Source organism: Aeromicrobium sp. EU05-FHT14F07 (assembly GCF_058790455.1).
The window spans coordinates 1-50,432 of the sequence record NZ_JBYTCR010000023.1 but is presented as its reverse complement, the minus strand read 5'-3'; the positions used below and the strand labels follow the sequence as shown (position 1 = coordinate 50,432).

The following is a 50,432-nucleotide window of genomic DNA, read 5'->3' as shown; positions in this document are numbered from 1 at the left end:
CGTCGCGACCGTGGTCGCGACGAGGGCGTCGTCGTCGGTGCTGCTCGCAGTCTCAGGCGCCGAGCAGCGGCCCGACCTGGTTGCGGAACATCGACAGCGCGGAGCCGATGGCCATGTGCATGTCGAGGTACTGGTAGGTGCCGAGCCGGCCGCCGAAGAAGACGTCCTGCTCCCCCTCCGTGAGGGTGCGGTAGGCCAGCAGCCGCTCACGGTCGGCGTCGGTGTTGACCGGGTAGTAGGGCTCGTCCGTGCGCTCGGCGAACCGCGAGAACTCCCGCATGATCACGGTCTTGTCGTCGGGGTAGGACGTGCGCTCGGGGTGGAAGTGGCGGAACTCGTGGATGCGCGTGTACGGGTACTGCGAGTCCGGGTAGTTCATCACCGACGTGCCCTGGAAGTCGCCCGTGGGCAGCACCTCGCGCTCGAAGTCGAGCGTGCGCCACGAGAGCTCGCCCTCGGCGTAGTCGAAGTAGCGGTCGACGGCACCGGTGTAGACGACCGGCACCTGCCCGACGGTCGAGGCCTTGCTGATCGGCTGGTCGGCGTCGAAGAAGTCGACGCCGAGGCGCACCTCGATGTTCGGGTGGTCGGCCATGTTCTCGAGCCAGCGCGTGTAGCCCTGGGTCGGCAGGCCCTCGTGGGTGTCGTTGAAGTAGCGGTTGTCGTACGTGTACCGCACGGGCAGGCGGGTGATGATCTCCGCGGGCAGCTGCGTGGGGTCGGTCTGCCACTGCTTGGCCGTGTAGTCGCGGATGAACGCCTCGTAGAGCGGGCGGCCGATCAGCGAGATGGCCTTCTCCTCGAGGTTCGCCGCCGACGCTGTGTCGAACTCCCCGGCCTGCTCGGCGATCACGGCACGCGCCTCGTCGGGCGAGTAGGCGGCCGAGAAGAACTGGTTGATGGTGCCCAGGTTGATGGGCAGTGGGTACACGACACCGGCGTGGTTCGTGTACACGCGGTGCTGGTAGCCGGTGAAGGTCGTGAACCGGTTGACGTACTCCCACACCGTCTCGTTGGAGGTGTGGAAGAGGTGGGCGCCGTAGCGGTGCACCTCGATCCCGGTCTCCGGGTCGTCCTCGGAGTAGGCGTTGCCGCCGACGTGGTCGCGTCGGTCGATGACGACGACCTTGCGACCCAGCTCACGGGCGACCCGCTCGGCGATGGTCAGTCCGAAGAATCCCGATCCGACGACCACGAGGTCGGCGTCCATGTGCACTCCTTGCGTTGGTGGCGAGGGACGCTGCAGTCTACCCGGCTGCCGACGCCGTCCGACCCGCGTGACGCGCCGCGCCAGCGCCCCGCAGGCTGGACCGGCGTGCTCCGGCCGGTAGGATCGTCCGGGCCGTCCCACGGCGTCCTGGAAGGAACTCATGCGACTGTTCGTGCAGGTCCCCTGCCTCAACGAGGAGGCGACCCTCCCCCTCGTCCTCTCGTCGATCCCGCAGCAGATCGACGGCATCGACGAGATCTTCGTGCTCGTCATCGACGACGGCTCCAGCGACCGCACGGTCGAGGTCGCCCGCGAGCACGGCGTCCAGCACTTCGTGTTCCACACCCGCAACATGGGCCTGGCGCGGTCCTTCCGCGACGGCGTCGACTACGCGCTGCAGCACGGCGCGGACATCGTCGTCAACACCGACGGCGACAACCAGTACCCGCAGCAGAGCATCGCCGAGCTCGTGCAGCCGCTGCTGCGCGGCGAGGCCGACATCGCGATCGGCGACCGGCAGACGAAGACCATCGAGCACTTCTCGCCGTTCAAGAAGGTCATGCAGTCCTTCGGCAGCAAGGTGGTCAACTACGCGGCCGAGACCGACCTGCCCGACGCCGCCAGCGGGTTCCGCGCGTACTCGCGCGAGTCGCTGATCCGGCTCAACGTCGTCACGCAGTTCAGCTACTGCATGGAGACGATCATCCAGGCCGGCAACAAGCGGCTGCGCATCGCGAGCGTGCCGATCCGGACGAACCCGAAGACCCGCGAGTCGCGGCTGTTCTCCAACATCTTCCAGCACATGGCCCGCTCGGGGCAGGCCATCATCCGCAGCTACATCATGTTCAAGCCGTACGCGGTGTTCACGACGCTCGCGCTGGTGTTCTCGCTGGCCGCGGCGATCCCGTTCGTGCGGTTCCTCGTGCTCTACCTGCAGGGTGCGGGCTCGGGCAACATCCAGTCGCTCGTGTTCGGCGTCGGCATGCTCGTCGCGGCGCTGCTGTGCGTCGCGCTGCTCGTCATCTCCGACATGCTGCGGACCAACCGCGTGCTGCTGGAGGACGCCATGGAGCGCATCAAGCTGGTGCAGTACGCCGACGAGCGCCTGCTGGACCCGCACCGTCCCGACGAGGTGCACGTCAGCCCGCGCGGTCTGCACCACGACTGAGCGCGGCTCTCCAGCTGCCGTGCGACGTCACGTCGCGCTGCCGGACGTCGCGCTGCGAAGCGGCCGTCAGGCCATCATGGCGTCGATGGCGGGCTCGATGGGTCCGTCGTACACCTGCTTGCCCTGGCGGATCACGATGCCGCGGTCGCAGACCTGACGCACCATGTCCTGGTCGTGGCTGACGATCACCATCGTCTTGCCCTCGCGGGAGAGCTCCTCGATCTTGGCGCGGCACTTGGCCTGGAACGGTGCGTCGCCGACGGACAGCACCTCGTCGACGAGCAGGATGTCGAGCTCGCAGTGGATGGCCACCGAGAACGCCAGACGCATGAACATGCCCGAGGAGTAGTGCTTGACCTCCTGGTCGATGAACCGCTCCACCTCGCTGAAGGCGATGATGTCGTCGTAGCGGGCGTCGATCTCGTCCTTCTGCATGCCGAGGATCGCGGCGTTCAGGTACACGTTCTCCCGGCCGGTGAGGTCGGGGTGGAAGCCCGCGCCGACCTCGATGAGCCCCGCGAGGCGGCCGCGCACGAGCACCGACCCTCGGTCGGGCTCCATCACGCCGGAGATGAGCTTGAGCATGGTCGACTTGCCCGAGCCGTTGAAGCCGAGCAGCGCGACGGACTCGCCCTCGCGGATGGTGAACGAGACGTCGTCGAGGGCGAGGAACTTCTCGCTCGAGACGTCCTTGCCGCGTACCCAGCCGACGAACGCCTCCTTGAAGGCGTGCGCACGACGCAGCAGGAACTGCTTGCTGACGTGGTCGACGATGATGCTGGGGCGGGCCTGCACGGCGGTGTCGCTGGGCATGGACGACGTCGTCTCCTGGGACATCACAGCTCCTGGGCGAATCGGCGCTCGAAGCGGCGGAAGACCATCTGACCGATGACGAGGAAGACGACGCAGATGCCGAGCGCGATGAACGCGTTGGTCCAGAGGTGCTCGGGGTGCGGGATCTTCCCGTCGGAGGTCGGGAACCACATGCCGGCGTGGAACAGCTCGACGGCGGCCGTCAGCGGGTTGGCCATGTAGAGGTCGAAGAGCCAGCGTGGCACGGCGTCGCGCACGAACTGCCACGTGTAGAGCACCGGGGCGGCCCAGGTGGAGAGCATCTGGATCAGCTCGACCACGTTCTGCGCGTCACGGAAGGACACGTTGACGGCGCCGAACAGCATCCCGAGCCCGAGCGACAGCGCGGCGATGATGACCAGCCCGAGCGCGATCGCCAGCACGCCGCTGACCGACGGCGTCCAGCCGAGGAAGAGGCAGGCGATGAGCAGGATGACGGCCTGGGGCACGAAGTGCACGAAGGCCACGATGATCGCGGCGATCGGGAACAGCTCGCGCGGCAGGTAGATCTTCTGCACCAGGGCGCCGTTCTCCAGGATCGAGCGCGTGGCGTTGCCGAAGCCCTCGTTGAAGAAGTTGATGACGACGATGCCGCTGAAGAGGTAGACGGCGAAGTTGTCGACACCGCGGTTGAGCCCGAGGAACAGGCCCATGACCACGAAGAACACGCCGAACTGGAACGCGGGCTTGACGTAGGACCAGGTCCACCCGAGGACGGAGTTGCGGTACCGGGTCTGCGTGCCCTTGCGGACGAGGAGACGGAGCAGGTAGCGCCAGGTGAAGACGTCGAGGATCCCGCGGCCCCGGCCGGGGGTGCGGAACTCGCTCAGGTCAAGCGTGGTCACGGCGGTGGGCGGTCCTTCGACTCGGGAACGGGCGGAGCCTCCGCCCTCGGCATCGTAGCGTGCGGGTCCCGACGCCGTGGCTCGACCGGCCGCCCCGACCGGGCCCTCCCCGGGGACACCAGTCGGTACGCTCGGCCCATGCGGCAGCTCCTCGTCACCGGCGGTGCGGGTTTCATCGGCTCCAACTTCGTCCACCACGTCGTGGCCCACACCGACCTCTCGGTGACGGTGCTCGACCACCTCGGCTACGCCGGTCACCGCGAGTCCCTCGCCGGGCTCCCCGAGGCGCGCGTCGGGCTCGTGGTGGGCGACGTCGCCGATGCGGGGCTGGTCGGCCGGCTCGTCGGCCAGGCCGACGCGGTGGTGCACTTCGCGGCCGAGTCGCACAACGACAACTCGCTGTCCGACCCGAGCCCCTTCGTCACGACGAACCTCGTCGGCACGTTCACGCTGCTCGAGGCGGCGCGTCGTCACGACGTCCGGCTGCACCACATCTCGACCGACGAGGTGTACGGCGACCTCGAGCTCGACGACCCCGAGCGGTTCACGGAGTCCACGCCGTACAACCCCTCGAGCCCCTACTCGGCGACCAAGGCCGGGTCCGACCTGCTGGTGCGGGCCTGGGTGCGCTCGTTCGGGGTCCGGGCGACGCTGAGCAACTGCTCCAACAACTACGGTCCGCGCCAGCACGTCGAGAAGTTCATCCCGCGGCAGGTGACGAACCTCCTCGACGGCGGCCGGGCCAAGCTGTACGGCCGGGGCCTGAACGTGCGGGACTGGATCCACGCCGACGACCACAGCAGCGCCGTCCTGGAGATCCTGCGGCACGGACGGATCGGCGAGACCTACCTGGTCGGTGCCGACGGCGAGCGCAGCAACCGCGAGGTCGTGGAGCTGATCCTCACGCTGATGGGTCTGCCGTCGGACGCCTACGACCACGTGACCGACCGCGCCGGGCACGACCTGCGCTACGCGATCGACTCGACCAAGCTGCGCACCGAGCTCGGCTGGACGCCCCGGTACACGGACTTCGAGCGGGGCCTGGCCGCGACGATCGACTGGTACCGCGAGAACGAGTCGTGGTGGCGGCCGCAGAAGGACGCCACCGAGGCCCGCTACCGCGAGCTCGGCCACGTCTGACCCGACCCGGCCCGGCCCGGGCCGCTGCCGGCGCCCCTCGAGCGTCAGGACGTGGGGGTGCGCACGTCCTCGGCCTGCGGCGCGGTGGCGCTGTTCTCCGCGGCGAACGTCTGCGCCGCTCCCCCACGCACGTCGGGACGCACGAGCCGCAGCAGCCGACCCCGCCGCTGCGTGAGCCACAGCGCGGCACCGGCCACCCGGTGCTCGACGGTCGCGAGCAGCGTGGTGCGCTCGGTGCCGTCCGTGAACGCGAAGTGCCGGTAGAGGACGCGCCGGAACCCGTCGCGCCACGACCCGGGCAGCTCGGGGTACGCCGGCAGGCCGTCGGACCGCCGCTGCTCGACGAGCACACGGACCCGGTCGACCCAAGTGTCCTCGGCGGGGTCGTGGAAGTAGTTGTCGACGCACCATGCCGGGTCGGCGTGGGCGAAGCGGCCCGCCACCACGTCGTCGAGCGAGCCGAGCAGCCCGCTGCCCTGCAGGGCGAGGTTGATCTGCTCGACGCCGACGCCGAAGTCGTCGAGGGCGACCGCGGGCACCCCGCACGCGACCGCCTCGAGCAGCGCCGTGGAGCTGACCGTCACGAAGGCCCCGGCGCCCGCCAGGTGCTCGTGCATGGGGCCCGTGCGCACGACCAGGTTCGGGGGGCGGTCCGCGAGCGCCTCGACGAGGTCCTCCAGCGGCACCTGCTCGTGGTGGGTCTGCGCCTCGCCGCGGCGGGCGCGCACCTTGATGACGACCTCGCGGTCCGGGTGCGCGCGAGCGGCGTCGGCGAGCCGGGCGACAAGGTGCGTGCGCTCGGCGGCTGTCGCGGGCACGAGCGCCTGCGCCGCGAAGACGACCGGTCCGTCGACGCGCGACGGCACCGGCTCGTCCAGCGTCGAGCGCCCCAGGTACGGCAGGTGCCCGAGCTCGAACCGGTCGGGCAGCTCGAGACGTCGGCTCGCGTGGCGGAACTCCCTGAGCTCACGTCGGCTGTGCACGACGAACACGTCGGCAGCGCGCCGGAAGCCGAGCCCGTAGGGCAGCACGGGCACGCCCACGCCCGGGAGACCGGTGACGATCACCGGGCGGTCCGGCACGTTGTCGACGACCGACGTGGCGGCCTGCACGGTCCAGCCGCGCGCCGACAGGACGAGCACGTCGGGGCGCTCGGACACCAGGCGCCGCCGCAGGTCGGCGAGGCCGACCACGTCCGGCGTGCTGCCGGCCGCCGCGGTCCCGGCGAGTGCGTCGGCGAGCTGCGACGCGCTCGGTGCCGCCGTGCTGCGCGCGACCACCAGGTCCACGCGCCAGTCGTCCGGGAACCGGTCCCCCAGCGCCGCACCCCACTTGACGTAGGAGTCGGTGTCGCAGAGGACCAGGACCCGGACGACGTCGGCCTGGTTCACGAGGCGGCGATGACCGCGTCCGTGTGGCGCCGCAGACGAGCCATCGGCTTGTGCTCGCCCGGCATGACCCGCTTGACGCCGTCGCCGAGCGCGAGCTCGACGGTGCGGATGTCGCGGACGAGGTCGATGAACGGCTGCGGCTCCAGGCTCGCCGCCTGGTCGGAGCCCCACATCGCGTTGTCGAGCGTGATGTGCCGCTCGACCGCGACGGCGCCGAGCGCGACGGCCGCGACGGAGATCTCCAGGCCGGTCTCGTGGCCCGAGTACCCGACGGGGACGCCGTAGCGCTCCTGCAGCGTGTGGATGGTCCGCAGGTTGGCCTCCTCGGCCGGCAGCGGGTACGTCGACGTCGCGTGCAGGATGACGAGCTGGTCGGTGTCGAGCACCTCGACCGCGCGGTCGATCTGCTCGAGCGTGCTCATGCCGGTGGAGAGGATGATCGGCTTGCCCGTCTCGTGCAGGGCGGCCAGCATCTCCAGGTCCGTCACGGAGGCCGAGGCCACCTTGTGGCACGAGACGTCGAGCGACTCGAGGAACTCCACGGCGGGCACGTCCCACGGCGAGGCGAACCAGTCGATGCCGCGGTCGGCGGCGTGCGCCGCGACCTCCGCGTACTGCTCGGCCTCGAACTCGACGCGGTAGCGGTAGTCGAGGTAGGTCATCTCGCCCCACGGCGTCTGCCGGACGACGTGACGCATGTCCTCGGGCGTCGAGATGTGCGGGGTCCGCTTCTGGAACTTGACGGCCTGCGCACCCGCGCGGGCGGCGACGTCGATGAGCTCCTTGGCCACCTCGACGTCACCGTTGTGGTTGATGCCGATCTCGCCGATGACGTACGTGGGACGCCTCCGTCCGACGATCGCGTCGCCGATCTTCACCCATTCAGCCATGATCCGGTCCCTCCTGTGTCGTGTCCTTGACGGACGAGTCCTTCGCCGCGAGCACGCGGTCCGCGAGCTCGCGCACCGCGCCCTGCCCACCGGGTCGTCGCAGCACGTGACGTGCGGCGACCCGGCAGGCGGGGTGGGCGTCGGCCGGTGCGACCGGCCAGCCCACGGCAGCCAGGACCTCGACGTCGGTGACGTCGTGGCCCAGGTAGGCGATGTCCTGCAGCGCGACGTCGTGCTCGCGCGCCCACGTGCGCAGGGCCGTGAGCTTGTCGGGGGTGCCCTCCAGGTGCTGGGCACCGAGGGCCTGGGCGCGGCGTGCCGCGACGGGGTCGGGGCCGTCGGTCAGCACGACGACGGGCCGGTCGGAGCGCAGGAGCCGCTCGACGCCCTCGCCGTCGGCGCGGTACACGAGGGCCGTCTCCCGGCCGTGGGCGTCCAGCGCGACCCGGCCGTCGGTGTGCACGCCGTCGAAGGCCGTGACCACCACGTGTGCAGCGATCGGCGACGCCGACGGGTCGGAGCCGACCGCGCGCCGGTGCTGCAGCAGCTCCTCGGCGAGGCGCAGGTCCTGCTCGGTGTCGATCTCGAGCGCGTCGGCCTGGTCGACCTCGACCATCGCGACCCGACCGAAGAAGCGGTGGCCGTGCCGGCGGAAGCCCTCGGTGCGCATGACGTAGAAGGCGCCGGTCTCCTGGAACTGCGGCTCCATGTCCTGGCGGCGCTGCCGACGGTGCATGTCGTGGTTGACGCCCTCGGGGCCGTGCTCGCCGTGCCGCCACAGGTGCGCGTGGGTGCGCACGACGCTGAACGCCACGTCGTGATCGCCGTCGCGGACCAGTGCCACGGCCTCCGCCACCCGGGCCGGGTCGACGAACGGGCTGGTGGCCTGCGCGAACACGACGACGTCGGGGAGCCGGCCGATCGACTCGAGGTGGTCGAGCGCGTGGGCGACCGCCGACTCCGAGCTGGCGGTGTCGCCGGCGATCTGCTGCGGCCGGTCGACGGTGCGGGCACCCGCGGAGCGCGACGCGTACGCGATCTCGGCGTCGTCGGTGGTGACGACGACGTGGTCGATGCCGTCGACCGCGCGCAGGGTGCGGACGGCCCGCACGACGAGCGGCTCGCCACCGACGGGACGCAGGTTCTTGCGCGGGACGCCCCGGGACCCACCGCGTGCCGGGACGATGGCGCACACGCTGGCGTCGCCCGGGTCCGCACGACGGCGCACGGGCAGGGGGTGGTGGAGGGTCATAGGACGAGACGTTAGGGAGCCGGCCCGACGCGCAGGTGAACGAACAGGGCAGGTTCGGCGAACGTCGCGTGGCGTCCCGACCCCGTCAAGAGGGTTGGGGGACGAGCCGGTGGACATCCGGTGAAGCACCGACGAACCCCCGGACAACAGTGGTCCCAGGGGGCTGCTCGGCCTCGGAGCAGCGCCGTCGCCGGGGCTAGCGTGCCTACGTGCACGACACCACAGACTCCCCCACCGCGCTCGTCGTCGCGGCGTTCGACTCCCAGCTCAAGTGGGCCGCGGCGCTCTGGACGCAGCTGCGCGACCGCGGCTTCCAGGTCCGGGTGGTGGCCCCCCGCAGCATGGCCACGCTGTCACCCGCGCAGATCGCGGCGACGGGCGTCGACACCGTGGAGGTGGTCCCCGACGACGACCTGGTCACGCTGGCGCAGACCCACGACGTGGTGGTCTTCGCGCTCTCGGGACCCTACGTGCACCGCTTCACCCTCGACCTCGCCGAGGCGACGGGCGACGGGCCGCGCCCGGTCGTGGTCGCCGGCTGGGTGGGCGTCATCATCGAGAAGATCACCGCCGGCTACCTCGACCGGTGCGCGGCCGACGTCGTGGCGGTGAACGCGCGCCACGAGCTCGAGCACTTCCTGCACGTGGCCTCGCGGCTCGACATCGCCCCGGGGAACCTGCTGCTCACCGGACTGCCCATCCTCAGCACCTCGCCCGCACCGCAGCGGACCGGACCCGTGCGCACGGTGCTGTTCGCCGACCAGCCCACCGTCCCGGCCGGTCCCGTGGACCGGCTGCACCTGTACCGGCGGCTGGTCGAGCACGCCCACCGCCACCCGGACCGCCAGGTGCTGCTCAAGCCGCGTCACCGACGCGGCGAGGGCACCTTCCACCGGATGCACCACCACCCCGAGGACCTGCTCGCCCAGGACGACCTGCCCCCGAACTTCTCCGTCACCTACCGCCCCGTCCCGGAGCTGCTGGAGGAGGCCGACCTGCTCGTGACGGTGTCCTCGACGGCCTGCCTGGAGGCCGTGGACCGCGGGCGTCGGGTCGCCCTCGTGCTCGACCTCGGGGTGCACGAGCGGCTGGGCAACCACGTGCTCCTCGACTCCGGGCTGCTGCGCACGTTCGACCAGGTGGACGCCGACGACCTCGGCGTCCCCGACCCCGACTGGGTCGACAGCTGGTTCGGCGGACGCGAGGTGGCACCGGCCGTGGCCGTGGTGGACCGGGTGGAGGAGCTGCTCGCGTCGGGCGAGCGACCCTCGCGCGACGCGCTGCGCTCGGCCTACCTGCGCAGCGCCCTGGAGCTGCACCGCGCCCAGCGCGCGGGTGGGCGGCCCGCGCCGCCGACGGCCTGGGAGCGACGCACGCGCACCCACGGACTCGCGAAGGGCGCGGCCGTCCACGTCGGGTTCGAGTGGGTGCCCCCGGCCGTGCAGAAGCCGGTCCGACGCTGGTGGCGGGAGCACCGCCCGCTGGGCTGAGACGAGCACCGCCCGCTGGGCTGAGACGAGCGGCTCAGCCGGGGTCGACGGCGCGCTGCTCCGCCTTCCAGCGTCGGAACCCCTCCTCCGTCGCGCCGAGCCGCCAGTACGCGGACACCGACAGGTCGCCTCGGGCGACACGCTCGCGGACGTACGGACGCACGGTCTTCAGCAGCCGCGACTCCCCGTGCACGAACGCCTGGACCCGGCCCTCGGGCCACGGCCAGGCCCGGACGGCGTCGTCGAGCAGCGTCGTCGTGCCGGCCTGCGCCTCGCCGCGGTGCAGCCAGCGCAGGTCGACGTCGGCGACGGACTCCACCACGAGCTCGTCGTCGGGGCCGTCGACCTCGCAGAACACCGTCGCGCGGGCGCCGGCGGGCAGGGTCTCCAGGGTCGCGGCGATGGCGGGCAGCGCGGACTCGTCGCCGACGAGGAGGTGGTGGTCGGCACCGGGATCGGGTGCGTAGGCGCCGCCGGGGCCCCGGACGTGGATGGTCGCGCCGGGGCGGACCTGGGCCGCCCAGGGGCCGGCCACGCCCGCGTCGCCGTGCAGCACCACGTCGACCCACAGCTCGCGCGCGTCGAGGTCGAGCCGGCGGACCGTGTAGGTGCGCAGCACCGGCCAGACGTCGCTCGGCAGGGTCGCCCGCACCTGCTCGAGGTCGAGGGGGTCGGGGTACGTGACGCCGTCGGCCAGGAAGACGAGCTTGACGTAGGAGTCGGCCCACCCGGACCACCCGGCCGCGAGCGCGTCGAACCCGCGCGCGACGTCGCCGTCGCCGAGGACGAGGCGGCGCAGGTGCGGCCCGACGTCCTGCACGTCGAGCACGGTCAGATGGGCGGGGTGCGACGGGGACACGCAGGTAGCCTATCCAGGTGACCGATGCCAGCGCCCCGTCCACCGATTCCCTCCCCGCGCCGGCTGGTCCGGCGATCGACACGTCCGCGTTCGACCCCGCGACCCGCCCCCAGGACGACCTCTTCCGGCACGTGAACGGGCCGTGGCTGCGCGACGCGCCCATCCAGCCCGACCGCGCGACCGCGGGCGCCTTCGTGACGCTGGTCGACGAGTCCGAGCGCGTCGTGCGCGGCATCGTCGAGTCGTGCCGCGACGCGCTCGACGACCCGGCCGCCGACCTCGACGCCGACGAGCGCAAGATCGGTGAGCTCTACGCCAGCTTCATGGACACCGACCGCATCGACGCGCTCGGCACCGAGCCGCTGCAGGACGACCTGCACCGCATCGACGGCATCGCCGACGTTCCGACGTTCGTGGAGGTGCTGGGCCACCTGGAGCGTTCCGGTGTCGCCAGCGTCGTCGGCCTGTACGTCGCCCCCGACCGCGGCAACCCCGAGCGGTACGTCACGCACGTGGTGCAGAGCGGACTGGGCCTGCCCGACGAGTCCTACTACCGCACCGACGAGACCGCCCAGGTCCGCGCCGCCTACCGCGACCACCTGGAGCGGATGTTCGACCTCGGGGGCTTCGAGTCGCCCGCCGACCGTGCGGCCCGCGTGCTCGACCTCGAGACCCAGGTCGCGGCGCACCACTGGGACCGGGTCGCGTGCCGCGACGCGCAGCGCACCTACAACCTCGTCGACCGCGACGGCCTGCAGGCGCTGCTCGGTCCACTCGACCTGACCACGTGGAGCACGGCCGCCGACATCCCGGCCTCGGTGCTCGACGAGGCCGTCGTGTCGCAGCCGTCCTACCTCGAGGGCCTCGCCGGGCTCCTGACGGTCGAGCACCTCCCCGCGTGGCGCGACTGGCTGCGCTGGCAGGTGCTGCACGCCGCCGCTCCCTACCTCCCGGCCGCCTTCGTGGAGGAGAACTTCGCGTTCTACGGCCGCACCCTGAGCGGCACCGACGAGCTGCGGCCGCGCTGGAAGCGCGGCGTGGGCTTCGTGGAGTCCGCGATGGGCGAGGCGATCGGCCGCATCTACGTGCGCACCGAGTACCCACCCACCGCGAAGGAGCGGATGGACGACCTCATCGCCCACCTCGTCGAGGCCTACCGCCGCAGCATCAGCGCCCTGCCCTGGATGAGCGAGGCGACACGGACCGAGGCGCTGGCCAAGCTCGACGCGTTCACGCCGAAGGTGGGCCACCCCGAGCGCTTCAAGGACTACTCCGCGCTCGAGACCGACCCGACGGACCTCCTGGGCAACGCCCGCCGCTCGCTGACGGTCTCGATGGACCGCGAGCTCGCGAAGATCGGCCGTCCCATCGACCGCGACGAGTGGTACATGACGCCGCAGACGGTGAACGCGTACTACAACCCCACGATGAACGAGATCGTGTTCCCCGCGGCCATCCTGCAGCCTCCGTTCTTCCACCCCGACGCCGACGACGCCGTCAACTACGGCGCCATCGGCGCGGTGATCGGTCACGAGATCGGCCACGGCTTCGACGACCAGGGCAGCCACTACGACGGCACCGGCGCGCTCCGCAACTGGTGGACCGACGAGGACCGCTCGGCGTTCGAGACGCTCACGACCGCCCTCGTCGCGCAGTACTCGGCCCTCTCCCCCGAGGGCGCGGACGGTCAGAAGGTCAACGGCGAGCTGACCATCGGCGAGAACATCGGCGACCTCGGCGGCCTGGGCATCGCCTACCAGGCGTACCGGATCGCCACGGGCGGCGAGGCGCCGACGATCGACGGACTCACGGGCGACCAGCGCTTCTTCATCTCCTGGGCGCAGGCGTGGCAGGCCAAGGTGCGCCCGGCCGAGACCGTGCGTCGGCTCACCGTCGACCCCCACTCGCCGCCGGAGTTCCGCTGCAACCAGGTGGTGCGCAACATCGACGCCTTCCACGAGGCGTTCGACACCACCCCCGACGACGCCCTGTGGCTCGCCCCGGAGGACCGCGTCACCATCTGGGCCTCGTGACGGCGGCGGAGGTCGCGCAGCGCCGCGTCCTGCGGGTGCTGGTGGTCGTGCAGGTCGTCGGCGGGATCGGCAGCGGTGCCGGACTCGCGGTCGGCGTGCTGCTGCTGCGCGAGGTGTCGGGGTCGTCAGGCTGGGCCGGCATGGCCACCGTGATGCTGACCCTCGGCGCGGCGATCGCGACGGTGCCGCTGGCGACCCTCGCCGTCCGCGCCGGACGCCGGCCCGCGCTGACGGTGGGCTGGTTCCTCGGCGCGGCCGGCGCAGCGATCGTGGTGCTGGGGGCCACCGCCGACACCCTCCTGCTCGTGCTGGTTGGCCTGCTGCTGTGCGGCGTGAGCACGGCGGCGACGCTGCAGTCGCGCTTCGCCGCCACGGACCTCGCCGCCGCCCACCAGGTCGGCCGCTCGCTCTCGCTGGTCACCTGGGCGACGACGGTCGGCGCGGTGCTCGGCCCCAACCTCACCGGCCCGGGCACGTCCACCGCCCGCGCCCTCGGCGTGCCGGACCTGGCCGGCACCATGGTCTTCGCGTGCGTGGCGTTCCTCGTGGCCGGTCTGATGAACCTCCTGCTCCTGCGACCCGACCCGCTGCCGCCCACCCGTCGTGACGGCATGGAGGTCGCGGTGCCGCGCGTGCGGTCCGCGCTCCCCCACGTGCGCGGCGAGACCCGCACGGCCGTCGTCACCATCGCCCTCGCGCACGCCGTCATGGTCTCGGTCATGGCGCTGACGCCCGTGCACATGCAGGACCACGGCGCTGCGGTCGAGGTGATCGGCCTGACGATCAGCCTGCACATCGCGGGCATGTATGCCCTGTCCCCGGTCATGGGCTGGCTGGCCGATCGCTGGGGGCCGGCCCGCACCATCCTCGCCGGTCAGCTGGTGCTGCTGCTGGCCGTCGTCGTCTCGGGCACGTCGGGCGACTCCCAGCTCCAGATCACCGTCGGGCTGGTCCTGCTCGGCCTGGGCTGGTCGGCCGCCGTGATCGCCGGCGCCGCGCTGCTCACCGCCTCGACGCCGCCCGAGGTCCGCCCACTGGTCCAGGGACTGGGCGACCTGACGATGAACCTCTCGGGAGCGGCCGGGGGTCTGCTCGCCGGTGTCCTCGTCGCGTGGCAGGGCTTCGGGACGCTGAACGCCGTCGCCGGCACCCTGGTCGTGCCCGTGGTGCTCCTGGTCGTGGCCGGCCGCCGCGCGGCGACGCAGGTCAGCGTCGGAACACGGTGAACCGCACGCGGTCCCACAGGCCGAGGACGTGGTCGTACCACCAGTCCGCGACCCGGTCCGCCACGGCGTAGCGAAGGTCGGCGGTGCGGTCGAGCACCGGCCACGCGAGGTCGGCCACCCGCTCGCCGAGCGCCGCCCAGCGGTCGTCGCTGACGAAGAGGCCGGTCACCGCGACGACGGCCAGCGAGGACCACGGGGTCGCGAGGACCACCGCGAAGAGGACGTTGAGCCCGATCGCGAGCCCGGCGACGAGGTTGCGCGTGCCGCGGCGCAGCAGCATCGGCGCGAAGAACAGCTGCACCGCGAGCACCGTCCAGGTGAGCAGCGCGAGCACCACCGTCCCGTTGGACAGGAGGTCCGAGAGCCAGGGGAACGGGCGGAACTCGGGCAGCTGCAACGTGGTGTACAGGGCGGTGCCCTGCTGCCAGACCGGCTGGGACACCTTGTCGAGGCCGCCCGCCAGGTAGGCCAGCACCGTCTGCGCCCCGAGACCGACGAGGCCGACGTTGTGCAGCCCCGTGCGCAGCCAGTCCGGTGCCACGTCGTCGCTCTCGCGCGGCTCGAGCCGGTGGGCGTCGAGGGACCAGACGTCGGCGGTGCGCATGAGCAGCATCCACAGGAGCGTCAGCCGCACGAGGTTGTCGCCGATGGACCCGAGCACCGGGTTCTGCGCCGTCACCGCGATGAAGCCGAGCAGGACGACGATGGTCATGGCCTTGGCCCGCCAGCCGAGGACCAGCCCCACCGCCGCCAGCATGACGACGACGTACACGACGGTGAGGACGTCGCCGCTCACGCCGTCGAGCAGCGAGACCTCGGGGAACCGGCTCACGGCCCGCGCCGGCTCGGCCCACGCCGACGCGTCGCCCACCCACACCTGGCGCGTGGAGTAGTTGGTGACGAGCAGGCCGAGCACCGACAGGCCCACGAGGATGCGGGCGAGCGCGACCGCGTGCAGCGCGTGCCTCTCCCCCGTCAGCCAGAGCTCGGCAGAGCGGCGGGTGCCTGCCAGCGCGTCCCTCAGGCGCCAGAGCGTGCTCATCGGTCGACCCCCAGGTATCCGTCGAACGCGGACTGTGCCTCCGCCGAGCCCCGGACGGCAGCACGCCATCCCGCGTCGAACCACTCGAACGGCACCGACGACACCCGGCGCTCGTCGCGGTCGGCGTGCGGGGGGACGGTCCGACGGGCGACGCGGTACTGCACCTGCACGACGCGGCGGTCGGTGTAGGCCTGCGTGTACAGCGACGCGAAGCGGGTCGCCATCGTGTCGAGGTCGGCGTACGCGGCGACGTCGTCGGCCCGCACGCCGGCCGACAGCAGCGCCGCCCGCAGCGTCTCCGGCGGTCGTCCGACCGTCGACTCGAGCACGACCCTGCGGCCCGACCGGCCGAGCGCGAACATCGCGTTGTTGAGGTTGGTGGCGAGGCGGCGACCGGCGAGGTGCACGCGAGCCGGCGCGACGTCGTCACGGGTCCGGGTCAGGTCGGCCTTCGTGACGTCGAGCCACGGGGTCACCGTCACGGTCTCCGGTCCGGTGCGCACCCGCGCGCGCACCCAGAGCGCCTCGTCGACCCGCTGGGCGCTGGGCTCGAGCAGGTCCCACGACTGGCGGAAGTAGGGGTCGACGTAGCTGGCGAGCAGCGAGCCGCCGACCGCCTCCCGCACCGGTCCGCGCGGCGCGAGCCAGAGCGCGACCAGCAGGGAGTGGGCGAGGGCCAGCACGGCGAGGGCCACGACCAGGGTCGTGCGCCAGTCGCGCCGGTCCTGCTCGGCCTGGCGTGCACCGTCCGCGTCACCTCCCGCCACCGCCATGCCTCCATCGTAGGTCCGGACAGACGCCTGCCCGGCGACCGCGAGCGGTCACCGGGCAGGCGTCGTGGTGTGCAGCGTCAGAGCGACATGCGACGACGCTCGTTGATGAGCACCGCGGCGCCGAAGAGCACCAGGCCCAGACCCAGCAGCCAGAAGGGCAGCAGGTTCGGGGCGCCCGTGCTGGGCAGCGTGGTGGTCACGTCGGCGTCGGCCTGCGCGTCGGCGTCCGCGACCGCGTCGGCTTGGGCGTCGGACGCGGCGTCCGCGATCGCGTCGGCGTCGGCCTGGGCGTCAGCCTGGGCATCGGCCTGGGCGTCAGCCTGGGCGTCGGCGTCGGTCTGCGTGTCGGCCTGCGCGTCGGTGTCGTCGGCCGCGGTCAGCGCGACCTCGGCGTTGGCGATGTCGACGCTGGCGAGCTGGCCACCGAGCAGGTCGACGCGGAGCGCGCCCTGGCGGTAGTACGTGCCGGTCGCGGCGGCCAGGATGCCGGCGCCCTCGCCACCCGCGGACAGCGTGGGCGTCGTCGACGTCGACTGCGTGTTGGCCGTCAGCTTGACGATCTTCGCCAGGTCGGGCGCGAGGTCGCCGAGGAGGTCGTCGATCGGCGCGCCGATCTGCTGCACCGCGTCGGTGACCTGCTTGAGGACCGCCGTCAGCGGGTCGGTGAGCGCACCGAGGTCGGACTCCGGGATGACCGTCGTGCCGGCCACCGTGACCTGCAGGCTGACCTTGCCGATGTTCGTGACGATGTCGTCGATCGCGTTGTTCAGGACGTTCGTGATCTTGCCGGCGATCAGGTCGCTGGTGATGTACTGCACGAGGTCCGTGTTCGCCGGGAGGTTGTTGATGTCGACGCCGGCCGCCTGCAGGATCTTCGCGAGGTCGAGCGAGATCGTGCCCGCCGTCAGGTCCACGGCCACGCCGTCGCTGGAGAAGTTCGCGATGCCGCTCGTGACGTCGCCGAGGCCCTTGATCTGGACGGTGATGAGCTGCGCGAGCGTCTCGTTCGTCAGGATGGCGCCGATCTGCGGCGGGAGGTTGCAGAGGTTGACGTTCGAGACGCCGAGGAGCGTGAGGACCGGCTCCAGCGCGTCACCGACGGCACCGAGACCGAGGCTGTCGAGCTGCGCGAGCAGCGTGCTGGTCGTGACGTTCAGCGTGCTGCCGATCACCGGGCAGAGCGCGGCCGGGCTGATGGTGATGTCGTTCGCCGCGTCCAGGCCGTTGAGCGCCGTGCCGAGGTCACCGGTCAGGTCGGCGAGCAGCGGGACCTTGACGTCCAGCGTGGCGCTGCCGATCTGGTAGTCACGCGTCAGGTCGCCCTTGTCGATGACGGCGGAGCTGGACAGCGCGCCGAGCGAGAGGTCGACGCCTGCGAGCTCGTCGTTGATGCCGTTGAGCAGTCCGCCGTCGAGCGAGATCTTCGCGTTCGAGGGGAACTCGCCGTTGCCGGGAGCCAGGATCGCGCCGGTGTTGTTCACGGCGCCGCTGGCCGCAGCGGCGGAGTTCGTCTGGGGGGCTGCCGCGTAGTGGTTGGCGACGCCGGCCGAGCCGTTGCCCGGGCTCAGGAAGTCGGCCAGGTTGAGGTCGATCCCGCCGGGGATGTCGATCGGGATGGCCTGCAGCACCGTCAGCGACAGCGGGTTGGTGTTCGGCCCCGGGTCGCCGGGGTTGTCGGCCGAGGTGCCCTCCAGCTCCGCGATGGCGTCGAGGTTGGTGCCGCCGATCGTGCCGCTGAGGAAACGGCTGGTCGCGTGCGACTCCGTCTCGTCGGCCGCGTTGGCGGAGAAGGCCGCCGCTGAGGTGATGAGCAGGGTGCTCAACCCGAGGGCGAGGGTGTTCCTGCCGAGCTTGTTCATCGTGGAGTGACTCCCATGTCGCTGTGTCTTGCGGTGCGCGTCTTGGGGGGAAGAGCTGCGGACCGCGGGCCGGTGCAACGCCCGCCTCAGCGGTCGTTGCGGGACATCTTACGCAGATCTCAGGTCAGCGTGCGCGTTGCGTGTCACCTGAGACACATCACACAGCGTTGCGCAGGTCAACCAGCTGCGTGTCGTCGGCCCGACCACGCCGCCGTGCCCACCAGGCCCTGCACCAGCGTCCGCCACGTCGCCACGACGCGTCGCTGACCAGCATCATGTCGACCGCGATCATCACGAGGGAGAAGTACATGATCCCCATGAAGACGCCGATCCCGAGGTGCATCCCGGTCACCACGACGAGCGACAGCGCCCGGGTGCTGCGGTAGAGCAGCAGCACGGGGAACAGGAGCTGGACGACGATGGCCGTCCAGGTCGCGGCCATGACCACGGGCGACGCACTCGACAGCGGGTGCAGCAGGTCGCGCCACGGCGAGTACGCCTCGGTCTGCAGCGGGTAGTAGACCGCCCTGCCGTCGAGCCAGAGCTCGCTCTGCACCTTCCAGAGCGCCGAGCCCACGTAGACCATGACCACCTGGTGGATGATCAGGACCACCGCCACGTTGTGGAGGGTGGTCGACAGCCAGCCGGGCAGCACCGGTCGCAGCTCGCCACGTCGCGCACGCAGCCACGCGTCGACCGACAGGTGCCGGCCGGAGTCGGTGAAGCAGGCGTACAGCAGCACCATGCGCAGCACGGCGTCGCCGCCGGAGCCGACGAACGGGTTGCAGACGTACAGCGACATCCAGAGGAACAGGGTCAGCAGCGCGGAGGCGCGGGTCCAGAGGCCCACCATCAGCAGCACCCCGGCCAGCACGGTCAGCAGGTAGAGGGCGTCGAAGCTCGCCCCGTGCGCCTGCTGGAAGATGCCGAGGAAGCCCGGCCACGGCTTGACGTCACGCACGCCCTGCGTCCACGTCGCGCCGTCGCCCCACGTGTAGTGACGGTCGGGCCAGTTGGCGAGCAGCTGCGTCCAGACGATGAGACCGAGCACGATGCGCGTGATGGCGAGGCCGCGCGTGGCGTGCTTCCGGGCGGTCAGCCAGGTCCAGACCCGGTCGCCGACGCCCCTCACCGGTGCCTCCGCAGGAAGTCGGCCACCGCGGCGCGCTCGGCGGCGTCGCCGCGCAGCGGGGTGCGCCACCCGTTGATCCGGTGGACCGGTGTGGGACGCGCCGCCTGCCGCTCCGCCGCCGTGCCGTGCCTCGCGGGCCACGGGGTGACGTCCTGGCTGCGGGTCGCGTAGCGGACGGCGACGTACCGTCGTCCGGGGTGCGCGGCCTCCAGCGCGTCGGTGGCCAGCTGCGACGTCGCACGGTCGTAGGCGAGGTAGAGGGCGACCTGCGCGTCGTCGAACCGGTCGTTCGAGCCCGCGCGCAGCTCGCGGTCGAGGGCCTTCCACGAGAGGACGTCAGCGGGGTCGACGACGTCGGCGACCTTCCGCTGCGGCTCGTCGAGCGTCGCGTAGCGGTTCGCCAGCGGACCGTAGAGCTTGTTGGTGACGTAGCCGGCGCGGCCGCCCACGAGCCGGTGGCGCACGAGGTCGAGCTCGACGTCGGTCCAGTCCAGCCACGGCGTGACCTGCATCCGGCCGTCCTCCTCGTAGGCGCCCTGGAAGCGCACGACCCGGTCGGAGGCGATCGGGTTGGGGGCGAAGAGCCGCCAGTTCTGCGAGAAGTATGCGCCGAGGTAGGACGTCGCGGGACGCGCGGCGTCGGAGTACGCGTTCGGTGGCAGGGCCGCCGCGGTGACGGCGAGCAGGTGCGCCGCGCCGAGCGCGACGACGATGCCGACCACCGCGACACGCCAGCGGGAGGGACGCGGGGGCGCGTCGACCGACTCGTGCTGCACCCGGTCACGGTACTCGTCGGACCCGCGCGAGGATGGCCACATGCACGTACGGACCGTCTCGCCCCACGACCCCGACGTCGCTGCGTTGCTCGACGAGCACCTCGCGGAGATGCGGGCGACGTCACCGCCGGAGAGCGTGCACGCCCTCCCCCACGACGCCCTGGCCCGACCCGACGTGCTCATGGTCGCCGCCTGGACGGACGACGCGCCGACGGTGCTGCTGGGAGTCGGTGCGCTCAGGACGCACACCAGTGAGCTCGGGGAGCTCAAGGCGATGCGGACGACGCAGGCCGCTCGCGGGCGCGGCGTGGCGGCCGCCGTCCTGGAGCACCTGCTCGACGCGGCGCGCGCCGACGGTCTCCGGCGGGTCTCGCTCGAGACCGGCGCCGAGGAGCACTTCGCCCCCGCCCGTCGGCTCTACGCACGACGGGGGTTCGTCGTGTGCGGACCGTTCGCCGACTACGGGCCGGACCCGCTCAGCGTCTTCATGACGCTCGACCTCGTCGCCGACGGGACGGGTCAGGCCTCCGGGCCGAAGCTGGCGTTGTAGCGGCGCAACGTCAGCGCGACGTCGCAGAGGTCCTCGCGGCTCCAGTCCGCGAACCGCTCGCCGAGCAGCTCCCGGCGGGCGACGTCGACGGCTCGGACCCGACGACGACCCTCGTCGCTGACCGACAGGAGCGTGGCGCGGCCGTCGTCCGGGTCGGGCGTCCGGTCGACGAGGCCGAGGTCGAGCAGGTGCTGCACGGAGCGGCTCACCGCGCCCTTGTCGAGGTGGAGCACGTCGCACAGGCCGCTCCCCCGGACCGGACCGTCGGCCTCGACCTGCACCAGCACGAGGTACCCGACGGCCTGGAGGTCGGGGTGCACGAGCCGCGCACGCTCGGTGAGCGCACGACGGGCGCGCCGCATCAGCACCCCCACCTCGTGCTCGACGAGCCGGAGCGCGTCGAGCGACGAGGCGGCGGGAGGCACCGTGCCGGCGGTCATCGCAGGCTCGCCACCGTGTCGGCCGGCTGTCCCTCGGTCTCGAGCACCTCCACGTCCTTCTGGATCGTGGTGCGCAGCGGGACCTCCTTGATGAAGAGGATGCAGACGAGCGCGGCGAGCGCGAACGGCGTGGCGACCAGGAAGATGTGCCCGAACGCGTCGCCGAAGGCGGTCTCGTAGAGCGTCCGGAAGGGGCCCGGGAGCGTCGACAGGTCGGGGATCTGACCGGTCGAGTGGCTCAGCCGCTCGAGGTCCGAGCGGTTGAGCTGGCCGGAGGCGGCCAGCTCGCGGACGCCGTCGGAGACGTTGCCCTTCACGTCGTGGCTCAGGATCGTGCCGAGCACCGCCACGCCGGCGGACCCGCCGAGGGAGCGGAAGAAGGCGACGACGGAGCTCGCGGCGCCCATGTCCTCGAGCCGGGTGTTGTTCTGCACGGCGAGCACCAGGTTCTGCATGGTGGCGCCGAGGCCCAGGCCGACGAGCGCCATGTAGAGGCCGACGACGTACAGGGACGTGCTGGCGTCGATCGTGCCGAGGAGGCCGAAGCCGAGCACGACGAGGAGCATGCCGCCGACCAGCCAGCGCTTCCAGACGCCGGTGCGGCTGATGATCCGCCCGGAGGTGATGCTCGAGACGAGCAGCCCGCCGACCATGGCGATCGACATCAGGCCCGCCTCCGTCGGCGTCATGCCGCGCGAGTACTGGAAGTACTGGCTCAGGTAGACCGTCGCGCCGAACATGGCGACGCCGATCATGACGGAGGCGAGGGTGGCCAGCGACGTGGTGCGGTCGCGGAAGAGTCGCAGCGGGATGATCGGCTCCCGGGCGTAGCGGGCCTCGACGAGGAGGGCGAGCGCGATGAGCAGCACGCCGCCGACGACGAGCAGGGCCGACGTGGCGGAGACCCAGGCGAAGTGCGCACCGGCGAGGGAGATCCAGACGAGCAGGAGGCTGACGCCACCCATGATGAGCGTGGCTCCGAGGTAGTCGATCGAGACCTCGCGACGCACGACGTGCAGGTGCAGCGTGCGCTGCAGCAGCACGAAGGCGGCCACGGCGAACGGCAGGCCGACGAAGAAGCAGCCGCGCCAGCCGAGCGGGCTGTCGACGATGACGCCGCCGATCAGCGGTCCGCTGACGGTCGCGAGGGCGAAGACGGCACCGATGTAGCCGGAGTAGCGACCGCGCTCGCGGGGGCTGACCATCGACGCGATGACAACCTGCACGAGGGCGGTCAGGCCGCCGACGCCGAGGCCCTGCACCGCGCGGGCGCCGATGAGCACGCCCATGCTCTGCGCGGACGCCGCGATGAGCGAGCCGATCGTGAAGACGACGAGCGCCACCTGCACGAGCACCTTCTTGCTGAACAGGTCGGCCAGCTTGCCCCAGATGGGCGTGGTGGCGGTCATCGTCAGCAGCGTCGCGACGACGACCCAGGTGTAGCCCGTCTGGCTGCCCTTCAGGTCGGTGACGATCCGCGGCAGCGCGTTGGTCACGACGGTGCTGGACACCATCGCGACGAACATGGCCAGGAGGAGGCCGCTCAGCGCCTCGAGCACCTGACGATGGCTCATCTCCCCGCTGTCCTCGGACGACGGTGGTGCGGTGGCGGCGATGCGTTCTGACACGGCTGCTCTCTCTGCTCGACGATACTGGTTGACATCTGCAACCATACCTCGATGGTTGCCATCCGCAACCAAGGGCATGAGTGACCTCCGCCACCTGTCGTCCCCGCGTCGGCCATGATGGGCGCATGACCCTGCTCGGAGTCGTCCTCGTCGCCCTCGCAGCGCTGCTGCACGTGTACATCTTCTGGCTCGAGTCCTTCGCCTGGACGACACCGCGGGGACGCCGCACCTTCGGCCTCGGCCCCGAGGAGGCCGAGGCCACGCGCGAGCTCGCCTACAACCAGGGCTTCTACAACCTCTTCCTCGCCGTGACGGCCTGGGCGGGAGCCGTGCTCGTGGCCCTCGACGTGACCACCGTCGGCGCGACCCTGGCGTTCGCCGGTGCGGGATCGATGGTCGCCGCCGCCGCGGTCCTCCTCGTGTCGAGCCCCGACAAGGCGCGCGCCGCCGTGTCGCAGGGCGTGCTGCCGCTGCTCGGCGTCGTCGCGCTGGCCGTCGGGCTGCTCTGAGCCCCGCTCCCTCGACGTCCGACGGAGCCGACGACGCACGAGGGCCCGGACCGTGCCGGTCCGGGCCCTCCTGTGCGTAACGGGGTGCGTCAGCGGTGCAGGTCGAAGCGGTCCGCCTCCATGACCTGAACCCAGGCGCCCACGAACTCGTCGACGAACGCGTCGGCGCCGTCGTCGCTCGCGTACACCTCCGCCACGGCCCGCAGCTCGGAGTTCGAGCCGAAGACCAGATCGGCCCGACTGCCCGTCCAACGGACGGCGCCGGAGGCGTCGCGCCCCTCGTAGATCCCGGCCTCGGGGTCGACGGAGGTCCACGTGACGTCCAGGTCGAGCAGGTTCACGAAGAAGTCGTTCGTGAGGGTGCCCGGGGCGTCCGTGAGGACACCGAGCGTCGACCGGTCGTAGGTGGCGCCCAGGACCCGCAGACCTCCGACGAGCGCGGTCATCTGCGGGGCGCTGACCCCGAGCAGGTTCGCGCGGTCGAGGAGCAGGTGCTCCGCCGGCAGCCGGTTGCCCTTGCCGAGGTAGTTGCGGAAGCCGTCGGCCCGCGGCTCGAGCCACTCGAAGGACTCGACGTCGGTGTGCTCGAGCGTCGCGTCGACGCGGCCCGGCGTGAAGGGCACCTCCAGCTCGCGGCCGGCCGCCTTGGCGGCCAGCTCGATGCCGACACCGCCCGCGAGGACGATGAGGTCGGCGAGGGAGACGTCGGTCCCCGACTCCGCCTGGATGCCCTCGAGCACGCCGAGGACGCGGCGCAGCTCGCCCGGGTTGTTGACCTCCCAGCCGACCTGCGGCTCGAGGCGCACCCGGGCACCGTTGGCGCCACCGCGCTTGTCGCTGCTGCGGAACGTCGACGCCGACGCCCAGGCGGTGCCGACCAGGTCGGTCACGCTCAGGCCGGAGTCGGCGACACGCTGCTTCAGGTCGGCGATGGCGGCCGCGTCGAGCGGGGCGCCGGTCGCCTCGGGCAGTGGGTCCTGCCAGATCAGCGTCTCCACGGGGACCTCCGGGCCGAGGTAGCGGTCCTTGGGGCCCATGTCACGGTGCGTCAGCTTGAACCAGGCGCGGGCGAACGCGTCGGCGAACGCGGCCGGGTCGTCCTTGAACCGGCGCGAGATCTGCTCGTAGGCCGGGTCGGTGCGCAGGGCCACGTCGGTGACCAGCATCCGCGGCTTGCGGTTCGGTCCGCCGTGGGCGTCGGGGATGATCGCGTCCGCGTCCTTGGCCTCGAACTGCCAAGCACCGGCAGGGCTCTTGGTCAGCTCCCACTCGAAGCCGAAGAGGAGCTCGAAGAAGTCGTTCGACCACTGGACGGGCGTCCGCGTCCAGGTGACCTCGAGGCCCGACGTGATGGTGTCGTTGCCGTGACCGGAGCCGTAGGAGTTCTTCCAGCCCAGGCCCTGCTCCTCCAGCGGCGCGCCCTCGGGCTCGGCACCGACGTACCGCTCGGGGTCGGCCGCGCCGTGGGTCTTGCCGAAGGTGTGGCCACCGGCGATCAGCGCGACGGTCTCCTCGTCGTTCATGGCCATGCGGCCGAACGTCTCGCGGATGTCACGAGCGGCGGCCAGCGGGTCGGGCTCGCCGTTCGGACCCTCGGGGTTGACGTAGATGAGGCCCATCTGGACGGCGGCCAGCGGACGCTCGAGCTCCCGGTCGCCGCTGTAGCGCGCGTCGCCGAGCCACTCGGTCTCCGGACCCCAGTACACGTCGGCGTCGGGCTCCCACACGTCCTCACGACCGCCGGCGAAGCCGAAGGTCTCGAAGCCCATCGACTCCAGCGCCACGTTGCCGGTGAGCACGATGAGGTCGGCCCACGAGAGGTTCTTGCCGTACTTCTTCTTGACCGGCCAGAGCAGACGGCGGGCCTTGTCGAGGTTGCCGTTGTCGGGCCAGCTGTTCAGCGGGGCGAAGCGCTGCTGGCCGGCACCGGCGCCACCGCGGCCGTCGTGCACGCGGTACGTGCCGGCGCTGTGCCAGGCCATGCGGATCATGAGGCCGCCGTAGTGGCCGAAGTCGGCGGGCCACCAGTCCTGCGACGTCGTGAGCACCTGCTCGATGTCGCGCTTGACCTCTGCGAGGTCGAGCGACTCGAACGCGGCGGCGTAGTCGAAGTCGTCGCCGAGCGGGTTCGCGACCGACGGGTTCTTCGCGAGGATCTTGAGGTTCAGGCCCTCGGGCCACCACACCTTGTTGGCGTCCTGGCGCGTCGGGTACGGCAGGCTGTCGTGCGCGACGGGGCACTGGCCCTCCGGTGCGCCCTTGGCCTCCAGGGGGTCGTTCATCTCGCCGACTTCGGCGTTCGGCTTGTCGTGCTCGCTCACGATGTTCCTCTCAGGTGGGTGGACGGTGCGGACCGTTGCCCTCAGGCGGGCGCGGGAGTCTGGGGATCGCGCGGGGTCGCTGCCGACCCGGCGCGTGCACAGGCGGGGCAGGTGCCCCAGAAGATGACCTCGGCCTCGTCGATGACGAAGCCGTGGTCCTGCGACGGAACGAGGCAGGGCGCCTCGCCCGTGGCACAGTCGACGTCGGCGATGGTGCCGCAGGTGCGGCACACGACGTGGTGGTGGTTGTCGCCGACACGACGCTCGTACCGAGCCGCGTGGCCGTGCGGCTGGATGCGGCGCACGAGACCGGCCTCGGTGAGCGCCGCCAGCGAGTCGTAGACCGCCTGGTGCGAGACGTCGGGGACGTCGCGACGCGCGGCGTCGATCACGTCGCCGGTGTCGGCGTGCGGCAGACGCTCCAGCGCCTCGAGCACGGCCACCCGCGGGCGGGTGACGCGCAGGCCGGCCCCCCGCAGGAGGTCGGCGACGTCGAGGTGCGGCATGTCGTCGACTCTACCGGCTTTCTTGAACGAGTCAAGAAAGGACACGCGGTGTTCACTTCCTGCCCACGTGCGTGTCCCCAGGTCGTGCGGACGAGCCGACGCACCGCCCTGCTCCTACCCTGGTCCGGTGACGATCAGTGACGCCCGTCGGGCCGAGTTCATCGAGTCCTTCGCCCGCGTGTGGACGACGCGGGGCGCGTCGCGCACCGAGGGCCGGATCGCCGCGTACCTCCTCCTGGACGAGTCCGACGGCGTCACGGCCGCGCAGATCGCCGCCGACCTCGACGTGAGCACGGGATCGGTCTCCAACGCCACGCGCAGCCTCGCCGACGCCGGCTTCCTCCACCACGAGCGCCGACCGGGCGAGCGCGCGACCCGCCACTTCATGGCGCGCGACGTGTGGGGGCGCTTCCTCCAGCACGAGCGGCCCTACCTGCAGGCCCAGCGGGACCTCGCCGCCAGCGCGCTGCCCGACGTCCCCGAGGGCAGCCCCGCCCACGAGCGACTCACCCACATGCACCACTACATGGCCTGGCTGCTCGACGACGTCCGACTCGACGAGCGCTGGCAGGAGGTCAAGGCCGGGCGTGCTGGTCCTGCAGCGGGATCATCAGCGGAGTAGCCGACTCGGGGTCCTCGATCAGGCGGCACCGCACACCGAAGACCTCCTCGACCTGGGCACTGGTCACGACCTCGCGCGCCGTCCCCTCGGCGACGACGCCACCGTCGCGCATCAGCACGACGCGGTCGGCGTAGCGGGCCGCCTGGTTCAGGTCGTGCAGCACGGCCACGACGGTGCGTCCCGCGGCCCGGATCTCCTGGCACAGCCGCAGCACGTCGAGCTGGTGCGCGAGGTCGAGGAACGACGTCGGCTCGTCGAGCAGGACGAACTCGGTCTGCTGCGCGAGGACCATGGCGATCCACGCGCGCTGGCGCTGTCCTCCGGACAGGTCGGCCACCCGCCTGCCGGCCAGCGCGTCGACACCGGTGGCCGACAGCGCCGAGGCGATCGCCTCGTCGTCGCCCTCGCTCCACTGCCGCAGCGGGGAGTGGTACGGGTGCCGGCCCCGCGCGACCAGCTCCTCGACGGTGATGCCGTCGGGGACCACCGGCTCCTGCGGCAGGAGGCCGACACGTCGCGCGACGTGCTTGGAGCGGTGCCGCTCGACCGGGACGCCGTCGAGGACGACCTGCCCCGCCGTCGGGCGCAACGTCCGCGCGAGCGTCTTGACGAGCGTCGACTTTCCGCAGCCGTTGGGCCCGATGACCGCCGTGAACTGGCCGCGGCTCACCGTGAAGTCGAGGTCGCGCAGCACGGGCGCGCCGCCGTAGCCCACGGTGATCCCGTCGGCGCGCAGGGATGACTCGTTCATTTCGTGACGTTCCTCCAGTGGACGAGCAGCAGGTAGCCGAGGTACGCGCCGCCGACCCCGATCGTGACGACCCCGACGGGCAGCCCCTCCGCGGCAGGGACGTGCTGGGCGACGACGTCGGCGGAGAGCACGATCAGCACGCCGACGAGGGCCGAGGCCACGAGGTTCGGTCCGACGGCGCCGGTGAGCCGTCGCGCGACGTGCGGAGCCGTCAGCGCGACGAACGAGATGGGCCCCGACACCGACACGGCGACCGCCGCCAGGAGCACCGACAGCACGATCGCCCAGGTCCGGGTCGCTGACGCGCGGGCACCGAGCGCGTCGCAGAGCTCGTCGCCCATGTCCATGACGAGCAGCCGGTGGTGCAGGGCGGCGACGCAGGGCAGCAGCAGGAGCAGCCCGCCGCCGATCGTCGCGGCGTGCCCGAGGTCGCGGGCCGAGAGCGAGCCGACCGTGTAGGCGGCCAGGGCGTGGGCGCTGTCGCGCATCTCGACGGCGACCACGTACTGGGTCACGGCCGTGCACATCGCCGCCACGCCGATGCCCGTGATGATCACGCGTGCGGGCGACGCGAAGCCGGAGCCGTTCGCCAGGTACACGACGCCGATCGCCGCGCCCGCTCCGAGCACCGCGCCGACCGGGGCCGGCACGGTCGAGCCGAGCACCACCGTGACGGCCACACCCGCACCCGCGCCGGCGGCGAGGCCGATGACGTCCGGGCTGCCGAGCGGGTTGCGCGTGACGGTCTGGAACAGCGCACCGGCGATACCGAGCGCGATCCCCACTCCCACGGCGACCAGCAGACGGGGCCCGCGCAGGCGCTCCAGGACGAACCGCGACCTCGCGTCGAGGTCGCCGGTCACCGCGTCGCGCAGGTCGGCCGCGGACAGGCCCAGGCGACCGAGCGACAGCGTGAGCAGCGAGAGCACCACGCTCACTCCCACGACGGCCAGGCAGACCGTCACGGTGCGGCGACGCACGGGGACGACGACCCGCCGCACGGTCGCACTCACGCGGCGACCCTCGTGCGTCGTACCGCCGCGAGCAGGAAGGGGGCGCCGAGGAACGCGGTGACGACGCCGACCATGAGCTCGGTCGGCCGGGCCACCACCCGGGCCAGTACGTCGGAGCCGACCAGCAGCGCGGCGCCGAGCAGGAGCGCCACGGGCACCTGCCACCGCAGGTCGGAGGCGACCAGCGCCCGCGCCACGTGCGGCACCGCGAGGCCGACGAAGACGATCGGGCCGGCGGCGGCCGTGGCTGCTGCCGCGAGGAGCGTCGCCGCGGCGAGCGCCCCGACCCGCACCCAGGCGACGCGGACGCCGAGCGAGGTCGCGACGGCGTCGCCGAGCTGCACGGTGTTCAGGCCCGGTGCGACCAGCACCGTCAGGACGAGACCGACGAGCATGACCGGGGCCACCATCGCCAGCGTCTCCCACCGCACCCCGGCCAACGACCCGACGACCCAGAAGCGGTAGGAGTCGAAGGCGTCGGGTCGGGTGAGGATCATCGCCTGGACGTAGGCGCCCAGCACCGCGCTGACGACCGCGCCGGCGAGGATCAGCGGGACCACCGACTCGCCGCCGGCGCGTCGGCCGAGGGCGTAGACGACGGCCACGGCGACCAGGGCGCCCGGGATCGCCACCCACACCATGGCCGTCCCGTTCCCGAGCCCGAGGAACGCCGTGGCGGTCACGATGGCGGCCGACGCGCCCATGCTGACGCCGAGCAGGCCCGGCTCGGCGAGCGGGTTGCGGGTGACCGCCTGGATCAGCAGCCCGGCCGTGGCCAGCGCGGCTCCCACCACCGCGCCGACCACGGTGCGCGGGACGCGGGCCTCGACGATCCGGCCCAGGTACTCGTCGCCGCGACCGGTCAGCACGTCCCAGACGTCCGAGACCTCGTTGGCGCGCACGCCGAGCACGACGCTCAGCGCCGCGGTGCACCCGAGGACGACGACCAGGCCGAGGAGCAGAGCCCCTCGACGCATCACTCGCCGGCCCGCGCCAGGGCTCGGTCGATCATCGGCTGGTAGCGCTCGAGCGCCCACGGCACGGTCAGCGGCGTGATGATCGAGGACGCCGTCACGAAGGACTGGTCGGTCGGCGCGACGAGAGCACCCTTCTTCACCGCCGGGATGCCGGCGTACAGCGGCTGGGACTCGGTCTCCTTGCGGCTCTTCTCGTCGGCGTAGAAGGTGAAGATCACGTCGGAGTCGTCGAGCATGTCGGCGTTCTCCAGGCCGATGAGGGCGGAGTCGGTGCCCGGCTCCTCCCAGTCCTTCAGCTCCTTCTCGCTCAGCGCGGGCTCCAGGCCGAGGGCGGAGACGAACGTGACCCGCTGCTCCCCGGGGTAGAACACGCCGAGCGTGCCGGGACCGTTGGTGTAGATGAAGGAGAACGTGCGGCCCTCGTACCTCGGGTTGGCGGCGGAGGCGAACTGCTCCTCGATGTCGTCAACGAGCCCGGCGGCCGCCTTCTCCTCGCCGAGCGAGCGGCCGATGGTCGCGATCTGGTCCTCCCAGGTGATGACCCAGGGCTCCTTCTCGTAGGCGACGGTGGGGGCGATGTCGCTGAGCAGGTCGTACTGCTCCTGCGTCACGCCCGACCACGGGGCCAGGATGAGGTCGGGTTCGAGCTCCAGGATCGCCTCGATGTCGAGCTCGGTGCCGCCCGTGAACTGCTTCGGCAGCTCGTCCCCGCGCTCGGTGACGGCCTCGTGGATCCACGGCAGGTAGCCGGTGTCGTCGGCGCCCCACGGGTAGGACTCGATGCCGACCGGGGTGACGCCGAGCGCGATGGCCGTCTCGGCCGACCCCTGCCCGAGGGTGACGACCCGCTCCGGCTTCTCGGTGATCTCGGCGGTGCCGAGCGCGTGCTTGATCCGGACGGTCTCGAAGTCGCCGGAGGCGGAGTCCTCCGCCGTGGACGTCCCTCCGCAGGCGGACAGCAGCAGGGCGGCGCAGAGGACCCCCACGACGCTCGTGAGGACGGAACGGACGGACGACATGGGGCCTCCTGGTCGGCGGGCGGCACACGACGTGCCACTGATCACTGAGGGGGACCTTAGTAGATCTTCAAATTTTGTGAAACAGTGGGCGGTGCGACCTCGGACACGCCGGCCCCGCCGAGCGAGCCGCGCGCCAGCACCGGTGCCGGCACCGGTGCCGGCACCGGCGACCGTCGACGTGGGACGGGGTCTTGCGCTCTCGTGGGCGGCGCCCCTACGGTACGACCCGTTAGGACAGCCTAACCTTACTGAAGGAGCATCATGAGCACCTCCCTCCCCCGCCGCCTCCCCCTCGTGGTCGGGCTCGCCGCCGCCGCGGCGACCCTGGCCGTGCCGACCGTCGCGCACGCGGCCGGCACCATCTCCGTCACGCCGAGCACCGGCCTCTCGTCCAGCGCCAGCGGCTCGGTCGTCACCGTCACCGGCTCCGGCTACACGGCGAACGGCACCTACAAGGTCGGCACCTGCTCGACGAAGTCCTACGGGATGTTCGGCGTGCCGGCGTGCTCGTCCGGCGTGGAGACGACGGCCGACGCGAACGGCAACATCTCCGTCAGCTACACGGCGAAGAAGGTCAACTCCAACGCCCACTACGGCATCCCGGTGGCCGGCGCGGGACAGCCCGCGTCGTTCACCTGCAAGGGCAGCGCGGCCAACGACCAGTGCGCCGTGACGATCACCTCGCACAACGGCACGTCGTCGACCATCGAGGCGCAGGCCAACATCACCTTCCAGTGAGGCCCGGGCGGGGGCGTGGAGCCGGACTCCGCGCCCCCGCCGTCCGCGTTGCGCGTCACGACGCGCAACCCCTCCTCCCCTCGTCACCCCCCTCCCCCTCGAAGGACCGTCATGGCCCCCGTCCGACTCCTCCCCCACGTCGTCCTGACGGCCCTCCTCGCCGGGCTGCTCGTCGCGATCCCGACCACGACTCCCGCCGTCGCCGCCGAGTCGCCCAGCACCATCACCTCCGGTTCCGTCGTCTGGGGCCTCAAGGACTCCTGGCGCACCTACATCGGTGACGGCTCCGAGGCGGGCGACGGCGCGACCGTCACCGCCTGGGACGGCACCACGCCGGTCGCCTTCCGGTTCCCGGTCGAGTCCGGCAGCTACGACCCCGAGACCCGGACCACGACCCTCGACCTCGCCGGCTCCGTCCACTTCCGCAGCTGGTACGGCCAGGTGCAGCCCGGCAAGTGGGCCCTCGACACGAAGTACTCCGACCTGACCGTGACGATCAGCCCCACCGTCCAGGAGATCCGCGGCACCCACACGGGCTACACGCGCGACGACCCGGGCGGCGAGCTGCACCACGACGTCGACGTCGTGCTCGCGCAGCTCGACGTCACCGACGTCCAGCCGACCACCGCGTCCGGCACCACCACGTGGACCGACGTCCCCGCCGTCGCCGGTCCGGGCTTCTCCATCTACGGACAGGGCACGACCCTCGACCCCGTCTCCATCGAGTACGTCGGGGACGGTGGCAAGCCCGACCTGACCGAGCGCTTCGACCGTCCTGGGGTCCCCGCGCTGCGCGAGGACGGACGCTGGATGTCGGTGAGCACGACGTCCGGCCTCGGCACGGCGAGCCGTGCCCTGGAGGTCTCCCCGAGGGGCGACGTCGTCTACGTCGCCGAGATCGCCCCCGAGATCGGCGACACGCTCGTCGTCCGGGCGCTCGACGCGCGCACCATGGAGCCGGTGGGCCAGCCGTTCGAGCACCCCGTCGCCCCGGAGGAGGTCTACACCGGTCGCTACCTGCGCACCGCCATCGACCCGGCCACCGACACGCTCTTCTACGTGACGAGCCGCGACGGCGACCCCGCGGTCCGGACGACCGTGCGGTCCCTGACGTTCGACCGCGGGACCGGCACCTTCACGTCCTCCGTGGTCGGCCGCCTGCACGACGGACGGACCGACGACGACGGGGCGACCCAGGTCCCCGGCGTCGGCTCCTTGGCGTGGAACCCGGTCGCCGACGAGCTCGCCGTGCTCTCCGACGACCCGGGCGCGACCGACCTGGCCAGCAAGGTCACCCTCTTCCGGTTCAGCCGCCAGGGCGACGGCTGGACCCGCGCGTCGGGCACGGTGACGCTGCCCTCCACCGGCGAGTACGCGGGTGCCGTCGAGTACGGCGGGCCGTTCACGAGCGGCGAGATGGACACCGACCCCGACCTCGCCGCACTGGGCGACGGCTCCTACGTGCTGGCCACCGGCACCGGCTACGGCTACGTCGACGACGAGGTCCGCTACCTGCCGGCGCTGCACCTGCGCCCGTCGGGCGACACCGTCCAGGTCACCCCCGTCCCCGGCACGCGGCACACCAGCACGGTGTTCGGGACCTACTACGGGTACACCTCGGCGACTCCGGGCCCGGACGGATCGGTGCTGCTGCACGGCTCCGGCCAGTCGATCGAGGATTACGTGCGCGTCGACCTGGTCGACGGGGTCGCCACCGCCCGCGAGCCCTTCCGCGGCCCCGACGTCTACCCCGACTACGGCTACTCGGTGTTCGCCGCCTCGATGGTCTACGACGCCCAGCGCGACCTGCTGTGGGCGACGGACAACGCCAACACCGACGGCGAGGCCGTCCAGCTCGTGCGCCGCGACGGGTCGACCGTGGGCTACCGCGTGCCCGACTACGCGACCTACTCCTTCGGGCGCGCCCTGCTCAAGGTGGGTCCTGACGGCTCGCTCTACGTGCCGCTGAAGAAGGACGGCTTCGGCTACGCGCGGCTCGCGTTCGGCGGCATCACCCCGACGGTCGACCAGCAGCCGAAGGACGTGTCCGTCGAGCTCGGCGCCGACGAGCCCCAGCGCGACGTCAGCCTCCGCGCCGACGTCTCGGGCGCCTCGAGCCTGCAGTGGCAGCGACGAGTCGTCGGCGCCTCGCGCTTCACCGACGTCGAGGGCGCCACGGGCTCCTCGCTGACGGTCGCGGCGTCACCCAGCACCGCCGGGACCACCTACCGCCTCAAGGTCGCCAACGACGCCGGCACGGTGGTCTCCGAGGAGGCGCAGCTGACCGTCACCCACCCGCCACGGTTCGCGGTCCAGCCGCGGGACGTCCGCACCCGCCCGGGCACCGTCGCGAACCTCAACGCCGAGGTGCTCGCGTCCCCGGAGGTCACGTCGAGCAGCTGGCAGCGCCGGGTCAACGGCTTCTGGACGACCGTCGGCACGGACGACGACGACCTCGTCGTCGGCGACACGTCGCTCACGGTCCGCGAGACCAGCACCGACCAGACCGGGTCGCAGTTCCGGCTCAAGGTGACGAGCCCGCTCGGCACGGCGTACTCGCGGACCGCGACCCTGACCGTCGAGGCTCCGGCGCCGGAGGCCGGCAGGGTCAGCGGTGCGACGCTGGAGTGGTCGGGCTCGCAGGAGCTGCAGAAGGCGCCCCCGTTCGGCGGGTCGTCCTACTTCTCGGCCGGCGTCTCCGACGGCAGCGAGGGCACCTACCGCGCCCAGGCCGGCAACGTCTCGGTGCTGCAGGTCGACGGCGACGAGCGCACCGCCGCCTCCTGGGCCACCCGGGCCGAGCACGTCGACGCCGACCCCGGGACCCAGCAGCTCGTGACGCTGGGCGACGGTCGAGGGCGCGTGGAGGCGGACGGGTCGGCGACGATCTCCTGGTCGGGCGCCTGGACCGTGAACTTCTACGGCGGGCTCGTGCCGTTCACGGTGAGCGACCCGGTCCTCACCGTCGACGACGCGGGCGTGGGGCGGCTCACCGCGGACCTGTCGGGCTACGGGTCGTCCCAGGAGAACCCGGGCGAGAAGACCCCGATCGCACCGGTCGAGGACGTCGTCGTGGCGACCTACCGCGACGTCCAGGTCGACCCGGACGGCTTCGTGCTCGAGCCCGACTACGCGGGCGTCCAGGTGGACGTCCCCGATGGCGCGAGCGCCCAGCTGCGGACGGGTGACGCGTGGGGGTCCTGGCCCCAGCCGTTCGTGGACTTCCACGCACGCACCGGCCTGACGTCGTACTGGTACAGCTCGGGCGGCGCGGCCGACCCGGACAAGCCCCCGGCCCCGATCACCGTCGGCGCCTTCGAGGTCGACGGGACCGAGCCGGTGGCGGAGCCCCCGACGATCCTGACGCAGCCGAGCTCCATGACCGCGACGGTCGGCCGTGCGGCACGGTTCGCGGTCACGGCGTCCGGCGAGGACCTCTCCTACCGGTGGCAGCGCAGGGTCGGCTCCAGCTGGCTGGCCGTCGCCGACGCGGACGGGCCGACGCTCACGCTCGACCGCGTGGTGACGGCGGACCGTCGCGCGACCTTCCGGGTCCGCGTCAGCAACGCGAGCGGCGCGGTCGTCTCCCGGGCGGTCCGGCTCGACGTGGCTCCGGCCCGGACGGCGGCTCACGTGTCGCTCTCGCGCGCGTCGCAGACGTCGAGGGCTCCGGCCTCGAGGCGGGCGCTGGTGCGCGTCCGTCTCACGGCGTCGAACGGGACGACACCGGTCGGCACCGTCACCGTCCGGCTCGGCAGCCGCAAGGTCGCGACCGCCCGGACCAGCGGCGGCCGCGCCACGGTCCGGCTCCCCGCGGGCCTCGCCCGCCGCGGCTACGCCGTCCGCGCCACCTTCACGCCGCGCGACCCCGCCTCGTTCACGACGGCGACGAGCCGGCCGGTGAAGTTCCGCGTGCGCTGAGCGGGCGGTCGTCGGGACGTCGATCGCGTGGAGGCCCCCGGTCCAGTCGGACCGGGGGTCTTCATTCGGTCAGGTGGTGGGGAGGAGACTCCGTCGCTCGCCGGCCGCCCCGCAAGCGGGCGGTGCCCCAAGCTCCTCGCCGTCGACAGCGGGGAACGGCCAGCGCTTGGACTGCTTGCGATGCAACGAGGCATGAGATTCAGTGGCCCGCTCGGACCCTCGTCCACGGCCTCCTCGAGGGTGGTCTGACGGCTGACGCGGCCGTTGAATGAGCATCCGAGTCAGGTGGGGTAGTCGACGCGGGCGCTCAAACTGTCACGGCTCGCGACTAGCCTCCGGCGAAACTGACCTCGAGGGGGCACGAACGCATGATCACCCACATCAAGGACGACGCCTCGAAGAGCTTGTTCGAGGCGGTCCAGCACGCCGCTGGCGTGACCATCTCGGGCCTCGCGACCTGGCTCGGAACCGCTGTCGCTGCTTTGTGGATCTACACCGAACTGCTGAAGCCCGAGGGGAACATCGCGCCGCCGCTGCTGTGGCTTGAACACCACGCCCAAGCCGCTGGCTGGTCAGCTTCCTGGGCTATCGACGCCCACACGTGGCTGACCGGACGACCGGAGCTGTTCTGGCCGCTGATCATCGCAGCTGGCTTCACTGCATCCATCCGAAGTATCACCATGATCACGTGGACCGCGCTGCTGCTCGCCGTGAGCCTCCGACCTGCCGAGACGGTCGCGACCTCGTTCCTCGCCCTCACACTTGTCGCGTGCCTGTTGGGCTACGCACTCGACAAGGCGGCAGAGCTTCAGAGTCGCGGGAGCGAGTATCCCCACTATGCGAGCTTCAAGCTCTCCGCCGCGAGGTGGATGGTTGGACCGCCTGCGTTGCTCGCACTGGCTACGTTGTTTCCGCTGTTTCTCGCCTACCGCATGGCCGAGGCCTACCGCACACCGGAACCTCTGGAACACCCCGGCTTCGACCTCGCCTTCGATGCGAAGCAGCTCTATGAGAAGCCTGTAGCCGAGATCACGAACCGCGACCTGACGATCTTCATGGCCAAGGCCATGCTCTTGGCCTCCGGCGACGAGCAGCGGGAGAAGTCGAACGCGGTGTGGAGCATGCGGCGGGACGAGAACGCGCGGGTGAGAGCAGCACGACTCGGGAAAGGGCGCTGGTAGCGGTCGGGAGGTGCCCCAGCTCCTCCCCGAATCGCCACCCTTGATTCGAACGGCAGAAGGCCCCGACACCAGGAGAAAGGCCCCCAGTCACGTGGACTGGGGGCCTTCTGCCGTTCGAGTGGAGCATAGGAGATTCGAACTCCTGACCTCTTCCATGCCATGGAAGCGCGCTACCAACTGCGCCAATGCCCCTCACGGGTGGTTCTCGCACTCGTCGATCACCGAGTAAGAACTCTAGACCCTCCCCCGGGGCGGGTAAACACCGGGGGTCACCCGTCGTCCGACATCACCGGCTCGGGCAGCGTGCCCGCGTTCCACTCGGTGAGCCGCCACCGGGTGTCGTGCTCCGGCGAGATCTGCTCCAACGCGATCCAGGAGCAGTTCGACAGCCCCGCGAACGTGCGCCAGGTGGCCTCCGGGAAGCCCAGGAACGTGCACACGCCCACCCGCAGCACGGCGCCGTGCGCCACGACCACGAGCGTCTGCTCGTCCTCCAGCGTCTCCAGCGCCTCCGTCACGGCGGCCGACAGGCGGGCGCCCGCCTCCGCGTGCAGCTCCGCGCCCGGGAACCGCTCCTCGCGGTCCTCCAGCATGGCCTTCATCAGGTCGGGGAAGCGCTCCCACGACTCCTTCCAGGTGAGCCCCTCGCGCTCGCCGAAGTTCATCTCGCGCAGCCGCTCGTCGAGCTCCACCGGCACCCCGGTCAGCCGCGACAGCTCCTCGGCCGTGTGCCGAGCACGCTGCAGGTCCGAGCTGAGGATCCGCACCGGCCGCAACGACGCCAGCCGTGCAGCCGCAGCCGCGGCCTGCCGGACGCCGACCTCGTCGAGCGCCGTGTCCGTCTGGCCCTGCACCCGCCCGGCGACGTTCCACTCCGTGCGCCCGTGGCGCCAGAGCACGACCCGGCGCGTCACGTGAGCTCGAGGTCGATCGTCGGGCAGTCGCTCCACAGCCGCTCGAGGGCGTAGAAGGCACGCTCCTCGGTGTGCTGCACGTGCACCACGACGTCGGCGAAGTCGAGCAGGATCCAGCGACCCTCGCGGTCGCCCTCCCGGCGCACCGGCTTCGCGCCCTGCTCGAGCAGCTTCTCCTCGACCGCGTCCTTGATGGCGCGGGCCTGCGGCTGGTTCGCGGCGCTGCACAGCAGGAACACGTCGGTGATGAACAGCTGCTCGGAGACGTCGAAGGCGATGATCTCGGTCGCCAGCTTCTCGTCCGCGGCAGCGGCAGCCACCCGGGTCAGCTCGACGGCACGGTCGGTTGCGGTCATGAGGGGTCCTCGGAGTCGGAGGCGGAGTAGAGACGGTGCTTGGCGATGTACTGCACGACGCCGTCGGGGACGAGGTACCAGACCGGCTCTCCCGACGCGACGCGTCCACGGCAGTCGGTCGAGGAGATCGCGAGCGCCGGGATCTCGACGAGCGTGATCCGCTCGGCCGGCAGGCCGGCGAGCGTCTGCTCGTCCATCTCGTGCCCGGGACGCGTACAACCGACGAAGTGGGCGAGCTCGAACAGCTCGTCGTGGTCGCGCCACGTCAGGATCGCGGCCATCGCGTCGGCACCGGTGATGAAGTACAGGTCGGCGTCGGGCATGGCCGCGGCCAGCTCGCGCAACGTGTCGATCGTGTACGTGAGGCCGTCGCGGTCGATGTCGACCCGGCTCACCTCGAAGCGCGGGTTCGCCGCCGTCGCGATGACCGTCATGAGGTAGCGGTGCTCGGCCGGCGAGACCTCACGGTCGGCCTTCTGCCACGGACGCCCGGTGGGGACGAAGACGACCTCGTCGAGGTCGAACCACGACTGCACCTCGCTCGCGGCGACGAGGTGCCCGTGGTGGATGGGGTCGAACGTGCCACCCATGACGCCGACGCGACGCCGGCGGATCGGTGCGTGCTCGGGGGCCACGTCGACGACCTGGGGCCCGTGGGTCGTGCTCAGGAGTGCTCGCGGCCCTTGCCGAAGGCCAGCAGCGCGATGAGCAGGACCAGGAGGATGCCCAGGGCGGTACCTCCGATGAGCATCGCCGTGAAGAGGAAGCTTCCTTCTTCTCCGGACTCCTCCATGGCGGCCAGGATCTCGAGCATGGCCGCAATCTACCAGCGTGCCCGCGGGCCCGACGATCCGGCGTGGGTCAGCGGACGTGCCCGTCGCCGGTCACGACGTACGTCGTCGTGGTCATCTCGGGCAGTCCCATCGGTCCGCGCGCGTGCAGCTTCTGGGTGGAGATGCCGATCTCCGCACCGAACCCGAACTCTCCGCCGTCGGTGAAGCGCGTCGAGGCGTTCACCATGACGGCCGCGGAGTCGACGCCGAGCGTGAACCTGCGCGCCGCGTCGATCGACCGGGTGACGATCGCCTCCGTGTGGCCCGAGGACCAGGTGCGGATGTGCTCCACGGCCTCCTCGAGGGAGTCGACCACCTTCGCGGCGATGTCGAGGGAGAGGTACTCCGTCGCCCAGTCGTGGTCGGACGCCTCGAGCACACCAGGGGCGACCGCGGCGAAGGAGGCGTCGCCGTGGATCGTGACGCCGGCCGCCTGCAGCGCCTTCGTCACTCTCGGCAGGAACTCCTCGGCGACGTCGCGGTGCACGAGCAGCGACTCGGCCGCGTTGCACACGCTCGTGCGGTGGGTCTTGGCGTTGAGGACGACGTCGAGCGCCATGTCGAGGTCGGCGTCCGCGTCGACGTAGACGTGCACGTTGCCGGTGCCCGTCTCGATGACGGGCACGGTCGACTGCTCGACGACCGTGCGGATGAGGCCCTCGCCGCCGCGCGGGATGACGAGGTCGACGAGGCCGCGTGCCTGCATGAGGTGCGTGGCGCTGCTCCGGTCGTCGGCCGGCACGGCCTGCACGACGTCGGCGGGCAGGCCGGTGGCGGCGATGGCCTCGCGCATGACGTCGACGATGGCCGCGTTCGACCGCGCCGCCGATCGCGACCCGCGCAGCAGCGACGCGCTGCCGGCCTTGAGGCAGATGGCCGCGGCGTCGGCGGTGACGTTGGGCCGCCCCTCGTAGATCATGCCGATGACGCCCATGGGCACGCGGATCTGCTCCAGCCGCAGACCGTTGGGCAGCGTCGAGCCGCGGACGACCTCGCCGACCGGGTCGGGCAGGGCGGCGACGTCGCGCACGCCCTGGGCGAAGGCGGCCACCCGGTCGGCGTCGAGCAGCAGCCGGTCGACGACGTTCTCCGGCGTGCCCTCGGCGCGCGCGGCCTCGACGTCGAGCACGTTGGCCGCGACGATGCGCTCGGTCGCCGCCTCCAGCGCGTCGGCCGTGGCCAGCAGCGCCGCGTCCTTCTGCGACCGCGACGCCAGCGCCAGGGAGCGGGCCGCGGTGCGGGCGCGGCGGGCGAGCTCGTGCACCTGATCCTTCACGGCTGAAGCCTAGTGCGTGGCCTCCCACCACCCCGCTGAGCGTGACGTTCGCGGGCCGTCCCGGGCAATCCCGCCCCGGAAACGTCACGCTCAGCGGGAGGGGGCGAGGGTCACCTGGTGTTCACCCGGGCCGTGCAGACTGGACCCATGATTCGGGGGAATCGGCTCGTCGCCGTGCTCACGCTCGTCCTGGTCGGTACGGTCCTGGCCGTGCCCACCGCCTCCTCGCCCGCCGACGCGCGGGACCAACGCGGTCGTGGGGAGCCCACCGTGCGGGTCGCGACGTTCAACGCGTCGCTCAACCGGCCCGCCGCCGGTGATCTGCGCCGCGACCTGTCGACGCCGTCCAACGCCCAGGCGCGCGCCGTCGCGGAGATCGTGCAGCGCACGCGTCCCGACGTGCTCGTCCTGCAGGAGATCGACCACGACCCCGAGGCGCTGCGCCTGTTCCAGCGGAACTACCTCGAGCGCGGGCAGCAGGGCGCCGACCCCATCCGCTACCGGTACACGTTCACGGCATCGGTCAACACGGGCGTGCCCACCGGCCTGGACCTGAACGGCGACGGCCGCACCGACGGCCCCGACGACGCCTACGGCTTCGGGGCGTTCCCCGGCCAGTACGGCATGGCGGTGCTCAGCCGCTACCCGATCGACGAGAAGCACGTCCGCACCTTCCAGAAGCTGCTCTGGAAGGACATGCCTGGGAACCGCATGCCCCAGGGCTACTACTCCCCCGAGGCGGTCGACGTCCTGCGCCTGTCGAGCAAGTCGCACTGGGACGTGCCCGTGAAGGTCGGGCGACGCTCCGTCCACCTGCTCGTCAGCCACCCGACCCCGCCCGTCTTCGACGGCCCCGAGGACCGCAACGGCCGCCGCAACGCCGACGAGATCCGCTTCTGGGCCGACTACACCGGCTCCACCCGGGACTCCCGGTGGATCCGCGACGACCGCGGCCGTCCCGGCGGGCTGGCACGCGGTGCGTCGTTCGTGGTCGCGGGCGACCTGAACTCCGACCCCGTCGACGGCGACTCGCTGCCGGGCGCGGCGAACCAGCTCCTCGACCTGCGACGCGTGAACACGTCGCTGACGCCGTCGAGCGACGGTGCCGTGGAGGCGGCTCGCCTGCAGGGCGGTGCCAACCTCTCCCACCGGGGCGACCCGCAGTTCGACACCGCCGACTTCTCCGAGCCGCCGGGCAACATCCGCGCCGACTACGTGCTGCCGAGCGCCGACCTGGACATCCGCGACGCGCGGGTCTTCTGGCCGGTGCAGGCCGACCCGCTCTCGCGCCTCACGGGCACCTACCCGTTCCCCGCGTCGGACCACCGGCTCGTCTGGGTCGACCTGCGCCGCCCCTGACTCCCCCACCCCCGCTGAGCGTGACGTTTGCGGGCCGGCGAGCCGCGCCGCGCCCCGCAAACGTCACACTCAGCGGGAGGGGGACGGTCAGCGGGGGTGGAGGACGACGAGGTCGTCGCGGTGGACGACCTCGCGCTCGTAGCCGGCGCCGAGGTCGGCCGCCAGGTCGGGCGTGCTGCGCCCGAGGAGCGTCGGCAGCTCCGCGCTGTCGTACGTGACGAGGCCGCGGGCGACCACCGTGCCGTCGGGCGCCACCACGTCGACCGGCTCGCCCGCCCCGAACTCGCCCTCGACGCCGACGATCCCGGCGGCCAGGAGCGACGCGTTGCGCACGGTGAGCGCACGGACGGCACCGTCGTCGACGAGCAGCCGACCCTTGGTCTCGCTGGCGTGCTCGAGCCACAGCAGACGGGTCGGACGACGTCGGCCGGTCGGGTGGAACCGTGTGCCCACCGGCTCGCCGAGCACGGCGGCGCGCGCGTGGTCGGCGCGCGCGAGCACCACGGGGATCCCCGCCCCCGTCGCGATCCGCGCCGCCTCGACCTTCGTCACCATGCCGCCGGTGCCGACCTTCGAGCCCACGCGCGCGACGTCGACGTCGTCGAGGTCGCCCGGACCGTGCACGTCGGTGATCGGCCGCGACTGCGGCAGCGACGGGTGGCCCGTGTACAGCCCGTCGACGTCGGAGAGCAGCACCAGCAGGTCGGCGTGCACGAGGTGGGCGACGAGCGCGGCGAGCCGGTCGTTGTCGCCGAAGCGGATCTCGCTCGTCGCGACCGTGTCGTTCTCGTTGACGACGGGCAGCACGCCGAGCTCGTGCAGGCGCGCGAACGTCTGGTGGGCGTTGCGGTAGTGGCTGCGCCGCGTGACGTCCTCGACCGTCAGCAGCACCTGGCCGACCGTGATGCCGTGGGCGGCGAACCGCTCGGAGTAGTGCGCCACCAGCGCGCCCTGCCCGACGCTCGCCGCCGCCTGCTGGGTCGGCAGGTCACGCGGGCGCGTCGTCAGCCCGAGCGGACCCAGGCCCGCGGCGATCGCACCCGAGCTCACCAGGACCACCTCGTCGCCGTCGCGCCGCGCCGCGGCGAGCGCGTCGACGACGTGACCGACCTTCTCGGGGTCGAGGTGCCCCGCTGCCGAGGTCAGCGACGACGAGCCGACCTTGACGACGACGCGCCGGGCGCTCACGACCGGTCGTCCGCGCTGACGTCGTCGGCGCGGCTGTCATCTGCGGTGCGGGCCTCGAGCTCGACGTCGTCGTCGAGGTCGAGCAGGTCGTCGTCGTCCTCGAACGTCCAGTCGGGCGCCGCGCTGGGCTGCTCGCCCCGCGCACGCGCCTCGCGCGCCTCGGCCTCGTAGGCGCGCTTGGCCGCCAGCTGCTCGCGTCGCTCGACGTTGGTGCGACGGTCGTCGCGGTCGAGACGGTGGTCCTCGCCACGGCGGCCCAGCATCTCGGCACCGGCCTGGATGGTCGGGTCGAAGTCGAAGACGACGGCGTCCTCCCAGCCCTGGTCGGCGGTGCCGCCGATGACGACGTCGTCGCCGGGCTCGGCGCCCTGCTTGGCCAGCGCCTCCTCGACACCGAGTCGCGCGAGCCGGTCGGCGAGGAAGCCGACGGCCTCGTCGTTGCTGAAGTCGGTCTGGCCGACCCAGCGGGTGAGCTTGGCGCCGCGCACGATCCACTGGCGCTGGCCGTCGGGGCCCCGACGCTGGTCGACGGTGAACTCCGCGCCGACCCCGGCCGCGGCCTGCGGGCGCAGCACGATGCGGGTGATCTCCTGGGTGGGCGTCTCGGCGCGGCGACGCGCGACGATCTGCGCCATCGCGAAGGACAGCTCGCGGAGCCCCTGGTGGCTGGCCGCCGACACGTCGTAGACGTCGTAGCCGCGCTCCTCGAGGTCACCGCGCACGAACTCGGCGATCTGCGCGGCGTCCGGCACGTCGGTCTTGTTCAGGGCCACCAGACGCGGCCGCTCGAGCAGGTCCTTGCCGGTCGCGCCCTCGGGCAGCGCCTCGGCGTACGCCCGCAGCTCGGCCTCGATGACGTCGAGGTCGGTGAGCGGATCACGGCCGGGCTCGACCGTCGCGCAGTCGACCACGTGCACGAGTGCGGCGCACCGCTCGACGTGGCGCAGGAAGTCGTGGCCGAGGCCTCGCCCCTCGCTCGCGCCCTCGATGAGGCCGGGCACGTCGGCCACCGTGAACGTCGTCGACCCCGCGGTCACGACGCCGAGGTTGGGCACGAGCGTGGTGAACGGGTAGTCGGCGATCTTCGGACGAGCACGGGACAGCGCCGCGATGAGGCTCGACTTGCCGGCGCTCGGGAACCCGACGAGGCCGATGTCGGCCACGACCTTCAGCTCGAGCACGATGGTGCGCTCCTGGCCGGGCTCGCCCTTGAGCGCGAAGCCGGGCGCCTTGCGCTTGCTCGACGCGAGCGCGGCGTTGCCGAGGCCGCCACGACCGCCCGCCGCGATCACGACCTCCGTCCCGACGCCCACGAGGTCGGCCAGCACCTCGCCGGTGCCGTGCGGGCCGCCCGAGCGCACCACGGTGCCGTCGGGGACCTTCAGGACGAGGTCCTCGCCGTGTGCGCCGCTCCTGTTGCTACCACCGCCGGGAGCGCCGTTGCCGGCCTTGCGCCGCGGCTCGTGGTGGTACTCGACGAGCGTCGTCACGTCGGCGGCGACGCGGAGGATGACGTCGCCACCGTGCCCGCCGTTGCCGCCGTCGGGGCCGCCGAGAGGCTTGAACTTCTCGCGGTGGACCGACGCGACGCCGTGCCCGCCGTTGCCGGCGACGACCTGGAGGGTCACGCGGTCGACGAAGGTGGGGACGGCCATGTCAGGTGCTCCTGGGGTGGTGTGGGGACGTCGAAGGGGTGGCCCGCATGCGCGGACCACCCCTTCGACGGATGTTCTGCCGGTTACTCGCCCGGGACGATGTTCACGACCTTGCGGCCGCGACGCGTCCCGAACTCGACCGAGCCGGCCGACAGCGCGAAGAGCGTGTCGTCGCCGCCACGGCCGACGTTGGTGCCGGGGTGGAAGTGGGTGCCGCGCTGGCGGACGATGATCTCGCCGGCGTTGACGAGCTGGCCGCCGAAGCGCTTGACGCCGAGGCGCTGTGCGTTGGAGTCGCGGCCGTTCTTGGTGGAGGCTGCGCCCTTCTTGTGTGCCATGAGTTCAGTCCTCTACTTCGCGATGCCGGTGATCTTGACCTGGGTATACTTCTGACGGTGACCCTGGCGCTTCTTGTAGCCGGTCTTGTTCTTGTACTTCTGGATGATGATCTTCGGACCCTTGGTCGCGCCGATCGCCTCGGCGGTCACGGAGACCGTCGAGAGGGTGTCGGCGTCGGCCGTGACGGCGTCGCCGTCGACGTACAGGACGGCCGGCAGCGAGACGGACTCGCCCTCGGCGAGGCCGAGCTGGTCGATCTCGATGACGTCGCCGACGGCGACCTTCTGCTGCGTGCCGCCACTGCGCACGATTGCGTAGACCACGGGATTCCTCACTCGGTTCTTGCTGGAAGCTGTGTGTGCCGGGGGCCGGGGGCGTCCGGGTCCGACGGGGGCCTGGGCTCAGCGGCTGCGCTGGCCCTGGCCGGTGCCGGGCTCACACCCGGACAGGACGATCGGCGCGCACGGCGCGCCGAGGATCCATACTACGGACCCTCCCCCGGCTCGGTCAAAGCGGGGGTCTCGCCGGTCGGCTCGTCGCCGTCGCCTCCCTCGCCTGCGTCGTGGGAGGACTCCGGTGCGGCGCTCGCGGGGACCTGCTCGGCCTCGGGCGTCGGCAGGGCGTCCTGGACCGGCTGCGGCGCCGAGGCGACGATGGGCTCAGGGACGTCCGACGGGACGGTCCCGACCTCGTCCGCGGGGGTCTCGGTCGTGGTCGCGACGTCGGAGGTGGTCTCCTCGTCGCCGGCCTGCCCGGCGGGGGTCTCGGCGGGGGTCTCGTCGGCCGGCGTCTGCTCGAGGACGGCGTCGACCGCCGGGGCGGGCGACTCCGTCAGCGCCTCGTCCGACGTGCCGGAGGGCTCGTCGTCGCTGGACGCCGTCTCGTCGGGGAAGGCGCCGGCCTTCGCGCGGGAGGAGCCGCGACGCGACCGGCCACCGCGCGACGACCCGGAGGTCGAGCCGCTCGACGTGCCGTCCTGGGCGTCGGGGCCGGTCGTCTCGCCCGCTGCGGCGTCGTCGACGGTCTCGTCGTCCCGCGACTCCTCCGCCCGGCCGCGGCGGCTGCCGTTGCCGTTGCCGTTGCCGTTGCCGTTGCCACCGTTACCGTTGCCGCGCCCTCGACGGGAGCGGCCACGCGGCTCCTCCTTCTTGGGCTCGACCGGCTCGGCGGTCACGACGACCCCGCGGCCGTCGCAGTGCTCGCACTCGGTGCTGAACGACTCCAGCAGACCCGTGCCGATCCGCTTGCGCGTCATCTGCACGAGACCGAGCGACGTCACCTCGGCCACCTGGTGGCGGGTGCGGTCGCGCCCGAGGCACTCGACCAGGCGCCGCAGCACCAGGTCGCGGTTGCTCTCGAGCACCATGTCGATGAAGTCGACGACGATGATGCCGCCGATGTCGCGCAGCCGGAGCTGACGGACGATCTCCTCGGCCGCCTCGAGGTTGTTCTTGGTCACCGTCTCCTCGAGGTTGCCCCCGGACCCGGTGAACTTGCCGGTGTTGACGTCGACCACGGTCATCGCCTCGGTGCGGTCGATGACGAGCGAGCCGCCGGACGGCAGCCAGACCTTGCGCTGCAGCGCCTTCTGGATCTGCTCGTCGATGCGCAGCACGTCGAAGGAGTCGCGGCCGTCGTGCTCCTCGGGCGACCACTCCTGCAGCCGCTCGGCGAGGTCCGGGGCGACGTGGCGGATGTAGCCGGAGATGTTGTCCCAGGCGTCGGAGCCCTCGACCACCAGCGACGCGAAGTCCTCGTTGAAGAGGTCGCGCACGACCTTGATGACGAGGTCGGGCTCGGCGTAGAGGAGCTGCGGCGCCTTGGCCTTCGGGGACGACTCGTCGTCGAGGCCGGCCTTGGCCTTGATGTCCTCCCAGCGGGCGGTGAGTGCCGTGACGTCGCGGGTGAGCTGGTCCTCCGTGGCGCCCTCGGCCGCCGTGCGCACGATGACGCCCGCATCCTCGGGCAGCACCTCCTTGAGGAGGGCCTTGAGCCGGGAGCGCTCGGTGTCGGGCAGCTTGCGCGAGATGCCGTTGGACTGGCCGCCGGGCACGTAGACCAGGAAGCGGCCGGGCAGGCTGATCTGGCTGGTGAGCCGGGCGCCCTTCTGGCCGACCGGGTCCTTGGTGACCTGCACCAGCACCTGCTGGCCGGGGCTGAGCGCCTCCTCGATCTTGCGGGCCTTGCCGTTCTGGACGCCGCTCCAGTCGACCTCGCCGGCGTAGATGACGGCGTTGCGACCGGCGCCGATGTCGACGAACGCGGCCTCCATGCTCGGCAGCACGTTCTGGACCTTGCCGAGGTAGACGTTGCCGATGAGCGACGTCTGGCTCTCGCGGGCCACGTAGTGCTCGACGAGCACGGAGTCCTCGAGGACGGCGATCTGGGTGTAGTTGTCGGTGGAGCCGTGGCTGGTCGCGCGGTGCTGACGCACCACCATCTGGCGGTCGACGGCCTCACGGCGGGCCAGGAACTCGGCCTCGGAGACGATCGGCGCACGACGACGCCCGGCCTCACGACCCTCGCGGCGGCGCTGCTTCTTGGCCTCCAGACGGGTCGAGCCGGCGACGCCGGCGATCTCGTCCTCGGGGTTGCGACCCTCGCGGACCCGCACGACCGTGTTCTCGGGGTCGTCGGGCGACGCGGCGGGCCTGTCGCCGGCGCGCGCACGGCGACGGCGGCGGCGCGTGGTGCCGCCCTGGCCCTCCCCGTCGCTGTCGTCGGAGTCGGCAGCGCCCTGGTCGTCGTCGGTGTCGTCGGCCTGGGGCTCGGCCGCGCCGTCCTGGCCCTGGTTCTCGCGCGGCTCGTCGCTCTTGTTGCGACGGCGTCCGCCGCGGCTGCGGCGACGGCGCTTCGAGCCGCCGCCCGAGCCCTCGCCGGACTCGTCCTGGTCCTGCTCGGCGGGCGCGGTCGCCGCCGACTCGGACTCCGAGGCGGACGTCTGCTCCTCGTCCTCGTCCTCGTCGTCGGCCTGGGCCGCGCGCGGGGGCGCGGCGACCGGCTCGGGGGCCTGGAACGCGACGGCGACGGGCGAGACCTCGTCGGTCGCACGAGGCGCACGGGGGGCGCGCTTGCGGGCCGGACGCTTGGCGGGGGCCTGGGGGGCCTCCTCGCTCGTGCCGGCCTCGTCGGCCACCGGCTCCTCGGCGACGGTCTCGTCGGCGGTGGAGTCCTTCGGCGCGTCCTCGTCGGCGGGGTCGGCCGCGGGCTTCGGGGCGGCCTTCTTGCGCGGCGGGCGCTTGCGTGCCGGCTTGGCGGCCGGGGCGGCAGCGGCGTCGACGGTGGTGTCGCGGGCAGCCGTGGCGTCGTCGGCCGGGGCCTGTGCCGCCGCGTCGTCGGCGACGGGCGCCGGCGGCGCGGCCTTGCGAGTGGAGCGCCTCGCGGACGTCTTGGTGACGACCGTGGCGCTGGGTGCCTGCTCGGCCGGCGCCGGGGTCGGCGCGGCGGGCGCGTCCGCGGCGGGCGGGGCGAAGATGTCGGTGCTCACCGCTGCGGGTGGCCCGGCGGGCCGGCCGGCGGCCCGGCGTCGCGTGCGCACCGCGGGGGTGGTGTCGGTTGTCGGGGTGTTCGTGTCGTCGTCGAGCATGTGCTCTCCTCAGTCCCCGGGTACGCCGCAGGGCGGTCGGGGTTCTGCGTCTGCGGCTCCTGCCCCGAGGGGCCGGTGCCGAAAGTCTTCTGTCGGGCCCGGACCGCTGGCGCGTCCCGGGGTGGTCGACGTGCGGCCTGTCACTGGCTCCTCGCCCGGCCCGCCGCGGTCAGCACCCGATCAGGGTGCGTCGCGGTCGAGGGCGAGCGGATCGCCGACCGTCCCGGTCCCTGCGTCCAGAGGACCCTGGGCCGAGCGGGTCGCCAGCGGCGTCTGCTCGAGCGTCAGGTCCCCGCAGATGCGGAGTCCGGAGAGTACGTCGTCCGGTCGTACCGACGGGTTCTGGTGCCGGACGACCACCGTCAGTATCGCATACGCCACACCCGGACCGCCGGACGAACCGACCGAGAGCGACTGCACGGCGGCCCGCGCGTCGAAGGTGCGCATGCCGCGCTTGGTCATCCGCTCGACGTCGACCTGCTCCGCTGCGAGGAACGCGTCGACCGCGATCTGGGCCTGCTCGACCGGCGTGTCGCGCAGCTCGATGACCCACTCGCTCGCCTCCAGGCGGTCGGCGAGCGAGCCCGCACCCTCGCGCGCGGCGACGACCTCGAGGATGTCGATGCCGGGCGGCAGGGCGTCGTCGAGCGCGGCTCGCACGGCCTCGGGGTCACGGGTCTCGGTGAGGCCGATCTCGAGGAACTCCGCCTCGCTGGCGGCACCCGTGGGCGCCGCTCCCGCGAACGAGATCTTGGGGTGCGGCGTGTAGCCGGAGGAGAACGCGATCGGCACCCGCGCGCGGCGCACCGCACGCTCGAACGCGCGGCCGAAGTCGCGGTGGCTCGTGAACCGCAGCCGGCCCCGCTTGGCGAAGCGGATCCGCAGTCGCTGCACGATGGGCAGCTGCGGGTTCGGGGCCTCGGGGTTCGGGGTGCCGCGCAGGGTCGTGCTGCCGTCGGACATGTCGTCGAGGGTACCGAGCAGCGTCGCGCCACGGGTGGGGTCGGGTCGCCGGCGCGACGGCCAGGACCCTGGCGTTGGATGGGTCGGTGACCTTTCCCGCCGACCCCGCCTCGCCTGCCACGACCTCCTCGACCCGCAGCGGTCCGGCCTGGTTGGTCGGCGCCGCGATCGTACTGCTGGCCCTGAACCTGCGGGTGGCCGTCGGCAGCGTCGGCGTGGTGGTCGACCCGCTGCGCGACGATCTCGGGATGAGCGCCACCGTCGCCGGCGTGCTGACGACGCTCCCCGTGCTGTGCTTCGCCGTGTTCGGGGCGACGACGTCGAGGATCGTCCGCGCCCTGGGCCTCGACCGCACCGCCGCGACGCTGCTCGTGGTGCTGGCGCTCGGCCTGGTGACCCGCGCGACGGTCGACTCCACCGTCCCGTTCCTCGTCCTGTCCGTGGTCACGCTCGCGGCCTGCGCGGTGGGCAACGTGATCCTTCCGGCGCTCGCGAAGGAGCACTTCCCCGACCACCTGGCCCTCGTCGGCGCGTTGTACGGCGCGGCCCTCATGGCCGGCGGGGCGGTCAGCTCGGTCGTCACGGTGCCGGTCGCCGACGCCCTCGGCGACTGGCGCGCCGGCATCGCCGTGTGGGCGGTGCTCGCCGTCGCCGCCCTGGTGCCGTGGCTGCCGGTCGCGCTGCGTCGCGCGGGCGCCACCGGGCTCGGCCGGCCGGCGGGGATCCCGCTGTCGCGCGTGGCGCGCAGCCCGCTGGCGTGGGTGTGCACGCTGTGCTTCGCCGTCCAGGCGGCGCAGGCCTACGCGCAGTTCGGCTGGTTCCCGACGATCCTCGCCGATGCCGGTCTGGCGCACGGCACGGCAGGGGCGATGCAGGGCCTGCTCGCCGCCGTCGGCATCCCGATGACCCTGCTGCTGCCGCCGCTCGTCGCGCGGCTCGGCGGCACGGGCGTGCTCCCGTGGTCGTTCGCGGCGCTCACCGTGGCGGGCTGGGGCGGGGTGCTGGCAGCGCCGACGGCTGCGCCGTGGCTGTGGGCGGTGCTCCTCGGACTGGGCGGGTGCACCTTCACGTGGGTGCTCATCATGTTCGGCCGCCGCACCCGCACCACCGAGGGCACCGCCGCCCTCTCCGCGTTCGGCCAGTCCGTCGGCTACCTCCTCGCCGGTCTCGGCCCGTTCGGCACCGGCCTCCTCCACGACCTCACCGGCTCCTGGACCGCCCCCGTCGTCGTCCTCATGGCCGCCGCCGTGCTCATCGGCCTCCTCGGCACCCTCGTCGACCGCGGCGGCACCGTCGAGGACGACCTCGCGCGGCGGGCGGGCTGAGGACCTGGGTGGGGGCTGTTGCTGGTGCGCTGCCTGCTCGGGTCTGTGCTTGCTGGTGCGCTGCCTTAGTGGGTCTCGTCGTGCTGCTGCGCTGCTGTGGGGGGTCTCGTCGTGATGGTGCGCTGCCTCGGCTGGCGCTGGGTGTGGTCTCCGAAAGGGGCCTCGACCGGGCGGCTGGGCGGGAGCTGGTTTCGGGTCTCGGGCTGTGGCTTCGGCACGGGGTGGACGCAAGATTCTGCGTTCGTGTGCGGAATCGCGAAGGATGCTGCGTTTGCTACGGGATCCCGTCGCGAACGCAGAAGCGTTCGACCTGGCTCGCGTGAATGCAGAATCTTGGGTGCCGTTTGCGTTGGGGAGATGAAGGATTCTTCCTTCTCGTGGACCGGTCCACGAGAAGGAAGAATCCTTCACACGTCTGGCTCCGCGTCGGTGGATCTGCCACCTGAAGAGCGCCCAGAAGGTGGCAGATCCCCCGCCGGCACGCGAGAACGCAGAATCTTGCGCCGATCTCGCGCAAAGGAAGA

The 50,432-nt window shown here is 72.2% G+C and carries 44 protein-coding genes and 1 tRNA gene; 13 read left to right on the top strand and 32 right to left on the bottom strand.

Annotated features, from left to right (window positions below; all coding sequences use genetic code 11):
- Positions 1–52: 52 nt before the first annotated feature.
- The gene (glf, locus tag AC3WRM_RS16795) at positions 53–1,210 is read right to left on the bottom strand and encodes a UDP-galactopyranose mutase (RefSeq protein ID WP_492249660.1); all 1,158 of its coding nucleotides are present in this window, start codon (positions 1,208–1,210) and stop codon (positions 53–55) included.
- A 160-nt stretch (positions 1,211–1,370) separates the two neighbouring features.
- Between glf and AC3WRM_RS16790 the strand changes: the two genes are divergently transcribed.
- On the top strand, positions 1,371–2,378 hold the full coding sequence (locus AC3WRM_RS16790) for a glycosyltransferase family 2 protein (protein ID WP_083516415.1): 1,008 nt from the start codon (positions 1,371–1,373) through the stop codon (positions 2,376–2,378).
- Between the two features lie 66 nt (positions 2,379–2,444).
- On the opposite strand, the gene AC3WRM_RS16785 is transcribed toward AC3WRM_RS16790, so the two are convergent.
- A complete protein-coding gene (locus AC3WRM_RS16785; protein WP_492249661.1) occupies positions 2,445–3,191 on the bottom strand; it encodes an ABC transporter ATP-binding protein in 747 nt (248 codons plus the stop codon).
- A 23-nt stretch (positions 3,192–3,214) separates the two neighbouring features.
- Entirely contained in the window at positions 3,215–4,075 is an 861-nt protein-coding gene (locus AC3WRM_RS16780; RefSeq protein ID WP_067858860.1) for an ABC transporter permease, read from the bottom strand.
- Between the two features lie 138 nt (positions 4,076–4,213).
- Here AC3WRM_RS16780 and rfbB point away from each other — a divergent pair, with 138 nt between their 5' ends.
- On the top strand, positions 4,214–5,215 hold the full coding sequence (gene rfbB / locus AC3WRM_RS16775; protein WP_492249662.1) for a dTDP-glucose 4,6-dehydratase: 1,002 nt from the start codon (positions 4,214–4,216) through the stop codon (positions 5,213–5,215).
- 44 nt (positions 5,216–5,259) lie between these two features.
- On the opposite strand, the gene AC3WRM_RS16770 is transcribed toward rfbB, so the two are convergent.
- From AC3WRM_RS16770 to AC3WRM_RS16760, 3 genes are read right to left on the bottom strand one after another with little or no spacing between them, the layout of a single operon-like run.
- Positions 5,260–6,606, bottom strand: a complete 1,347-nt coding sequence (locus AC3WRM_RS16770) for a DUF6716 putative glycosyltransferase (RefSeq protein WP_492249663.1) — start codon at positions 6,604–6,606, stop codon at positions 5,260–5,262.
- Positions 6,603–7,496 (bottom strand): N-acetylneuraminate synthase family protein, encoded by an 894-nt coding sequence (locus tag AC3WRM_RS16765; RefSeq protein ID WP_492249664.1) that lies wholly within the window; start codon positions 7,494–7,496, stop codon positions 6,603–6,605. The genes AC3WRM_RS16770 and AC3WRM_RS16765 overlap by 4 nt, the downstream gene beginning before the upstream one ends.
- Positions 7,489–8,748 (bottom strand): cytidylyltransferase domain-containing protein, encoded by a 1,260-nt coding sequence (locus AC3WRM_RS16760; protein WP_492249665.1) that lies wholly within the window; start codon positions 8,746–8,748, stop codon positions 7,489–7,491. The genes AC3WRM_RS16765 and AC3WRM_RS16760 overlap by 8 nt, the downstream gene beginning before the upstream one ends.
- Before the next feature lie 209 nt (positions 8,749–8,957).
- Between AC3WRM_RS16760 and AC3WRM_RS16755 the strand changes: the two genes are divergently transcribed.
- A complete protein-coding gene (locus AC3WRM_RS16755) occupies positions 8,958–10,238 on the top strand; it encodes a DUF6716 putative glycosyltransferase (RefSeq protein ID WP_492249666.1) in 1,281 nt (426 codons plus the stop codon).
- Between the two features lie 34 nt (positions 10,239–10,272).
- Here the strand turns inward: AC3WRM_RS16755 and AC3WRM_RS16750 are convergent, their stop codons facing one another.
- Entirely contained in the window at positions 10,273–11,097 is an 825-nt protein-coding gene (locus AC3WRM_RS16750) for a siderophore-interacting protein (RefSeq protein ID WP_492249667.1), read from the bottom strand.
- Positions 11,098–11,171: 74 nt separating this feature from the next.
- Between AC3WRM_RS16750 and AC3WRM_RS16745 the strand changes: the two genes are divergently transcribed.
- Both AC3WRM_RS16745 and AC3WRM_RS16740 read left to right on the top strand, forming a co-directional pair.
- The gene (locus AC3WRM_RS16745; protein ID WP_492249696.1) at positions 11,172–13,130 is read left to right on the top strand and encodes a M13 family metallopeptidase; all 1,959 of its coding nucleotides are present in this window, start codon (positions 11,172–11,174) and stop codon (positions 13,128–13,130) included.
- Positions 13,127–14,356, top strand: a complete 1,230-nt coding sequence (locus AC3WRM_RS16740; RefSeq protein WP_492249668.1) for an MFS transporter — start codon at positions 13,127–13,129, stop codon at positions 14,354–14,356. Before AC3WRM_RS16745 ends, AC3WRM_RS16740 begins: the two co-directional genes overlap by 4 nt.
- Here AC3WRM_RS16740 and AC3WRM_RS16735 read toward each other — a convergent pair.
- The 5 genes from AC3WRM_RS16735 to AC3WRM_RS16715 all read right to left on the bottom strand — a co-directional run bounded on the left by AC3WRM_RS16735 (position 14,337) and on the right by AC3WRM_RS16715 (position 19,938).
- The gene (locus tag AC3WRM_RS16735; RefSeq protein ID WP_492249669.1) at positions 14,337–15,398 is read right to left on the bottom strand and encodes an HTTM domain-containing protein; all 1,062 of its coding nucleotides are present in this window, start codon (positions 15,396–15,398) and stop codon (positions 14,337–14,339) included. The genes AC3WRM_RS16740 and AC3WRM_RS16735 overlap by 20 nt on opposite strands.
- Positions 15,395–16,171, bottom strand: coding sequence for a DUF5819 family protein (locus AC3WRM_RS16730; RefSeq protein ID WP_492249670.1), 777 nt, complete (start codon positions 16,169–16,171; stop codon positions 15,395–15,397). The genes AC3WRM_RS16735 and AC3WRM_RS16730 overlap by 4 nt, the downstream gene beginning before the upstream one ends.
- A gap of 77 nt (positions 16,172–16,248) precedes the next feature.
- Positions 16,249–18,030 carry a choice-of-anchor G family protein gene (locus tag AC3WRM_RS16725; RefSeq protein ID WP_492249671.1) on the bottom strand — a complete coding sequence of 594 codons (1,782 nt, stop codon included), beginning with the start codon at positions 18,028–18,030 and terminating at the stop codon, positions 16,249–16,251.
- A gap of 157 nt (positions 18,031–18,187) precedes the next feature.
- Positions 18,188–19,162, bottom strand: a complete 975-nt coding sequence (locus tag AC3WRM_RS16720) for an HTTM domain-containing protein (RefSeq protein WP_492249672.1) — start codon at positions 19,160–19,162, stop codon at positions 18,188–18,190.
- Entirely contained in the window at positions 19,159–19,938 is a 780-nt protein-coding gene (locus AC3WRM_RS16715; RefSeq protein WP_492249673.1) for a DUF5819 family protein, read from the bottom strand. Before AC3WRM_RS16715 ends, AC3WRM_RS16720 begins: the two co-directional genes overlap by 4 nt.
- A 40-nt stretch (positions 19,939–19,978) precedes the next feature.
- Between AC3WRM_RS16715 and AC3WRM_RS16710 the strand changes: the two genes are divergently transcribed.
- The gene (locus AC3WRM_RS16710) at positions 19,979–20,488 is read left to right on the top strand and encodes a GNAT family N-acetyltransferase (protein ID WP_492249674.1); all 510 of its coding nucleotides are present in this window, start codon (positions 19,979–19,981) and stop codon (positions 20,486–20,488) included.
- On the opposite strand, the gene AC3WRM_RS16705 is transcribed toward AC3WRM_RS16710, so the two are convergent.
- On the bottom strand, positions 20,458–20,928 hold the full coding sequence (locus tag AC3WRM_RS16705; protein ID WP_492249675.1) for a MarR family winged helix-turn-helix transcriptional regulator: 471 nt from the start codon (positions 20,926–20,928) through the stop codon (positions 20,458–20,460). The two genes, AC3WRM_RS16710 and AC3WRM_RS16705, sit on opposite strands and share 31 nt — an antisense overlap.
- The gene (locus AC3WRM_RS16700; protein WP_492249676.1) at positions 20,925–22,556 is read right to left on the bottom strand and encodes an MDR family MFS transporter; all 1,632 of its coding nucleotides are present in this window, start codon (positions 22,554–22,556) and stop codon (positions 20,925–20,927) included. The genes AC3WRM_RS16705 and AC3WRM_RS16700 overlap by 4 nt, the downstream gene beginning before the upstream one ends.
- Before the next feature lie 125 nt (positions 22,557–22,681).
- Between AC3WRM_RS16700 and AC3WRM_RS16695 the strand changes: the two genes are divergently transcribed.
- Positions 22,682–23,065 carry a DUF1304 domain-containing protein gene (locus tag AC3WRM_RS16695; RefSeq protein ID WP_492249677.1) on the top strand — a complete coding sequence of 128 codons (384 nt, stop codon included), beginning with the start codon at positions 22,682–22,684 and terminating at the stop codon, positions 23,063–23,065.
- 89 nt (positions 23,066–23,154) lie between these two features.
- On the opposite strand, the gene katG is transcribed toward AC3WRM_RS16695, so the two are convergent.
- Complete coding sequence (gene katG, locus AC3WRM_RS16690; protein WP_492249697.1) at positions 23,155–25,347, bottom strand: catalase/peroxidase HPI; 2,193 nt, start codon at positions 25,345–25,347, stop codon at positions 23,155–23,157.
- A gap of 80 nt (positions 25,348–25,427) precedes the next feature.
- Positions 25,428–25,892 carry a Fur family transcriptional regulator gene (locus AC3WRM_RS16685; protein WP_492249678.1) on the bottom strand — a complete coding sequence of 155 codons (465 nt, stop codon included), beginning with the start codon at positions 25,890–25,892 and terminating at the stop codon, positions 25,428–25,430.
- 127 nt (positions 25,893–26,019) lie between these two features.
- Between AC3WRM_RS16685 and AC3WRM_RS16680 the strand changes: the two genes are divergently transcribed.
- Positions 26,020–26,514, top strand: a complete 495-nt coding sequence (locus tag AC3WRM_RS16680) for a GbsR/MarR family transcriptional regulator (protein WP_492249679.1) — start codon at positions 26,020–26,022, stop codon at positions 26,512–26,514.
- Here the strand turns inward: AC3WRM_RS16680 and AC3WRM_RS16675 are convergent.
- The 4 genes from AC3WRM_RS16675 to AC3WRM_RS16660 are packed head-to-tail and all read right to left on the bottom strand — an operon-like array spanning position 26,468 to position 30,274.
- The gene (locus tag AC3WRM_RS16675) at positions 26,468–27,265 is read right to left on the bottom strand and encodes an ABC transporter ATP-binding protein (RefSeq protein WP_492249680.1); all 798 of its coding nucleotides are present in this window, start codon (positions 27,263–27,265) and stop codon (positions 26,468–26,470) included. The two genes, AC3WRM_RS16680 and AC3WRM_RS16675, sit on opposite strands and share 47 nt — an antisense overlap.
- The gene (locus AC3WRM_RS16670; RefSeq protein ID WP_492249681.1) at positions 27,262–28,278 is read right to left on the bottom strand and encodes a FecCD family ABC transporter permease; all 1,017 of its coding nucleotides are present in this window, start codon (positions 28,276–28,278) and stop codon (positions 27,262–27,264) included. Before AC3WRM_RS16670 ends, AC3WRM_RS16675 begins: the two co-directional genes overlap by 4 nt.
- A complete protein-coding gene (locus tag AC3WRM_RS16665) occupies positions 28,275–29,255 on the bottom strand; it encodes a FecCD family ABC transporter permease (RefSeq protein ID WP_492249682.1) in 981 nt (326 codons plus the stop codon). Before AC3WRM_RS16665 ends, AC3WRM_RS16670 begins: the two co-directional genes overlap by 4 nt.
- Positions 29,255–30,274: an iron-siderophore ABC transporter substrate-binding protein gene (locus AC3WRM_RS16660; RefSeq protein WP_492249683.1), complete on the bottom strand. Its 1,020-nt coding sequence runs from the start codon at positions 30,272–30,274 to the stop codon at positions 29,255–29,257. The genes AC3WRM_RS16665 and AC3WRM_RS16660 overlap by 1 nt, the downstream gene beginning before the upstream one ends.
- 261 nt (positions 30,275–30,535) lie before the next feature.
- Between AC3WRM_RS16660 and AC3WRM_RS16655 the strand changes: the two genes are divergently transcribed.
- The 3 genes from AC3WRM_RS16655 to AC3WRM_RS16645 all read left to right on the top strand — a co-directional run bounded on the left by AC3WRM_RS16655 (position 30,536) and on the right by AC3WRM_RS16645 (position 36,114).
- Positions 30,536–31,012 (top strand): neocarzinostatin apoprotein domain-containing protein, encoded by a 477-nt coding sequence (locus tag AC3WRM_RS16655; protein WP_492249684.1) that lies wholly within the window; start codon positions 30,536–30,538, stop codon positions 31,010–31,012.
- Positions 31,013–31,123: 111 nt separating this feature from the next.
- Positions 31,124–34,933, top strand: a complete 3,810-nt coding sequence (locus AC3WRM_RS16650; protein ID WP_492249685.1) for an HtaA domain-containing protein — start codon at positions 31,124–31,126, stop codon at positions 34,931–34,933.
- Between the two features lie 368 nt (positions 34,934–35,301).
- Positions 35,302–36,114, top strand: coding sequence for a hypothetical protein (locus AC3WRM_RS16645; RefSeq protein ID WP_492249686.1), 813 nt, complete (start codon positions 35,302–35,304; stop codon positions 36,112–36,114).
- Positions 36,115–36,233: 119 nt separating this feature from the next.
- Here the strand turns inward: AC3WRM_RS16645 and AC3WRM_RS16640 are convergent.
- From AC3WRM_RS16640 to AC3WRM_RS16615, 6 genes are all read right to left on the bottom strand, one after another.
- Positions 36,234–36,306 (bottom strand) — tRNA-Ala (locus AC3WRM_RS16640).
- A gap of 77 nt (positions 36,307–36,383) precedes the next feature.
- Complete coding sequence (locus AC3WRM_RS16635) at positions 36,384–37,028, bottom strand: histidine phosphatase family protein (RefSeq protein ID WP_067858944.1); 645 nt, start codon at positions 37,026–37,028, stop codon at positions 36,384–36,386.
- Positions 37,025–37,384: a ribosome silencing factor gene (rsfS, locus tag AC3WRM_RS16630; RefSeq protein WP_492249687.1), complete on the bottom strand. Its 360-nt coding sequence runs from the start codon at positions 37,382–37,384 to the stop codon at positions 37,025–37,027. The genes AC3WRM_RS16635 and rsfS overlap by 4 nt, the downstream gene beginning before the upstream one ends.
- Positions 37,381–38,019: a nicotinate-nucleotide adenylyltransferase gene (gene nadD, locus AC3WRM_RS16625; RefSeq protein WP_257721377.1), complete on the bottom strand. Its 639-nt coding sequence runs from the start codon at positions 38,017–38,019 to the stop codon at positions 37,381–37,383. The genes rsfS and nadD overlap by 4 nt, the downstream gene beginning before the upstream one ends.
- Before the next feature lie 29 nt (positions 38,020–38,048).
- Positions 38,049–38,198: a hypothetical protein gene (locus AC3WRM_RS16620; RefSeq protein ID WP_236749731.1), complete on the bottom strand. Its 150-nt coding sequence runs from the start codon at positions 38,196–38,198 to the stop codon at positions 38,049–38,051.
- 47 nt (positions 38,199–38,245) lie between these two features.
- Complete coding sequence (locus AC3WRM_RS16615; RefSeq protein ID WP_492249688.1) at positions 38,246–39,493, bottom strand: glutamate-5-semialdehyde dehydrogenase; 1,248 nt, start codon at positions 39,491–39,493, stop codon at positions 38,246–38,248.
- A gap of 147 nt (positions 39,494–39,640) precedes the next feature.
- Here AC3WRM_RS16615 and AC3WRM_RS16610 point away from each other — a divergent pair, with 147 nt between their 5' ends.
- Positions 39,641–40,852 (top strand): endonuclease/exonuclease/phosphatase family protein, encoded by a 1,212-nt coding sequence (locus AC3WRM_RS16610; protein ID WP_492249689.1) that lies wholly within the window; start codon positions 39,641–39,643, stop codon positions 40,850–40,852.
- An 87-nt stretch (positions 40,853–40,939) separates the two neighbouring features.
- Here AC3WRM_RS16610 and proB read toward each other — a convergent pair whose 3' ends face one another.
- From proB to AC3WRM_RS16580, 6 genes are all read right to left on the bottom strand, one after another.
- Entirely contained in the window at positions 40,940–42,040 is a 1,101-nt protein-coding gene (proB, locus tag AC3WRM_RS16605; RefSeq protein ID WP_492249690.1) for a glutamate 5-kinase, read from the bottom strand.
- Positions 42,037–43,695 carry a GTPase ObgE gene (gene obgE, locus AC3WRM_RS16600; RefSeq protein WP_492249691.1) on the bottom strand — a complete coding sequence of 553 codons (1,659 nt, stop codon included), beginning with the start codon at positions 43,693–43,695 and terminating at the stop codon, positions 42,037–42,039. Before obgE ends, proB begins: the two co-directional genes overlap by 4 nt.
- Positions 43,696–43,778: 83 nt before the next feature.
- Positions 43,779–44,033 (bottom strand): 50S ribosomal protein L27, encoded by a 255-nt coding sequence (gene rpmA, locus AC3WRM_RS16595; protein ID WP_067858958.1) that lies wholly within the window; start codon positions 44,031–44,033, stop codon positions 43,779–43,781.
- Between the two features lie 12 nt (positions 44,034–44,045).
- Positions 44,046–44,357, bottom strand: coding sequence for a 50S ribosomal protein L21 (gene rplU / locus AC3WRM_RS16590; RefSeq protein WP_492249692.1), 312 nt, complete (start codon positions 44,355–44,357; stop codon positions 44,046–44,048).
- 161 nt (positions 44,358–44,518) lie between these two features.
- Entirely contained in the window at positions 44,519–47,620 is a 3,102-nt protein-coding gene (locus AC3WRM_RS16585) for an Rne/Rng family ribonuclease (protein ID WP_492249693.1), read from the bottom strand.
- Between the two features lie 180 nt (positions 47,621–47,800).
- Positions 47,801–48,583 carry a TIGR03936 family radical SAM-associated protein gene (locus AC3WRM_RS16580; RefSeq protein ID WP_492249694.1) on the bottom strand — a complete coding sequence of 261 codons (783 nt, stop codon included), beginning with the start codon at positions 48,581–48,583 and terminating at the stop codon, positions 47,801–47,803.
- 86 nt (positions 48,584–48,669) lie between these two features.
- On the opposite strand from AC3WRM_RS16580, the gene AC3WRM_RS16575 reads away from it, so the two are divergent.
- Positions 48,670–49,908 (top strand): MFS transporter, encoded by a 1,239-nt coding sequence (locus AC3WRM_RS16575; protein ID WP_492249695.1) that lies wholly within the window; start codon positions 48,670–48,672, stop codon positions 49,906–49,908.
- Positions 49,909–50,432 lie beyond the last annotated feature (524 nt).

Bases quoted from the DNA above. Each gene is read 5' to 3' on its own strand.
- AC3WRM_RS16710 (WP_492249674.1), top strand. From the start codon at position 19,979: ATGCACGTACGGACCGTCTCGCCCCACGACCCCGACGTCGCTGCGTTG.
- AC3WRM_RS16580 (WP_492249694.1), bottom strand. From the start codon at position 48,583: ATGTCCGACGGCAGCACGACCCTGCGCGGCACCCCGAACCCCGAGGCC.
- AC3WRM_RS16610 (WP_492249689.1), top strand. From the start codon at position 39,641: ATGATTCGGGGGAATCGGCTCGTCGCCGTGCTCACGCTCGTCCTGGTC.
- AC3WRM_RS16655 (WP_492249684.1), top strand. From the start codon at position 30,536: ATGAGCACCTCCCTCCCCCGCCGCCTCCCCCTCGTGGTCGGGCTCGCC.
- AC3WRM_RS16650 (WP_492249685.1), top strand. From the start codon at position 31,124: ATGGCCCCCGTCCGACTCCTCCCCCACGTCGTCCTGACGGCCCTCCTC.
- AC3WRM_RS16620 (WP_236749731.1), bottom strand. From the start codon at position 38,198: ATGCTCGAGATCCTGGCCGCCATGGAGGAGTCCGGAGAAGAAGGAAGC.
- AC3WRM_RS16765 (WP_492249664.1), bottom strand. From the start codon at position 7,496: ATGGCTGAATGGGTGAAGATCGGCGACGCGATCGTCGGACGGAGGCGT.
- AC3WRM_RS16675 (WP_492249680.1), bottom strand. From the start codon at position 27,265: ATGAACGAGTCATCCCTGCGCGCCGACGGGATCACCGTGGGCTACGGC.
- AC3WRM_RS16760 (WP_492249665.1), bottom strand. From the start codon at position 8,748: ATGACCCTCCACCACCCCCTGCCCGTGCGCCGTCGTGCGGACCCGGGC.
- AC3WRM_RS16785 (WP_492249661.1), bottom strand. From the start codon at position 3,191: ATGCCCAGCGACACCGCCGTGCAGGCCCGCCCCAGCATCATCGTCGAC.
- rsfS (WP_492249687.1), bottom strand. From the start codon at position 37,384: ATGACCGCAACCGACCGTGCCGTCGAGCTGACCCGGGTGGCTGCCGCT.
- AC3WRM_RS16665 (WP_492249682.1), bottom strand. From the start codon at position 29,255: ATGCGTCGAGGGGCTCTGCTCCTCGGCCTGGTCGTCGTCCTCGGGTGC.
- rfbB (WP_492249662.1), top strand. From the start codon at position 4,214: ATGCGGCAGCTCCTCGTCACCGGCGGTGCGGGTTTCATCGGCTCCAAC.
- AC3WRM_RS16660 (WP_492249683.1), bottom strand. From the start codon at position 30,274: ATGTCGTCCGTCCGTTCCGTCCTCACGAGCGTCGTGGGGGTCCTCTGC.
- AC3WRM_RS16645 (WP_492249686.1), top strand. From the start codon at position 35,302: ATGATCACCCACATCAAGGACGACGCCTCGAAGAGCTTGTTCGAGGCG.
- rpmA (WP_067858958.1), bottom strand. From the start codon at position 44,033: ATGGCACACAAGAAGGGCGCAGCCTCCACCAAGAACGGCCGCGACTCC.
- glf (WP_492249660.1), bottom strand. From the start codon at position 1,210: ATGGACGCCGACCTCGTGGTCGTCGGATCGGGATTCTTCGGACTGACC.
- obgE (WP_492249691.1), bottom strand. From the start codon at position 43,695: ATGGCCGTCCCCACCTTCGTCGACCGCGTGACCCTCCAGGTCGTCGCC.
- AC3WRM_RS16725 (WP_492249671.1), bottom strand. From the start codon at position 18,030: ATGAACAAGCTCGGCAGGAACACCCTCGCCCTCGGGTTGAGCACCCTG.
- AC3WRM_RS16730 (WP_492249670.1), bottom strand. From the start codon at position 16,171: ATGGCGGTGGCGGGAGGTGACGCGGACGGTGCACGCCAGGCCGAGCAG.
- AC3WRM_RS16705 (WP_492249675.1), bottom strand. From the start codon at position 20,928: ATGACCGCCGGCACGGTGCCTCCCGCCGCCTCGTCGCTCGACGCGCTC.
- AC3WRM_RS16685 (WP_492249678.1), bottom strand. From the start codon at position 25,892: ATGCCGCACCTCGACGTCGCCGACCTCCTGCGGGGGGCCGGCCTGCGC.
- AC3WRM_RS16735 (WP_492249669.1), bottom strand. From the start codon at position 15,398: ATGAGCACGCTCTGGCGCCTGAGGGACGCGCTGGCAGGCACCCGCCGC.
- AC3WRM_RS16585 (WP_492249693.1), bottom strand. From the start codon at position 47,620: ATGCTCGACGACGACACGAACACCCCGACAACCGACACCACCCCCGCG.
- AC3WRM_RS16790 (WP_083516415.1), top strand. From the start codon at position 1,371: ATGCGACTGTTCGTGCAGGTCCCCTGCCTCAACGAGGAGGCGACCCTC.
- AC3WRM_RS16695 (WP_492249677.1), top strand. From the start codon at position 22,682: ATGACCCTGCTCGGAGTCGTCCTCGTCGCCCTCGCAGCGCTGCTGCAC.
- katG (WP_492249697.1), bottom strand. From the start codon at position 25,347: ATGAACGACCCCCTGGAGGCCAAGGGCGCACCGGAGGGCCAGTGCCCC.